The sequence below is a fragment of the Streptomyces sp. A 4/2 genome, assembly GCF_940670765.1.
Lineage (GTDB): Bacteria > Actinomycetota > Actinomycetes > Streptomycetales > Streptomycetaceae > Streptomyces.
The window spans coordinates 1-57043 of the sequence record NZ_CALNVW010000019.1; the positions used below are offsets into that span (position 1 = coordinate 1).

51 protein-coding genes and 3 pseudogenes (1 of these 54 cut by a window edge) are annotated in these 57043 nt (G+C 70.4%); 26 read left to right on the forward strand and 28 right to left on the reverse strand.

The features are described 5' to 3' along the window. Positions 1-458 precede the first annotated feature (458 nt). Positions 459-1382 carry a MarR family transcriptional regulator gene (locus NBY69_RS12560; protein WP_374211264.1) on the forward strand — a complete coding sequence of 308 codons (924 nt, stop codon included), beginning with the start codon at positions 459-461 and terminating at the stop codon, positions 1380-1382. 40 nt (positions 1383-1422) lie between these two features. Here the strand turns inward: NBY69_RS12560 and NBY69_RS12565 are convergent, their stop codons facing one another. Beyond that, positions 1423-2439 carry an amidohydrolase family protein gene (locus NBY69_RS12565; RefSeq protein ID WP_250300912.1) on the reverse strand — a complete coding sequence of 339 codons (1017 nt, stop codon included), beginning with the start codon at positions 2437-2439 and terminating at the stop codon, positions 1423-1425. Positions 2440-2653: 214 nt separating this feature from the next. On the opposite strand from NBY69_RS12565, the gene NBY69_RS12570 reads away from it, so the two are divergent. Next, the gene (locus NBY69_RS12570; protein WP_250300913.1) at positions 2654-4054 is read left to right on the forward strand and encodes an erythromycin esterase family protein; all 1401 of its coding nucleotides are present in this window, start codon (positions 2654-2656) and stop codon (positions 4052-4054) included. A gap of 75 nt (positions 4055-4129) precedes the next feature. Here the strand turns inward: NBY69_RS12570 and NBY69_RS12575 are convergent, their stop codons facing one another. After that, entirely contained in the window at positions 4130-5797 is a 1668-nt protein-coding gene (locus NBY69_RS12575) for a hypothetical protein (RefSeq protein ID WP_250300914.1), read from the reverse strand. 581 nt (positions 5798-6378) lie between these two features. Here NBY69_RS12575 and NBY69_RS12580 point away from each other — a divergent pair. Further along, positions 6379-7044, forward strand: a complete 666-nt coding sequence (locus NBY69_RS12580) for a hypothetical protein (protein ID WP_250300915.1) — start codon at positions 6379-6381, stop codon at positions 7042-7044. Positions 7045-7242: 198 nt separating this feature from the next. On the opposite strand, the gene NBY69_RS12585 is transcribed toward NBY69_RS12580, so the two are convergent. Then, complete coding sequence (locus NBY69_RS12585; RefSeq protein WP_250300916.1) at positions 7243-7797, reverse strand: cysteine hydrolase family protein; 555 nt, start codon at positions 7795-7797, stop codon at positions 7243-7245. Between the two features lie 106 nt (positions 7798-7903). On the opposite strand from NBY69_RS12585, the gene NBY69_RS12590 reads away from it, so the two are divergent. Beyond that, positions 7904-8239: a cupin domain-containing protein gene (locus NBY69_RS12590; protein WP_250300917.1), complete on the forward strand. Its 336-nt coding sequence runs from the start codon at positions 7904-7906 to the stop codon at positions 8237-8239. A 123-nt stretch (positions 8240-8362) separates the two neighbouring features. Here the strand turns inward: NBY69_RS12590 and NBY69_RS12595 are convergent. Next, positions 8363-8803 (reverse strand): annotated as a pseudogene (locus NBY69_RS12595) (M55 family metallopeptidase); the annotation flags it as partial. Positions 8804-8851: 48 nt separating this feature from the next. On the opposite strand from NBY69_RS12595, the gene NBY69_RS12600 reads away from it, so the two are divergent. Further along, entirely contained in the window at positions 8852-9559 is a 708-nt protein-coding gene (locus tag NBY69_RS12600; protein WP_250300918.1) for a tyrosine-protein phosphatase, read from the forward strand. Between the two features lie 25 nt (positions 9560-9584). Here the strand turns inward: NBY69_RS12600 and NBY69_RS12605 are convergent, their stop codons facing one another. The 5 genes and pseudogenes from NBY69_RS12605 to NBY69_RS12625 form a co-directional block, all read right to left on the reverse strand. Further along, the gene (locus tag NBY69_RS12605; protein WP_250300919.1) at positions 9585-9926 is read right to left on the reverse strand and encodes a hypothetical protein; all 342 of its coding nucleotides are present in this window, start codon (positions 9924-9926) and stop codon (positions 9585-9587) included. Continuing rightward, a complete protein-coding gene (locus tag NBY69_RS12610; RefSeq protein ID WP_284348108.1) occupies positions 9923-10423 on the reverse strand; it encodes a DUF6232 family protein in 501 nt (166 codons plus the stop codon). Before NBY69_RS12610 ends, NBY69_RS12605 begins: the two co-directional genes overlap by 4 nt. A 277-nt stretch (positions 10424-10700) precedes the next feature. After that, positions 10701-10805, reverse strand: a pseudogene (locus NBY69_RS12615) (IS5/IS1182 family transposase); the annotation flags it as partial. Positions 10806-10808: 3 nt separating this feature from the next. Then, on the reverse strand, positions 10809-11210 hold the full coding sequence (locus NBY69_RS12620; protein ID WP_250300921.1) for a hypothetical protein: 402 nt from the start codon (positions 11208-11210) through the stop codon (positions 10809-10811). 158 nt (positions 11211-11368) lie between these two features. Then, positions 11369-12310, reverse strand: coding sequence for a LysR family transcriptional regulator (locus tag NBY69_RS12625; RefSeq protein ID WP_250300922.1), 942 nt, complete (start codon positions 12308-12310; stop codon positions 11369-11371). Positions 12311-12381: 71 nt separating this feature from the next. Here NBY69_RS12625 and NBY69_RS12630 point away from each other — a divergent pair, with 71 nt between their 5' ends. Beyond that, complete coding sequence (locus NBY69_RS12630; protein ID WP_250300923.1) at positions 12382-13032, forward strand: maleylpyruvate isomerase family mycothiol-dependent enzyme; 651 nt, start codon at positions 12382-12384, stop codon at positions 13030-13032. A gap of 25 nt (positions 13033-13057) precedes the next feature. Here the strand turns inward: NBY69_RS12630 and NBY69_RS12635 are convergent, their stop codons facing one another. Beyond that, positions 13058-13861, reverse strand: a complete 804-nt coding sequence (locus tag NBY69_RS12635) for an NUDIX domain-containing protein (protein WP_250300924.1) — start codon at positions 13859-13861, stop codon at positions 13058-13060. Further along, entirely contained in the window at positions 13858-14235 is a 378-nt protein-coding gene (locus NBY69_RS12640) for a hypothetical protein (protein WP_250300925.1), read from the reverse strand. Before NBY69_RS12640 ends, NBY69_RS12635 begins: the two co-directional genes overlap by 4 nt. A gap of 104 nt (positions 14236-14339) precedes the next feature. Between NBY69_RS12640 and NBY69_RS12645 the strand changes: the two genes are divergently transcribed. Next, positions 14340-15170, forward strand: a complete 831-nt coding sequence (locus NBY69_RS12645) for a helix-turn-helix transcriptional regulator (protein WP_250301338.1) — start codon at positions 14340-14342, stop codon at positions 15168-15170. Beyond that, positions 15167-15376, forward strand: a complete 210-nt coding sequence (locus NBY69_RS12650; protein ID WP_250300926.1) for a DUF397 domain-containing protein — start codon at positions 15167-15169, stop codon at positions 15374-15376. The genes NBY69_RS12645 and NBY69_RS12650 overlap by 4 nt, the downstream gene beginning before the upstream one ends. Positions 15377-15444: 68 nt before the next feature. Here the strand turns inward: NBY69_RS12650 and tgmC are convergent, their stop codons facing one another. The 5 genes from tgmC to NBY69_RS12675 all read right to left on the reverse strand — a co-directional run bounded on the left by tgmC (position 15445) and on the right by NBY69_RS12675 (position 19307). Next, complete coding sequence (gene tgmC, locus NBY69_RS12655) at positions 15445-16590, reverse strand: ATP-grasp peptide maturase system methyltransferase (protein WP_250300927.1); 1146 nt, start codon at positions 16588-16590, stop codon at positions 15445-15447. A 3-nt stretch (positions 16591-16593) separates the two neighbouring features. After that, positions 16594-17562 (reverse strand): ATP-grasp ribosomal peptide maturase, encoded by a 969-nt coding sequence (gene tgmB, locus NBY69_RS12660; RefSeq protein ID WP_250300928.1) that lies wholly within the window; start codon positions 17560-17562, stop codon positions 16594-16596. 212 nt (positions 17563-17774) lie between these two features. Then, positions 17775-18608: a helix-turn-helix transcriptional regulator gene (locus tag NBY69_RS12665; protein ID WP_266642179.1), complete on the reverse strand. Its 834-nt coding sequence runs from the start codon at positions 18606-18608 to the stop codon at positions 17775-17777. After that, positions 18605-19132 carry a DUF6879 family protein gene (locus NBY69_RS12670; RefSeq protein ID WP_250300929.1) on the reverse strand — a complete coding sequence of 176 codons (528 nt, stop codon included), beginning with the start codon at positions 19130-19132 and terminating at the stop codon, positions 18605-18607. The genes NBY69_RS12665 and NBY69_RS12670 overlap by 4 nt, the downstream gene beginning before the upstream one ends. After that, complete coding sequence (locus NBY69_RS12675; RefSeq protein WP_250300930.1) at positions 19116-19307, reverse strand: hypothetical protein; 192 nt, start codon at positions 19305-19307, stop codon at positions 19116-19118. Before NBY69_RS12675 ends, NBY69_RS12670 begins: the two co-directional genes overlap by 17 nt. A gap of 271 nt (positions 19308-19578) precedes the next feature. On the opposite strand from NBY69_RS12675, the gene NBY69_RS12680 reads away from it, so the two are divergent. Continuing rightward, a complete protein-coding gene (locus NBY69_RS12680; RefSeq protein ID WP_250300931.1) occupies positions 19579-20718 on the forward strand; it encodes a TDT family transporter in 1140 nt (379 codons plus the stop codon). 75 nt (positions 20719-20793) lie between these two features. On the opposite strand, the gene NBY69_RS12685 is transcribed toward NBY69_RS12680, so the two are convergent. Beyond that, on the reverse strand, positions 20794-21201 hold the full coding sequence (locus NBY69_RS12685) for a hypothetical protein (RefSeq protein ID WP_250300932.1): 408 nt from the start codon (positions 21199-21201) through the stop codon (positions 20794-20796). A gap of 313 nt (positions 21202-21514) precedes the next feature. On the opposite strand from NBY69_RS12685, the gene NBY69_RS12690 reads away from it, so the two are divergent. The 5 genes from NBY69_RS12690 to NBY69_RS12710 all read left to right on the forward strand — a co-directional run bounded on the left by NBY69_RS12690 (position 21515) and on the right by NBY69_RS12710 (position 26665). After that, positions 21515-21871, forward strand: a complete 357-nt coding sequence (locus NBY69_RS12690; RefSeq protein WP_250301340.1) for a GatB/YqeY domain-containing protein — start codon at positions 21515-21517, stop codon at positions 21869-21871. A gap of 294 nt (positions 21872-22165) precedes the next feature. Then, positions 22166-23461 (forward strand): aspartate kinase, encoded by a 1296-nt coding sequence (locus NBY69_RS12695; protein ID WP_250300933.1) that lies wholly within the window; start codon positions 22166-22168, stop codon positions 23459-23461. Continuing rightward, positions 23458-24525, forward strand: a complete 1068-nt coding sequence (locus NBY69_RS12700) for an aspartate-semialdehyde dehydrogenase (RefSeq protein WP_250300934.1) — start codon at positions 23458-23460, stop codon at positions 24523-24525. Before NBY69_RS12695 ends, NBY69_RS12700 begins: the two co-directional genes overlap by 4 nt. A gap of 260 nt (positions 24526-24785) precedes the next feature. After that, positions 24786-25466 (forward strand): SigE family RNA polymerase sigma factor, encoded by a 681-nt coding sequence (locus NBY69_RS12705; protein ID WP_374211265.1) that lies wholly within the window; start codon positions 24786-24788, stop codon positions 25464-25466. Continuing rightward, complete coding sequence (locus NBY69_RS12710; protein WP_250300936.1) at positions 25463-26665, forward strand: hypothetical protein; 1203 nt, start codon at positions 25463-25465, stop codon at positions 26663-26665. Before NBY69_RS12705 ends, NBY69_RS12710 begins: the two co-directional genes overlap by 4 nt. Positions 26666-26677: 12 nt before the next feature. Here the strand turns inward: NBY69_RS12710 and NBY69_RS12715 are convergent, their stop codons facing one another. Together NBY69_RS12715 and NBY69_RS12720 are read right to left on the reverse strand one after the other, a co-directional pair. Next, positions 26678-27514, reverse strand: a complete 837-nt coding sequence (locus tag NBY69_RS12715; RefSeq protein ID WP_250300937.1) for an SURF1 family protein — start codon at positions 27512-27514, stop codon at positions 26678-26680. A gap of 180 nt (positions 27515-27694) precedes the next feature. After that, on the reverse strand, positions 27695-29497 hold the full coding sequence (locus tag NBY69_RS12720; protein ID WP_250300938.1) for a prolyl oligopeptidase family serine peptidase: 1803 nt from the start codon (positions 29495-29497) through the stop codon (positions 27695-27697). 209 nt (positions 29498-29706) lie between these two features. On the opposite strand from NBY69_RS12720, the gene NBY69_RS12725 reads away from it, so the two are divergent. The 4 genes from NBY69_RS12725 to NBY69_RS12740 are packed head-to-tail and all read left to right on the forward strand — an operon-like array spanning position 29707 to position 33024. After that, positions 29707-30021 carry a hypothetical protein gene (locus NBY69_RS12725; RefSeq protein WP_250300939.1) on the forward strand — a complete coding sequence of 105 codons (315 nt, stop codon included), beginning with the start codon at positions 29707-29709 and terminating at the stop codon, positions 30019-30021. Between the two features lie 2 nt (positions 30022-30023). Continuing rightward, entirely contained in the window at positions 30024-31340 is a 1317-nt protein-coding gene (locus NBY69_RS12730; protein ID WP_250300940.1) for a WXG100 family type VII secretion target, read from the forward strand. Beyond that, entirely contained in the window at positions 31340-32116 is a 777-nt protein-coding gene (locus NBY69_RS12735; RefSeq protein ID WP_250300941.1) for a hypothetical protein, read from the forward strand. Before NBY69_RS12730 ends, NBY69_RS12735 begins: the two co-directional genes overlap by 1 nt. Next, complete coding sequence (locus NBY69_RS12740; RefSeq protein ID WP_250300942.1) at positions 32113-33024, forward strand: hypothetical protein; 912 nt, start codon at positions 32113-32115, stop codon at positions 33022-33024. Before NBY69_RS12735 ends, NBY69_RS12740 begins: the two co-directional genes overlap by 4 nt. 75 nt (positions 33025-33099) lie before the next feature. Here the strand turns inward: NBY69_RS12740 and NBY69_RS12745 are convergent, their stop codons facing one another. Then, entirely contained in the window at positions 33100-34398 is a 1299-nt protein-coding gene (locus tag NBY69_RS12745; protein ID WP_250300943.1) for an SLC13 family permease, read from the reverse strand. Positions 34399-34682: 284 nt separating this feature from the next. Continuing rightward, positions 34683-35762, reverse strand: a complete 1080-nt coding sequence (locus NBY69_RS12750) for a CdaR family transcriptional regulator (protein ID WP_250300944.1) — start codon at positions 35760-35762, stop codon at positions 34683-34685. Between the two features lie 279 nt (positions 35763-36041). On the opposite strand from NBY69_RS12750, the gene NBY69_RS12755 reads away from it, so the two are divergent. From NBY69_RS12755 to NBY69_RS12790, 8 genes and pseudogenes are all read left to right on the forward strand, one after another. Then, positions 36042-36689: a hypothetical protein gene (locus NBY69_RS12755; protein WP_250300945.1), complete on the forward strand. Its 648-nt coding sequence runs from the start codon at positions 36042-36044 to the stop codon at positions 36687-36689. Positions 36690-36784: 95 nt separating this feature from the next. Beyond that, positions 36785-38869: a flotillin family protein gene (locus tag NBY69_RS12760; protein WP_250300946.1), complete on the forward strand. Its 2085-nt coding sequence runs from the start codon at positions 36785-36787 to the stop codon at positions 38867-38869. A 172-nt stretch (positions 38870-39041) separates the two neighbouring features. Then, positions 39042-43934: a DNA repair ATPase gene (locus NBY69_RS12765; protein ID WP_250300947.1), complete on the forward strand. Its 4893-nt coding sequence runs from the start codon at positions 39042-39044 to the stop codon at positions 43932-43934. 818 nt (positions 43935-44752) lie between these two features. Then, positions 44753-45814: pseudogene (locus NBY69_RS12770) on the forward strand (alkaline phosphatase family protein); the annotation flags it as partial. Between the two features lie 15 nt (positions 45815-45829). Then, positions 45830-46690 (forward strand): chitosanase, encoded by an 861-nt coding sequence (locus tag NBY69_RS12775; protein WP_374211274.1) that lies wholly within the window; start codon positions 45830-45832, stop codon positions 46688-46690. A 179-nt stretch (positions 46691-46869) separates the two neighbouring features. Next, the gene (locus NBY69_RS12780; protein WP_250300948.1) at positions 46870-48186 is read left to right on the forward strand and encodes an MFS transporter; all 1317 of its coding nucleotides are present in this window, start codon (positions 46870-46872) and stop codon (positions 48184-48186) included. Next, positions 48183-49238, forward strand: a complete 1056-nt coding sequence (locus tag NBY69_RS12785; protein ID WP_250300949.1) for a hypothetical protein — start codon at positions 48183-48185, stop codon at positions 49236-49238. Before NBY69_RS12780 ends, NBY69_RS12785 begins: the two co-directional genes overlap by 4 nt. Before the next feature lie 40 nt (positions 49239-49278). After that, on the forward strand, positions 49279-50550 hold the full coding sequence (locus tag NBY69_RS12790) for a benzoate/H(+) symporter BenE family transporter (RefSeq protein WP_284347923.1): 1272 nt from the start codon (positions 49279-49281) through the stop codon (positions 50548-50550). A gap of 54 nt (positions 50551-50604) precedes the next feature. Here the strand turns inward: NBY69_RS12790 and NBY69_RS12795 are convergent, their stop codons facing one another. From NBY69_RS12795 to NBY69_RS12825, 7 genes are all read right to left on the reverse strand, one after another. Next, complete coding sequence (locus NBY69_RS12795) at positions 50605-51420, reverse strand: aminoglycoside N(3)-acetyltransferase (protein WP_250300951.1); 816 nt, start codon at positions 51418-51420, stop codon at positions 50605-50607. A gap of 90 nt (positions 51421-51510) precedes the next feature. Continuing rightward, positions 51511-53043, reverse strand: a complete 1533-nt coding sequence (locus tag NBY69_RS12800; RefSeq protein ID WP_250301341.1) for a HAMP domain-containing sensor histidine kinase — start codon at positions 53041-53043, stop codon at positions 51511-51513. Positions 53044-53045: 2 nt separating this feature from the next. Next, positions 53046-53777, reverse strand: coding sequence for a response regulator transcription factor (locus tag NBY69_RS12805; protein ID WP_250300952.1), 732 nt, complete (start codon positions 53775-53777; stop codon positions 53046-53048). Positions 53778-53820: 43 nt separating this feature from the next. After that, positions 53821-54051 carry a hypothetical protein gene (locus tag NBY69_RS12810; RefSeq protein WP_250300953.1) on the reverse strand — a complete coding sequence of 77 codons (231 nt, stop codon included), beginning with the start codon at positions 54049-54051 and terminating at the stop codon, positions 53821-53823. Positions 54052-54102: 51 nt separating this feature from the next. After that, the gene (locus tag NBY69_RS12815; protein WP_284347924.1) at positions 54103-55161 is read right to left on the reverse strand and encodes a S1C family serine protease; all 1059 of its coding nucleotides are present in this window, start codon (positions 55159-55161) and stop codon (positions 54103-54105) included. Positions 55162-55306: 145 nt separating this feature from the next. Beyond that, positions 55307-56329: a LacI family DNA-binding transcriptional regulator gene (locus tag NBY69_RS12820; protein ID WP_250300954.1), complete on the reverse strand. Its 1023-nt coding sequence runs from the start codon at positions 56327-56329 to the stop codon at positions 55307-55309. Between the two features lie 36 nt (positions 56330-56365). Next, a protein-coding gene (locus NBY69_RS12825) for a response regulator transcription factor (RefSeq protein WP_250300955.1) crosses the window boundary here: on the reverse strand, positions 56366-57043 show its 3' portion. Its footprint extends 135 nt past the window's final position; the window shows 678 of its 813 coding nt (coding positions 136-813); the start codon falls outside the window, past its right edge; the stop codon is at positions 56366-56368.

The following is a 57043-nucleotide window of genomic DNA, read 5'->3' on the forward strand; positions in this document are numbered from 1 at the left end:
ACAGGGGCAGGGAGGGAGCCGCCGGGCCGCCGATGCTCGGAGCTTGAGCCTCGGGATCCGGGACCCGGGACGGTCCGGCCACTCCTTCGGGGGAAGTTCTCAGACACGTACGGGGTACGAGCGCCCGAAGCTCGGGTTCCGGGCGTCGGGACGCGAGCCCCGGGATTCGAGCTTCTTCCCTTACCGGAGAAGGGTGGGTAGGGGTTGGGGGAAGTCCTTCCCACCCCTCCCGACCCCCGTAACGGCGGGTAAGTACGACTAATCCGGACCGGCTTGCGGCGCGCAGGCGCGGCTGCTTACGGTGCAGCGACGAACCAACTGAACGACCCCGACGCGGTGTTACAAGCACCGAGCCGGGGTCTCACCCCAAGATCGAACAGGACGATCCCGTGGCTACCGAGAATTTTAGCGCCGCCCTGCGCGCGCCCGCATCATCCGTACCCTCCACCGCCCATCCGATGGCAGTTCCCGGCTACGGCAAACGCTCTGCTCCGGACCAGGTTCCCCGCCGTACGGACGACTTCCTTCTTCTGCCCGAGCGTGAGCGGTACATCGCCGCGTTCATCGACCGGCTGCCCGAGGGCGCGGCGATGACGGTCAAGACCCTCGCCCGGCAACTCCCGCGCTACGGGCAGCAAGCCGTCAGCACGGCCCTCACGGCGCTGTCCGTCGCCGGATACCTGCGGCGCATCCGCCGCCTGGCCGGGGACGGCGACCAAGTCCGCTGGGTCTTCCGGACGTTCTGGTCGCGGACCGCACGCGACAACGAGTGGTGGACCACCTTCCTTGCCGCCGAGGACGGCCGATCCCCGGCCGAGACGCAGGTATCGGCGAGCCCCGCGCCCGCCCCGCCCGGCGTACCGCAGCAGCCGGAACCAGACCCTGCATCAGACCCTGCATCAGACCCGGCACCGGACCCGGCACCACACCCCGGCCGCCCCTCGCCCGCGTACGACGCACTGGCCCAACTCGGCTGCACCGACCCCCGGTTAGCCCTCTCGGCTGCCGACTGCGCAACCCTGGAAGGTCTCGCACAGGAGTGGCTGGAGCGCGGCGCCACGCCCGCCCACCTCGTCCAGGCCCTCACCGCAGGACTCCCCGCCGAACCGATCATCTCGCCCCGAGGCTTCGTCCGCCGCAGGCTCACGGACAAGAAGCCACCACACCGGCCCACCACCAACACCACCACAGTCACACCGCCGCGCCTCCTCGTGGAATGCACCAAGTGCGGCACCCCCGGCCGCCCCGAAGCACTCCCCGACGGTCTCTGCCGCACCTGCCGCCCCGGTACGCCGACCCCACCCGAACCGGCCGCATCGGCGGTAGCGCACCACGTACACCAACGGGTCGACGCCCTGCGCGCCCTGACCCGGACCCCGTAAGCGCGGCGGGAGAGAGAAAGCCCCTCCCGGGCCCGCGTCCTCACAGACCGAACAAGCGGGCCGCGTTGTCGTGGCAGACCGCGCGCAGCCAGTCGTCGCCCAGCCCGGTGCGTTCCAGCGCGTGCAGGGCATCGGCGTACGAGTAGGGGATGTTGGGGAAGTCCGTGCCGAGCAGCACGCGGTCCCGCAGGGCGGCCAGCCGGGGGAGCGCCGCCGGGGGGAACGGGTCCGATGCCTCGACGAACGGGGTGAACGCCATGGTGGTGTCCAGCATGACGTCCTCGTGGCGTTCGGCGAGGTCGAGGAAGCCCTCGTACTCGGGCATCCCGAGGTGGGCGACGACCAGCCGCAGCCGTGGGTGCCGCTTGAGCAGCTCGCCGATCGGCCCCGGGCCGGTGAAGGCGCCGGGCACGGGCCCGGAACCGCAGTGCGTCACCACCGGTGTCCCGCTGTCGGCCAGCTGTCCCCAGACGTCGTCGAGCAACGGGTCGTTGGGGTCGTAGCCGCCGACCTGGAGGTGGCACTTGAAGACCCGCGCGCCCTGGTCCAGTGCGTGCCGTACGTCGTCGGAGGCGCCCGGTTCGGCGAAGAACGTGGCCGTGTGCAGACAGTCCGGCACCCGCGCGGCGAAGTCGGCGGCCCAGTCGTTGAGCCACCGGGCCATGCCCGGCTTGTGCGGGTAGAGCATGGACGTGAACGCCCGGACCCCGAAGCCACGCAGCAGCTCGATGCGGCGCTCCTCCTCTTCCCGGTACGTGATCGGCCAGGCCCGGCCCACGAGCGGCCCGGCCGCGTCGAAGTACGCCCACACCTTCGCCAGTACCCGCTCGGGCATGAAGTGGGTGTGGACGTCGATGAGTGACTCCAGCCCCAGCGCGCTCCGGAACGCGGCCACCTGGGCCCGTTCGCTCTCACCGCCCGTCGTCCCGCTGTCCGGCGTCACGTCGACCGGCGTCCCGCTGTCCGGCGTCACGTCGACCGGCGTTCCGGACGGCTCGCGGTGTGCTGCCGCGTGATCGGCGCTGTCCTTCTGACCCGACCTCGGCTCCTCGGACATGTGGGCCTCCCCTCTTCGTGTTCCGTCGAGTCTGCCTGGCGGGTCGGGTCCAGCAGAGCGGGGGTCCCGGATCAGCCCTGGTCCTGGGGCTGCCCCCGGGGGGAACCGTGGGGTCTGCACCAGTGTGTCCGGGCCGGTGCGCGCGTGAAGATCATTTCGACAGCACTCGCTGTTCCTTGCACTCGCTGTTCCATGCGATGAGGAGTGATCACACATGATCGGCAACAGGACGCGGCTCGTGGCAGCGGCTATCGCCCTGGCCGCGACGCTGGCCCCGGCGACGGCCGCGTACGCGTCGTCACCGGCGGCGCCCGTATCGGGCCCGACGCACACCCAGCCCCAGATCCAGACGCAGACCCCGGTCGGCGCGCTGGACCGGATCGCCCACCCGCTGCGGTCGGCCGAGCCGGGCACCGGCACGGCCGACCTGCGCGCCCTCGGGGTGACGGTCGGCGACGCCAAGGTGGTCGGTGTGGGGGAGGCCACGCACGGCTCGCACGAGTTCTTCGCGCTGAAGGACCGGCTGTTCCGCTACCTCGTCGAGAAGAAGGGATTCACCACCTTCGCCCTGGAGATCAGCTGGTCGGCGGGGCTACAGATCGACGACTACGTCCAGCACGGCAGTGCCGGCGGCGGCGCTGACACCGGAGGCGACGACGCCCGGCAGGTCGTGCACGAGGTGATGGCCGGGTCTCCCTGGGACCGCGAGGAGTTCGTGACCCTCGTGCGGTGGATGCGCGACCACAACCGCCAACACCCCGACCGTCCCGTCCACTTCATGGGTGACGACATCGGCGCCCCCAGGCTCGACGGGCGCGTCTTCGACGCGGTCACCGACTACGTCGGGCGGACCCACCCGGAGTCCCTGCCGCGCCTGAACGAACTGCTCACCGGCCTGCGCCCGCTCGACGACGCCATCGGCTACCTGAACCGTCCGCTCGCGGAGCGCCAACAGAACGCGGCCAGGGCACAGCAGATGCTCGACCTGGTGGAACAGCAGGGGCGTCCCGGTGATGACAGCTTCGACTTCGCCCTGCAGAACGCCCGCAACATCGCCCAGACCTACACCTTCCTCGCCGTCGACCCGGGCAACCAGGAGTCGTTGACCGCCATGGAGCGCTACCGCGACCAGGTGATGGCCGAGACCACGGAATGGTGGCAGCGGCGCACCGGCGACAGGATCCTGCTGTCGGCCCACGACGACCACGTCGGCTATGTCAGCTCCGACCCGACGACGTACCCGAAGACCCAGGGCTCGTTCCTGCACGACAGCCTGGGTGCGGACTACCTCGCCCTCGGCACCACCTTCGACCAGGGCTCCTTCCTCTCCAAGGACCAGGCCCTCGGCGGCGACTGGAAGAAGTTCACCGTCGGTCCGGCCGGACCCGGCTCGAACGAGTACACGCTCGACCAGGTCCGGTACCGGGACTACTACGCGGACCTGCGCAAGCTCCCTGCTGCCAGCCGCAGTTGGCTGGACGTCGCGCGCCCGACCTGCCTCGTCGGTACGGAGTTCCCGAACGCGGAGACGCCCGAGCTGGCCATCGGCAAGGCGTACGACGTCCTGGTCCACCTCCACACCGTCCGGGAGGCGACCGAACTGCCGGCCGGGTAACCCGGGGCCGGTACCTCAGGGGCCGGTACCTCGGGCGCCGGAACCCCCGGGGTCGGTACAGCAGCGGCGGTCCCGCTACTTCGAGACCATCTTGCGGGCGATCTCCTTGATGGCCGCCTGCGGTTCCGCGGGCAGCCTGTTCCAGTCGAGTCCCAGGGCCGCCAGCGTGTGACGCGCCTCGGTGACCCGCTCCGGGGCCGGTCCGTCCGCGGAGAACTCGTACAGGACCCGGGCGTACTCCTCCCGCCGGTTGGGTCCGGCATGACGCCAGAACGCCAGGGTCTCGCCCAGGTGTTCCAGGGTGTTGTCGTCCTGGCCGTCGGGGTGGTTCTCGGCCGTCTGCTCCCAGCGCTTGGCGAAGTAGTGCCAGGCGTCCTTCGAGGCGAGTCCGAGGCCCGTGGCCGCCGCCGTGCCGGCGAGCGCCCAGCCGACCGGGGTGGCGGCCAGGGCGGCGGCGCCCGCGGTGGCACCGGCCCCGACCGCAGCCGCGGACACCAGGGCGGCGACCGAACCGGACGCACCGGCCGCGCCGGACACCGCCTGCACCAGCTTGTTCCGCCGGCCCCGCCGGTTCTTGTACAGGGCGTACAACTGGATCGAGCGCAGCGAGACCGGGCGGGTCCTGCCCTTGTCGGAGAGCCGCACCTCTCCCGCCAACTCCTGAAGGGCGGCGTCCAGCGCGGTCTTGTACGCCTCCCGCTGGGCCTGGTCCGCCAGCGCCTCGTCGAGCCCCTGCTGGGCGCTCCTGATGTGGCCCTCGATCTCCGGCAGCCCGATGTACTGGATGTCGTACAGCTGTCTCGCCAACTCGCGCCGCTGAGGTGACCAGTTGGCGATGTCGTCCGTGTTGCCGAACGACGGGTCCTGCTCCGCCTGCGCGCGGAGCGCCGCGAGCTGGCCCTTCCAGTCGGAGAGGTCCTCGTTGAGCTTGGCGATCAACAGCTTCTGGACCACGACCTGCTCCCGGGCCGCCAGGAGCGCCCGGTGGGGCTCGATCTCCTCGCGGATGATCAGCTCCTTGAGTTCGCGTGCCCGGTGGTGCGCGTGGAGCCCCTTGCGTACGTACCGACCCGCCTGGATCGCACCCGCGGGCAGCGCCGCACCGGCCCCGGCCGCCAGCACGGTGTTGTAGAGGGCCAGGTTCTGACCGGCGAGGTTCATCGCGCCGCCCGCGCCGTTGAGTACCTGCCCGGCGAAGTTCGAGGTGGCCTGCGCGGTGTCCCCGGCCGCGTTCCGGTACTCGCTGTTCGCAGCGCGGTGCTCCCCGCTGCCGGGCTGTGCGGCGTTCCGCTCCCGGCGGGCCGTGAGCGCGGCGGACCCGCTGGTGACGGCGCCGTACCCGGCGACCACGGCGCCTGCGGCGGGCGCCCCCACGCCGAGGTCGTAGGAGGCGTTGGTGCTGACGGCGGGGTCGGTGTACTGCCCGGAGACGGTGGCCCCACCGGCCATGCCGGAAGAGTTGGCGGTCACGTCCAGGCCGGTGACCGGCCCGCTGACGCCACGCCCGCTCCGCTCCGGTCGGCGCTGCTCGCTCTCCTCCCCGGCGGGGGCCCGGCCGCCGGGCCCGGAGCGCGTACCGGCCCGCTGGATGCTGACGCCCGGCGCCGCTGCCGCCTTCCGCTGGACGCTGACCCCGTCCACCGCGGCCCGCTGGACGCTGACGCCCGCTTCCGCCCCCGCTGCCCGCTGCTGTCCGCCGTCGGGGCTGGGCCCGCTCCGCTGTTGGGCGAGCAGACCGGCCACGACCGCGTTCCCCGCCGAACCCTGCAACTGACCTACGGAGTATTGCGATTGGGGGCTGGGCGGTGTGGCCACCGATGTGGCTACCGGTGCGGCAGGCGTCACCGTGCCGTGGGGCCGCCGGGACGCCCGCCCGGTACCCCGTCCCGCCGCCCCGGCCGACTCTGCAACCTGCTGCAAGTGCATAAGCCCCTCCTGCCTCCCCAACCTACGTTGCCTCTCATCCTCACCCGGTGGCGGCCAGGGTGGGTAGTGGCGAAGGAGCAGCGCAGGGGGCCGATGGGGCAGCCCGGACCATGTACGCGGAACACCGGGAACTGGCGGACATTCATGTCAGGTTCCGATCAGGTTGACGGGGTATCCCTTCCGGTGATTCGGCTCCCGCGGCTCCCGCTGGTGTCGTTTCAGCTCCACAGCCCCGCTCAGCTCCACAGCCCCGCTCAGCTCCTCAGTCCCGCTCAGCTCCTCAGTCCCGCCCAGCTCCACGGCCCCGCGCCGCGCGGACCTCGTGCGGCGCCCCGTGGACCACTCGATTGGACCGGTGTGACGTGAACTTCAAGTATCGCCAACTGCACGGTCGTTCCTTGGTCGTAGCAGTACGGAGCAGACTCGCCGCAGCGATGGGGGTGGTCGCGCTGCTGGTGGCCGTCCTCACCGGCACGGCCGCCGGTGCGGCCAGCGCGGCACCTCAGACGCCCCAGGCACCTCAGACGTCCAAGGCACCCCAGACGTCCAAGGCACCCCAGGCTTCCCGGACACCCCAGGCATCCCGGGCGGCGCACGGCACCGCCGTCGCGCAGGACGCCTCCGGGTGGATCTGCCCCGGCACGCCCATCCCGGACGGTTACGTGATCACCAGCCGCGGGGCGAACGGATGCAACGGCGCGGGCTCCTGGTACATACAGCCCGCGCAGAGCGGCCTCTGGATCTGCGCCACTTCGCCGATTCCCCCCGGCTACGTGCTCACCCTCCACACCGCCAACGGCTGCAACGCCAACATCGATACCTGGTTCATGGAGCTGGCCCGCGACGGCCAGTACGTCTGTGCGGGCTCGCCGATTCCCTCCGGTTACGTACTCACCGGCCACATCAGCACCGGCTGCGGCGGCATCGGCATCTGGTACCAGCAACTGGCCCGCGTCGGCGAGTACATCTGCCCCGGCGTACCGATTCCGGCCGGGTTCCGTGCCGACGCCTTCAACGCGAGCATGTGCAGCGGCCTCGGGGGCTGGCTCCTGCTCGCTGCCTGATCCAGGGCCTGATCCGGCTCCCGATCAGTGCCCGGTCCCGCACCTGATCCGGTCCCGCACCTGATCCGGTCCCGCACCTGATCCGGTCCCGCACCTGATCCGGTCCCGCACCTGATCCGGTCCCGCGCCTGATCCGGTCCCGCGCCTGATCTGGTCCCGCGCCGCTAGCCGTCATCGGCGACCGGCGCGGGACCGAGTTCAGCCCTGGTCTCCGTACCAACCGGCGCAGGGCATGACCTCAAATCCCCGGCTGGGGAAGACGGTATCCATGAAGAAGTCGTGCATGGCCGCATCACCGTCGGCGCACCCGTCACGCAGCACGGTCACCTGGTAGCCACGGTCCGCCGCGTCGTAGCACGTCGCAGCCACCATCGCGCTGGTCGCGACTCCGGCGATCACGAGAGAGGTGACGCCGCTCGCGCGGAGTACGAGGTCGAGATCCGTACCCGCGAACGCGCTGGCCCGGCGCTTCACCACGACGACGTCCTCGTCGGCGACCGGCAGAGCGATCTCGGTCCCGGCCGATCCCTCATGGAAGGTGTCCCCGGCTTCGTGGAACGTCCTGAAGAGTGCGTTGTCCGGCGGCAGGTCGGTGCCGTTGCTCCGCAAGGCGAAGTGCACGAACACCACGAGCGCACCGGCCGCGCGGGCACGCGGCAGCAGTTCGGTGAGCGGCGGCACGACGCGCCTGGCGAACGGGTAGTTGCTCGTGATGCCCTGCTGGATGTCGCCGATGATCAGTGCAGTGGTCACGACAGGCTCCCGTTCGGTCTCTCTGTCCAGTGCCCTGCAAGTCGGCAAGGCGGCTACTCCGTCGGTCATGGTAGTGACGGGCCGGACGCAGCACTACGCTCACCCCGTGGAGATCATCAAGGGTGCCGGGACGTGGGCGCATCCCGGCGCAGTGGGCAACGACTGGGTCGAGCAGTTGCGGACGTCGGATCTGTCCGTGGGCACGTACTGCATCCCGGTCGGAGGACGCGATACCCAGAGCCCTCATACCGAGGACGAGATCTACGTCGTCACCGCCGGGCGCGCCAAGATCACGACCCCTGACCGGACGGCCGAGGTGGGCCCCGGAGCGGTGATCTTTGTACCGGCCGGTGAGGAACACCGATTCATCGACGTGACCGAAGACCTGGCGTTGCTCGTGGTGTTCGGTCCCGCCTTCGGATCGCGCACGTCCGAGTCGTAGGCAACGCAGGGCTCCGGGTTACCGCAGGCGTCTGAATGGCATTCCGCCGATGGCCGGACGTCCGGGCCGCCCTCGCAGTCGTCCCGCCGCTGTGCTGGGTGACAGGGCGCACTGCGGCAGTCCTTAGCGGGGCTTGACCGAAGAGAGTTGTACGAGCAGCAGCACCAGCCGGTAGGCCTCGGCGAAGTCGGTCGTGGTGAAGGTGATCGTGCGGCTGCCCTCGACGCGGGAGACACCCGGCACGAGCGTCGCCAGATCGACCATGTGCGGGCTGGAGAGGTCGACCTCGACAGTCAGCGGTCCGGCCATGGTCAGGGGCGACACCATGGCCCGCCGGGCGATGGCCTCGGCCGCCGCCCGGCGTAGCTGCTCCCGGGCCTCCTCGGGATGCAGGACGACCGCGGCGGCCTGCGCGAGGGCTTCCTTGACCGCGACGGTGACCGCGGAGGGCACCAGCTCGCGCAGTTCGGCGCAGGCGGTGTCGTCGCCGCTGAGCATCACGACCGGCACGCCCAACTTCCCCGCCATGGCGGCGTTGAGCCCGATCTCGCCCAACGAACGCCCGGCATCCCCCGAAACAGCCCGTTGCACGTGAAAACGTACAGTGAGCCGATGACGAACAATGGGGTGGGAACAGCGGCGCCGACCGGTATCGATGGGGTGCGAAACTTCCGGGACGCCGGCGGGCTAGGGGGATTGCAGCCTGGTGTCCTCTACCGGTCCGGCGCGTTGCACGCGCTGTCGGAGAAGGGGGCATGCGAGCTGGGCGACCTGGGGGTGCGTGCGGTCGTTGACCTGCGCAGTCGCCCCGAGGTCACCGCCCGGCCGGATGCCTTGCACGGGGCGGCGATCAGATACTTGCATGTTCCGGTGTTCACCGAGCAGCGATGGCCGCAGGAGCAGATGGAGCTCTACCCGTCGATGGCCGAGCATTCCGGCCGGGCTGTGCTGGCAGTGGTACGGCACCTGCGAGCCGAGAGCAAGGGGCCAGTGCTCGTCCACTGTGCATCGGGGAAGGACCGGACCGGTGTCGTGGTTGCCCTCGTGCAGACGCTGTTCGGCGCGTCCGAGGCGGAGGTAGTCGCGGACTTCGTGCGTTCCAACACCGAGCTGCGTCTGCCCGTCGCACAGCCGTCAGGCCCACGGGGACACAACACCCTGCCGGTCACGGCCGGGCACCTTCGTCGGGCGCTCCTGTGGATCCGCAGCCATCACGGTTCTGTACCCGCATACCTCCAGGCTCAGGGCGCCACAGAGGAAGACCTCTCCATACTGTCCGAGGAAGCGCCAGCGACCCACCTGCCTGCCACTTCTTCTTGACCTCCACCCCTTATCAAAGAGAGCTCTAGCCCAGCAGCGCGAGCAGCCGCCCCACCGCCTCCGCGACGGGCTGGCCCACCGCGCCGACAGTGGCCGCGATCTGCGCGACAGATGCCAGGACGATGCCGCGCTCACGCAGGGCACCCCGGTCAGGAGTGAACTCAGGCAGTGCATCATCGACGGTCCGGGCCTGGTCCGGGGTGAGGTGTGGGCGGAGCTCCTGGAGGAAGCGGGTGAGATCGTCGACAGCGGCGCGGAGCTCTACGTCCTGGGCAGCACCGCCGACGGTGACGTTTTTCATGCCGGTGTTCCCGCGGCCGCCGTTCATGTTGACCACGGGTCCGAAGTTATTCGACACATCACTCATAGCTTGAACCCCGTGTTTCCCCGGCCGCCGTTCATGTTGACGACAGGACCGTAGTTGTTCGTCTTGTTGTTGAACTGCCGCACGGTGAAGGTGAACTCGGCTTCCGGGTGGTCGATCGCGTACACGACCTGTCCGGCGATCTGCCGTAGCTCGTCCATGCTCGGCAGGGTCACGATCGCCCTGGAGCCGCTGGTCATCTCGACGACCAGCACCGGCTTGGCCGACGCGAACAAGCCCATGAGGACGACGATCAGGCCGAGCACGACGATGACGGACACGGAGCTTCCGCTTACGCCGTCCCCGATGTGTGCCTCGCTCCCGCTCGCGTAGTTGATCGCGACATAGACCAGGACGCCGCCGATCAGCCACTTCAGGAAGCGGATGGCGGCCCTGCCCCAGTCGGGCTTGAGCCTGAAGGCATCGACCCAGGTGATGTTGCGCAGTGGGATGGCTGCCGACCCCACCCACAGCATTCGGCCACTGACCCGGAGGACCAGAGGGTCTCCCTTGCGGGGAGCCGGCGGTAGCGGCGGAGGCTGGGGCGAAGGGTCTCCCCTGCGGGGAGCCGACGGCGGTAGCGGCGGTAGCGGTGGAGGCCGGCGCGGCGGCTCGGGCGGTGATACGCCGACGTTTCCCGTGTGATCCATAGCTCCCCCGTGCTGTCGTCACTCCCACCCGCATGCCGTGCGAGCACCATTAAGCGCCTGCGAGCGTTCGTGGAGCAGGTAAGAAGCAGCCAATTAGCCATATGGCGGCCGGTAGTTGTCCTCGTGGTGGGCGGTCCTGGTGGAACACAGGCCTCTGGGGCAGCAGGGCCGCGAATTGGTCCCAGAGCGGTTCGGTCAGCCATGGTGGCAGCGCGGGCTCAGGTCTCTCCAGCGATCACGGAGCGTCGCCCCGGAAGGCGACGGCCTCCGCGCCGATACCGACCACTTCCAGAAGTACGTCCCATGCCTGGTCGGCATCCCCGTGCGGTTCGGTGAGCCAGACGTACGAGACGTCGGCGGGATTACCGTCGTGCTTGCTGAGGGCGAAGCTGTAGCCCCGCAGCCGGAACAGGACGACATCGAGCGCGTCCAGCCCGTCCCACGACCGTTCCACGTGCAGGCGCAACCGCCGGGCCACGGGGCGTACCGGCAGTCTCAGCACCCCGATCATCTGAAACGTCGGGGAGCAGTGCTCCCACACGCTCCACTGAAGGGCTGGGTTCTTGCCCGTGCCGTAGGGCGGGATGGTGGCTTCCTGCCAGTCGGGCTCGGGCTCCGGCACCTCGACCGCTGTCACAGCAAGCTCCTCTTCGTTGGTCTCCACGCGCCGCGGCACTCTCGTAAGGGGTCCGCGATCCGTCCGCCTACAGGGCCACATCGTCCCCGTCGCTGCTCCACCACCGATCGAGAAGTCGCAGGTATCTCGGCCTCCCGTCGGCCCGCGCCTTGGCGACCTCATCCTTCGTGGTGACGATCGCCTCGCCGGTCGACCGCCTCAGGCAGGGCCTCGCGCAGGCGGCTGAGGAGCGCTCGGGCAGCGGGGCTCGCGGGCCCGGTGGTTCGCCAGGCGAGGGCGACGCGGGCGCGTAGTTCGGGCTGGGTGATCCGCAGCATGTGCAGCCGTCCGTCGGGTGCCGGTGCGGTATCGCCGGTCGGCAGTACGGCGATGCCCAGGCCTCGGGCGGCCAGCTGCGCGAGCACATGGGGCGCTGCCGCCTCGAAGGTGACGTGGGGCGGGAAACCGGCCTGCGCGCAGGCGCGTTCGAGCACTGCGCGCACACCGGTGCCGCGCGGCAGGCAGATCAGCGGCCGGGCACGCAGTTCGGCCAGCGGCACGCTGCTGCGGTCGGTACGACTGAGGAGCGGGTCGCCGGGCGCGACGGCAGCAGCCAACGGCCTGTCGATCACCGTCTCGAAGGAGATGCCGGAAGGTGGCGCCGCCCCGGTCGGTCCGAGAAGGGCGACGTCGAGTTCCCCGGCCAGCAGCGCGGCCTGCATCCGCTCCGAGGTGTCCTCGGTGAGCGCGATCTCCACTGCGGGGTGGGCGTCGTGGAAGTCCGCCAGGAACGAGGCCACGTCGAAGGCGTGGCCGGTGGCGCCGGAGACCAGTCCGAGCGTGACCCGGCCGCGTAGCAGCCCGGTGTACTCGTCCACCGTCTGCCGCACCGCGTCTGCGGCGGCCAGCGCGGCTCGCGCGTACGGCAGTACTGCCCGGCCCACCTCCGTCGGTGTCACCGAACGGCTGGAGCGATCGAGCAGCGGCTGACCGAGCTCCCGTTCCAACTGGCGTATCTGGGAGCTCAGTCCAGGCTGGGACAGATGCAGTCGGGAGGCCGCGCGGGTGAAGCCGCCGTCCTCGACGACGGCGACGAAGTAGGAGAGCTGCCGGAGGTCCATAACCAGCGATGCTAGGTCGCAGCACCAACTGCTATTGGAGTTATGGACCAGCGGACCGCACGCTTGACGGCATGAAGAATGTGGCAGATCGCAAGAGAAATGAGGCCGACATCAAGGCCGCCATCGCGGCGGAACGCCGGGAGCTGGCTGCCCTTCTCACCACCTTGGTGGCCGATCAGTGGAACGAGCCGAGTCTCTGCGCCGGATGGCGGGTGCGCGAGGTCGCGGCGCACATGTCGATGGGCTTTCGACTCTCCCTTCCGGCAATGATCGGCGAGCTGATCAAGGCACGTGGCAGCCTGCATCGCATGACCGACCAGGTTGCCCGCAGGGATGCGGTTACCCGCTCCACCACCGAACTCGCCGCGTTCCTGGGGGACAACGCCGACCACCCGTGGACACCGCCGGTCGGCGGGCTCGCGGCGGCACTCGGCCACGACGTGGTGCACGGACTGGACATCACGGTCGCCCTCGCCCTCGACCGGCGGGTCCCCGAGGACCGGCTGCGCATACTGCTCGGGGAGATCAGCCCCCGCAGCTTGAAGTTCTTCGGGGCTGACCTCGACGGAGTGCGGCTGTGCGCCGACGACCTGGGCTGGTCCTACGGCTCCGGTTCCCCCCTGTACGGCGCTGCCCAGGACATCCTGCTGGTCGCCTTCGGCCGCAGGCTTCCGGCCGGCCGGCTGAGAGGCGAGCCGAGTGGGCGCTTCACCCGGTCGTGAAGGCGGCGCAGTGGCGCAAGTGGCGCTACGTGCCGAGTACCAGCAGTGGCAGTCGTAGGCCCTTGTCGAGGGCGGACACGGCAGCGCGGATGCGTCGCTCCTGTGGGGGCGAGGTGTAGTCGCCGAGCCGGGCCAGGGGTACGCACGTGAGGGCGGCGATCCCGTCGGCCGCGTCCTCGGGGACGGCCAGTGCGGATTCCTCTTCGGGGGTGAGCCGTCCGCCGTCGCAGACGATGGTGAACCCCTCGGCCGAGCTCTTGCCTTCGGCGGATGTGGACGCGGGAACGTGATCGAGGGCGAGGAAGTGGGTGAGGCGGCGGTGGAGGCCGGTCTCCTCGGCGAGTTCACGGGATGCGGCGGTGGCGACGCGCTCCCCCTGGTGGGCTCCGCAGCCGGGTAGCTGCCATTCGTCCCGGTCCGCCGTCTTGACCAGGAGTACGGCGCCCCCGCCGTTACGCACCAGTGCGGTGGCTCCGATACTCCGGCGGGGCGGGTTCATCGCCCCAACACTCATGTGTGGGCGGCGTTTTGGGCCCCGCCCAGGGGCTGTGGGCGGCGCGGCGCCCTCGGTGAGTGCGTCGAGTTCGTCGAGCCGGCGGTTGATGCGAGAGGCGAACTGCTCAGCCTCCACCACGGAGATGGAACCCAGGGACACCTTGTGCAGAGGGTGGTTGCAGGCCACGCACGGCTCTTCGATGCCGATGTCGTCGAAGTCGACCTGGAGGCGCCGGAGAGCATTGACGAACGCGGTGGCGGCGTCCTCGGCGTTCTCCCGGTCGTTGTTCGTCCAGTACCCACGGTCGACAGGGCCGAGATCCTGATCCGTCATGCCCGGGTCTCCCTTCCCTCACGCAGCCGTACGCGAAGCCGGGCCAGCGTGGGCGACTCCTCGGGGTTGGCGACGGTGTCGGTGACGGCGTCCGCATCCGCCTTCGGGGCGTCGGGACACACCGGCCGGCCACACCGGCAGGGCGGCCACTTCAGTACGGAGGATTCGAGTTCGGGCTGCTCGTCCATGCGGTCCAACTGCCTTTCCAGTCCGGTGACGACCTCGCGGAGAACGTCCTGGGTGAGCGGCGCGTACCCGGTACGCGGCAGCCACTCCGGGGCCAGCCGCCAGAACCCGCCGGCCCTTACCAGCGCCGCCAACTGGGCTGCGTCGGTGGCCAATTGGCCGGTGGACGGAATGCGCTCCGAAGGCAACGTTCGCTCCCCTCTGTAGTCGTTCCACTACCGAGGGGCTTCATCGTGACCTAGGGTGGGAGTGCATTCAACTTGCGGTAATTGGTCGGGTAGTTAGGCGGTAGCTGGTGAATCGAAAAGAGCTGGATCCTGAGAAGTCGCCCGGCGCGGCGTTCGGGCAGCGTCTCCGCACGTTGCGGGATGAACGTGGATGGACGCAGGACGAGCTGGGGGAGCGCATGAGCTGCTCCGGTACGCACATTTCTGCCGTCGAAACTGGTCGGCGCCCTCCAACTACCCGTTTCGCAGCAAGTGCGGACAGGGTCTTCGGGACGGGAGACAGGTTCGAACGCCAGGGTCGGGCCGTACGGCGCACGACCCTGCTTGAGGGGTTCCCGGAGTACGTCGGGCACGAAGGCCGTGCGGCGGAAATCCGGGTGTACGAGGTGGGCGTCGTACCCGGTCTGCTCCAGACTCCGGAGTACGCGGCGGTACTGGCAGACAGCGCCGTCAAGCGTGGTGCGATCGCGGCCGATCAGGCAAGCGAGCGGGTCTCGCACATCGCAGCGCGGCAGTCCACGCTGCTCCGGACGCCCTCGCCGCTGGTCCTGGTGGTGCTGGACGAGAGCTGCATCCGTCGGCCCGTCGGTGGTCCTGCGGTCATGGACGCGCAGTTGGCGCGGCTGGCCGAGTTCGCCGAGCTCCCGAACACCGTGCTCCAGATCGCTCCGTTCGACATGGGGGAGCGTCGACCCTTCAATCTGCCCGTGTACATACTGACGTTGTCGGACCGCCAGCTCATGTCGTACGCGGAGTCCGCCCACCGGGGCCATCTCGACCGGGAAAGCACTTCGGTAGTACCCCTGTTGACGGCCTACCATCAACTACAGGCCGAGGCGCTGTCCCAAGCGGCGTCCGTGGCCATGATCAACCGGTTACGAAAGGGCTCTCCGTGACGACCGAATCTCCCCGCTGGTTCAAGTCCTCGTACAGCGACAACGGTGGCGCCTGCATCGAGGTCGCCGTCAACCTCGTCGTCCCGCGCGGCGTGGTCCCCGTCCGTGACTCCAAGAACCCGGGCGGTCCGGTTCTGGACGTCTCCGCCGGTGCGTTCGCCTCCTTCGTGGCGGGCGTCAAGGGCACGGAGTTCGGCGCCGTCTGACGGCCCGGCCCGTTCCGGCGCGTACCGAATTCCGGGCTGCCCCATCGTGCGCCGCGCGGTGGGGCAGCTCAGATCGGCAGGTCCCAGCCCGGACCGTCCTCGGCGCCGATCCACACCCGCTGTCGGCTGGCAGTGATCGTGATGCCGAAGTTCTCCTGGTGCGGTTCACCGGCTGCCTGCCAGCTCCGCACCGCGGTTTCGACCTGGTCCCACAGGCGGACCGGGCCACGCTGTACGACTGTCCAGCCACCGCCGGGCCCGGACGTGGTCCGTGACTGGGAACCGGTGGAGACGTCCCAGAGGATCTGCTCGGACCCTGCTCCCATCCGCTCGGCCGATGGCGCAGCGAGCTGGGCGACCCAGCTTCCGGTCCACGTGCCGATGATGCCGGGGTCGATCAGGCTCGGGCGTTCCGCACCGGGCAGCAGAGCCAGTGGTGGGCGGTGCGGCCGGTCGTGCGTGCGGGCCAGCAGGAAGCTGGTGCGCCCAGGGAGGAACCGTCCGGTGGCGGTGCCGGGGCCGGTCATGGTGAGCAGCGCCGGCCCGGATGCGTCACTCCATCCGGAGAGGGGCACCAGAATCTTGCCGCCCCTTTTCACCTGGTGCAGCCACGGCACCGGGATGTACCGGACGGAGCAGGTGGAAATCAGGCGGTCGTACGCTCCGCCGTCCGGATCTCCCCGCAGTCCGTCTCCGATGACCAGCCGGGGAGCGTACCCCGCTGCCCTGATGGCGGACGCTGCGGCGCTGCCGATCACCGGGTCGTACTCGATGCTGGTGAGATTGCCGTCCCCCAGTCGGTGCGCGCCGAGGGCGGCCGAGTATCCGGTTCCGGTACCGATCTCCAGGACGCGCTGACCCGGTCGGACGCCGAGTTGCTGCCACATGCGCAGCACCAGTGACGGCAGCGTGGAGGACGACGAGGGGGAGCCCTCGATATCCGTTCCGGCTTCGACGTCGTCGGGCCTGGTACGGCCGTCGAGCTGGGTGATGAGCGTCTGGTCCGTGTAGACGCCTCGCAGCCACCCGTCATCGTCCTGGCGGACGGGCCTGTAGCGGGCCGGGACGCTGCCCGGCACCCGCTCGAAGTAGGAGCCGGCGAACAACTCCCGGGGAACAGCTTCGGCTGCGCTGCGCCACCGGGGATCCGTGAGCGTGCCGTTTTCGGTGAGAGCGCCTGTCAGGGCGGCGCGCAGGGAAGTGGATGCGCTCATGTGTCAGATTCCCTTCTGTAGTTGGTCGGCGATGGCGCGGGCCACGAAGTCGGTGGTCCCGGTCGGCTGCCATGCCCACTGCCCGTTGGGATTGCACTCCAGGAAGTACCAGGTGTCATCGGCGGTCACCGCGAAGTCGAACGCGCCGAACGTCAGCCTGAATTCCGCGAGATAGGCGGCAACGGAGTGCTCGACGGCTTCGGGAATTCTGATCGGGGTGCATTGCGTGAAGTTCGGCCGGTAGCGCCGGTAGCCCCGGTCGCGATCGGAGCTGTCGATCCGGGTCCCGGACAGCCGGTCGCCAACAGCCGTCACACGCACGTCGAACACCTTGTCCACCTTGGCTTGGAACATGTACGGGCATACGGCCACGGCATGGGTGATCTCGTGACTGCGCGCCTCCCGCACCCACACGCTGTGCGGCTGGCCGTCCACGCGGTAGGGCGTGTTCCACACGGGTTTGTAGACCACTCCGCCACGCTCACCCGCCGCGAACTCGCGGGCGTCGTCCTCGTTGTCGGTGATCAGCGTGTGGGGCACCAGGAACCCGCTCCGCTGGGCGGTCGCGAGTTGAGCGGGCTTGTACTCCGCCGCGCGGTTGCTCCACGGATGGTTGACGTAGAGGGCTCCCGGAAGGGACGCGAGGATCCCCCCGGTTCCCCAGTAGGACTGCTCTGCGGAGAACTTGCGGGCCTGCCCGGACAGTCCGGGAGCGCCCCCGTACGGCGAGGGTCTGCGGACCCAGACGGACCGCACCCGCGTGAGATCGAGTTCCCGCCTCGGGGTGCGCAGGGTGCTTCGCTGGTCGCCCGTGCGGTACGTGGCGGTCAGGGAGGAACCGTCGTGCAGGTCCACGCCGGGGTCGAGGCGGACCACGGGAACCCGGCGTTCGGCGAGCAGCCGCAGCACCAGGTCCGCCGTCGCGTCGGAGGGATTGGTCAGTACCAGCACCGAGTCGCGTGAGCCGTCCATCAGCCGGAACTCTGATCCTGGTCATGGCGCACCACGGGGGTGACATGGGACGTCACGGGGGTGACATGGGACGTCACGGGGGTGAACCGAGAATCCGGGGCGGTGACCGCGTACGGCATCATTCTGCCGGTGCCCCAAGGCGTCTGCGTCTGCTTCATAGGTGCTGCACCTCCAATGCGGAGGTCCATCGTGGTGCTGTGGGAAAGCCGTTTCTAGGCTGTTTCCCGTTGCTGCAACAATTCGTTGCGGATGGTCTCCAGAAGGCTGCGCATGTCGTCACCGTGCAGTGCGTTGCGGGCGAATCCGTCGAACTTGGATACGTACAGGGCGACATCCCGGGGATCTGTCACGACGATTTCGGCGTGCACGGTTTCCACTGTCACGGTGCGGTCGTCGCGGATGACAAAGGCATGGTTCGGTATGTCGTGCTGACTGCCCGTCATGGGTACGACTCTTATGTCCAGATGGGGAAGCCGGGACATGCTGACGAGCTGATCGAGCTGGCCGGCCATGACCAGCGGGGGGACGATGAGCCAGCGGAGTACGGGTTCGGTGACCACGAAGCGGAGCGTCCTGCTCGCGTCGTACAGCAGGGCTTGGCGCTCAAGCCGCGCGGTGACGGTCTCACGGACCGCCGCTTCGGTCAGGTCCTCGTGCCGGGAGAGGACGGTCCGCATGTACGCGGGGGTCTGGAGCAGGCCGGGCACCAGGGCCGGCTGGAAGAGCCGCAGCAGGTTCATCCGGGTTTCCACGGACTTGAGTTGACGCTGGGCGCGGTGCAGACCGGCTCGTTGGATCAGCCGCCATGCGGTGGCTTCGGTCGCCACGGCCCGAGCGGCGTCCATGTACTCCGACTTCACATCTTCCGATACGCCAAGGGCGGTGAGGATGCGGTCCACGTCATCGGCGCTCGGGCCGAGTTTGCCCGTCTCGATCTTGCTGAGCTTGCTCGCGGACATGACGGCGCCCCGGGCGACTGTCTTGGCTTCCCTGCCGGAAGCGCTCCGCAGTGCCCGTAACGCTGAGCCCAATTCCGATCGGTTCACTTGCCGTGCTTCGTCCACCAGTCCGCGAACGGCACGGCGTGCGCGAGAGCCGTGTCACGGTAGGCCACGAACTCGGCAGCCCTTGCCCGGGGAAGTATCTCAGCCCCTGCGAACGTCCCACCCTCCGCGTAGCGCATGGGCGCGGGCACCACCGAATCGAAGAGCCAGAAGTCGTGGACGCCTTCGGGCAGCGGATTGGGCCGGTCGGTCACGTCGAGGATGTAGAACTCTTCACCGGCCATGGCGTTCGCGACGTACCCCCATCCCAGCTCGAACCGCAGATACGGAGTCAACGGCCGGGTCAGCAGGTGGACCCGGTAGAGGCGCTTTCCCGCGGCGACATGCGTCCGCACCTCGGCCAGCCACTCGGCGTTGTAGTTCTCCGGCTGAACTTGCCCGTCCATGAAGGCACGATAGGCGTCCGTGTTGCCCGAACCGCTGTAGTCGGACAAGGTCTCCAGCCGGAATGCTTCGCAGGTGAACTCGTCGAACAAGTCCCCGAGGGATCTAGCCAAGCTGATCACCGAACGCCTTCAGGATCAGCTCCAAGGGGACTTCCACCACGGTCTCGTGCGCGGGGATCTCCAGTCCGTGATCGGTCGGCGTCGAGCCCTGCACGAGAATCGTGCCCCGATCCGTCCGGTAGATGGTGGGGCAGTCCTTCTTGTCGCACGCTTTCGCCAACACGGTCGGCTTCACAGGCGTTCCCTCTCCGTGGCCGATGGGTCCGTTGTTGATCCTTGCGGGACCGGGGAGTGCAGGGCAAGGGGCCTGACTTTCCGGTACGGGAAATCGGGGGCCCGACCTGCTACTTCGAGCCCCGGTCCCGGGAATATCCGGACCGGGAGAGTGCTCTGTGATGCCCTGTAGTTGACAGCCCGCCACCAGTTCGCTCATCACTCCAGGCTCTCTGACCTCATAGGGCTGTCGCTCCCGGCAGGAGCCCTGACACCACGCAATGCTGGGTGCCATGGCCCTACCTGCCCACTCCTCCGCCCGCACTCCGTCCGTACGGCTGCCCGCGCTGCGCCACTTCGGCCCCAACTGGTACGCGCTCGTCATGGGCACCTCGATCGTGTCGAGCTCGGGGGCCGCCCTCCCCGTCCACGTGCCGGGCCTGTACACGGTCTGCACGGCTGTCTGGGCCCTCGCCGTGCTGGCGCTCATCGCGGTGGCGGTCGCCCGCGCGGGCCACTGGCTGTACCACAGCGACCAGGCCCGCGCCCATCTCCTCGACCCGGCCGTCGCCCCCTTCTACGGCTGTCTGGCGATGGGGCTGATGGCCGTCGGCAACTCCACCCTGACGGTCGGCCGCTCCGTGATCGGCCCGGGCGCGGCCCTCGCGGCGGACTCGGTGCTGTGGACCGCCGGCACGGTGATCGGTCTCGCCTGCACCGTGGTGGTCCCGTATCTGATGGTCGTGCGTCACCGCATCGGGCCGGACGGCGCCTCCGCGGTCTGGCTGCTGGCCGTGGTCCCGCCGATGGTGTCTGCGGCGCTGGGCGCCCCCCTGATCCCGCACCTGCCGGCCGGGGCCTGGCGCGAGACGCTCCTGCTGGGCTGTTACGGAATGTTCGGGATGAGTCTGCTCGCCACTCTGCTGATCCTCCCGCTGCTCGTCGGCAGGCTGGTCGTGTACGGCCCGCTGCCGCTCGCCCTCACGCCCTCGCTCTTTCTCGTACTGGGGCCGGTGGGACAGGCCACCACCGCCGTCAACCAGCTCGCCGACGCCGCGCAGGGCACGGTCCGCCCCGAGTACGCGGCCGGGTTCGGGGCGTTCGCCCTGGTCTTCGGTGTGCCGATGCTGGGCTTCGCGATGCTGTGGCTGGTGTTGGCCGGGGCGCTCGTGGTGCGCGCCCTCCGCCACGGCATGACGTTCTCGATGGGCTGGTGGGCCTTCACCTTCCCGGTCGGCACCTGTGTTACGGGCGCCGAAGGGCTGGCGCGCCACACCGGGCTCGCCGCGTACACGTGGCTGGCGGTGGCGCTGTACGTCCTGCTGGCGGTGGCCTGGCTGGTGGCCGCGGTGTGTTCGGTCAGGGGCCTGTTCAGCGGAGCGCTGCTCGCAGCACCACTGGCGGCTCAGCCAGAGACGGGCCGTACCACGTGAGGGCGCGGGCGGGACCATCCGGTCCTGTCCGCGCCCTCACCGGTTCGGCCCCCTGTCACGCACAGGGGCGCTGGGTTACTCCGGGTCGGGCATGGGGAACCAGCCGGTCCACACGCCTTCGTGGTTGCGGGCGTTGACCCAGCGTCCGCCGTCCGGGGTCGGGACGCTCAGGGCGAACTTCCAGGGGTCGCCGTTGCTCCAGCGGTCGATGACGACGATCCGGCCGGAGACGACCCCGCCCATGGACTGCCAGCCGGTCCACTTCCCGCTCGTGTTGTTCCAGCGGGTCCACACCGCCGAGTCGGTGCCGACCAGGAACTCCTGCTTCGTACCGTCGGGGAGCTTCTGGACGGTGACCCCGTACTCGCAGATGTAGACGGCGCCACTGTCCTTGCAGTGGCTCACCGCCTGGGCGGGCGCGGCCGTCACGGCGAGACCCGCCAGGACTGCGGCCGTGAGAACGGCGACCCTGATCTTCTTCATTTTCCTGTTGCTCCTTGCTGCGACGCGCAGGCGGACCCGCTGACGGCCGCCAGCCTGTCGTCCGTCGCTTACGTCCCGCTAACGATCTGCTGACGCCGGATGCCTCCCGGGTCCGGTCCAGTAGTCACGCGTTCAATTAGCGTTCCTGCCACAGGTGTTGGGCGTCGTGGTGGATGCCGAGGCGGGCGTCGAGGCCCGGGACTTGGCGGGAAGTCGGTGCTGCACGCCCATCGCTTTGTGGGCTCGGGGACGCCGCCATAGGGTCACCGGTATGTCTCTACGTCTTCGTATGCGTTCTGCACTGCCGGAAGCGATGCGCGCCCGTGACAAGGCCGCGGTGAGCGCCCTGCGCGCCACGCTCGGTGTGCTGGACAACGCCGAGGCGGTGCCGGTCGGCGAAGCCGAGTTGCGCGGCCTGGCGCTTGAGCAGTCGCCGGTCGGTGCCGGTACCACCGAAGCGGCGCGGCGTGAACTGAGCGAGCACGACGTGGTGGAGGTCGTGCGGGCCGAGGTCGCCGAACGGCTGGAGGCCGCAGAGCAGTTGACCGCGCCCGCGCACGCCGACCGGGCCGCGCGGCTCCGCGCCGAGGCCGCCGTACTGCTCCGCTTCCTCGACGGTCCCGGCGCTGAGCAGGACACGGCGCGTCGTGTCGCACCCGAAGCGACGTAGGAGCAGGGCCGGGAACACGTACGGTCCCCGATGTCCCCGCATGCGCCCCTGCAACCACCGACGTCATCGCGCACGCCCCTGCGGCGCCGCGTACGCCCGGCAACCGCGACTGTGAGCCGTCCCACGTTCCGAGTGGCCCGGGTGATCGCGGGAAGGCATTCTCACCGAGCAGCCGCCGCCACCATGGGTGATCATTAAGTGAGCGGGACATCTCATGATGTGGTACGTACCGGGTGACGAGCGGCTGCTCGGTAGACTGAGCCGACCGCAGTAATGACTGATCGAGGAGCGCACGTGGGCCTTGTCGTGCAGAAGTACGGAGGCTCCTCCGTAGCCGATGCCGAGGGCATCAAGCGAGTCGCCAAGCGGATCGTCGACGCCAAGAAGAGTGGCAACCAGGTGGTTGTCGTGGTGTCGGCGATGGGTGACACGACGGACGAGTTGATCGATCTTGCCGGGCAGGTGTCGCCGATTCCTGCCGGGCGGGAGTTCGACATGCTGCTGACCGCCGGAGAGCGGATCTCCATGGCGTTGCTGGCCATGGCGATCAAAAACCTGGGCCATGCGGCCCAGTCGTTCACGGGTAGCCAGGCCGGTGTCATCACCGACTCGGTCCACAACAAAGCGCGGATCATCGATGTCACGCCGGGGCGGATTCGTACCGCTCTCGACGAGGGCAACGTGGCCATCGTCGCCGGTTTCCAGGGTGTGTCCCAGGACAAGAAGGACATCACCACCCTCGGCCGTGGTGGCTCGGACACGACTGCGGTCGCCCTCGCGGCGGCGCTCGACGCCGAGGTCTGTGAGATCTACACCGATGTCGACGGTGTCTTCACCGCCGACCCGCGGGTCGTCAGGAAGGCCCGGAAGATCGACCGGATCTCCTTCGAGGACATGCTGGAGCTGGCCAGCTCCGGTTCCAAGGTGCTGCTGCACCGCTGCGTGGAGTACGCGCGCCGCTACAACATCCCGATCCATGTCCGGTCCTCGTTCTCGGGGCTCCAGGGGACATGGGTCAGCAACGAAGCACGAAACGAAGCACGAAGCGAAGCGCAAGGGGACCCGACAGTGGAGCAGGCCATCATCTCCGGTGTCGCCCATGACACCTCCGAGGCGAAGATCACGGTCGTCGGTGTGCCCGACAAGCCGGGCGAGGCCGCAGCGATCTTCCGTGCCATCGCGGACAGCCAGGTCAACATCGACATGGTGGTGCAGAACGTCTCCGCCGCGTCGACCGGTCTGACCGACATCTCCTTCACGCTCCCCAAGGACGAGGGCCGCAAGGCCGTCGACGCCCTGGAGAAGTCCAAGCCGGTGGTCGGCTTCCAGTCGCTGCGTTACGACGACCAGATCGCCAAGATCTCGCTGGTCGGCGCCGGGATGAAGACCAACCCGGGGGTCACCGCGACCTTCTTCGAGGCGCTCTCCGACGCGGGCGTGAACATCGAGCTGATCTCGACGTCCGAGATCCGCATCTCGGTGGTCACCCGTGCCGACGCGGTCAACGAGGCCGTGTGCGCCGTGCACACCGCGTTCGGGCTCGACAGCGACTCCGACGAGGCAGTCGTCTATGGGGGCACCGGGCGATGACCGGCAAGCCGACGCTCGCGGTCGTCGGAGCGACCGGGGCCGTCGGTGCGGTACTGCTCCAGATGCTGTCGCAGCACGCGGACGTCTGGGGTGACATCAAGCTGATCGCCTCCCCGCGCAGGACCGGCCGCAAGCTGGTCGTGCGCGGGGAGGAGGCCGAAGTCCTCCCGCTCGACGAGGAGGCGTTCGAGGGCGTCCATGTCGCGCTGTTCGTCGTTCCCGACGACGTCGCGGCGCAGTGGGCGCCCATTGCCGCGTCCAAGGGCGTGGTGGTCGTGGACAGTTCGGCCGCGTTCCGGATGGACCCGGACGTGCCGCTGGTGGTGCCCGAGGTCAACCCCCATGCCGTACGGCTCAGACCGCGTGGCATCATCGCCTCCCCGCACTGCACGACGCTCGCGATGATCGTGGCGGTCGCCGCACTGCACGCCGAGTTCGGCCTGCGTGAGCTGGTGGTGTCGACGTACCAGGCGGTGAGCGGCGAGGGAATCCCCGGGATCGAGGCGCTGCGCCGCCAGACCGCGCTGGTCGCCGGTACGGAACTGGGCACGCGGCCCGGTGACGTACGCCGCGCGGTGGGCGACGACACCGGCCCCTTCCCGGCCCCGGTCGCGTTGAACGTGGTCCCGTGGGCCGGTTCGGCCGGGGCGGACGGCTGGTCGTCGGAGGAGCTGATGCTCCGGGCCGAGACGCGGAAGATCCTGGACCGGCCCGCGCTGCCGGTGGTGGCCACCTGCGTCCGGGTGCCCGTCGTCACCACGCACTCCCTTTCCGTGCACGCGCGCTTCGAGAACGAACTGACGATCGCGCGGGCGCACGAGATCCTGGCGACCGCTCCCGGAGTGGTGCTCTTCGACGACCCGGAGGCCGGGGACTTCCCCACGCCGGCCGACGCGGTGGGTACGGATCCGGCCTGGGTGGGGCGCGTACGGCGGTCGTTGGACGATCCGCAGGCGCTGGAACTCTTCATCTGCGCGGACAACCTCCGCAAGGGTGCGGCGCTCAACGCGGCGCAGATCGCGGAGGCCGTGGCGGCGGAATTTCCCGCCGATCAACCTTTGTAGAATTTGTGTGCGAGCTGTGAGCAACTCGGTGGTCTGGGCCACTTGAACTGGGGCTCGTGCCTGTTACACGATTCACTTCCGTGCCTGTCTGCAACCGCAGTCGTGCCGGGAGCGTCTTTGGGGTGGCCCCTTCCTGCACGAGATGCCGTGGAAACAGGGGGCATTGGGGGAGATCAGGTACGCATGGGGACATTCGTCGCATCGTCAAGAGCGATGTCAAACGCGTACAACCCTGGCGGGGGGAAGCGTGTCCAACTGGCGTGGCAGAGGTTCTCGAATTCAGAGCGGTGTCCGGACGGGGCGGAGCGGTTCTCCCGCTCCGGCGACCAGGTGTGGCCGGTGTGCCAGGTGTGCCCGGTGGTATGCCGGTGATCGCCCCCGTGCCTGCCACCCGTCCCAGCAGGGTTCCGTCCCAGAGCGGCGAGGGCGCTGACGACGCCATGGCCGCCGGCACCACCGTCGATCACCTCACCGAGACCTACCGCGCCCACTACCGGTCGCTCCTCGGCCTCGCGGCGCTGCTCCTCGACGACACGGCCTCCTGCGAGGACGTCGTCCAAGAGGCGTTCATCCGCGTCCACTCGGCGCGCAAACGTGTCAGGGATCCCGAGAAGACGCTCGCGTATCTGCGCCAGACCGTGGTGAACCTGTCCCGGTCCGCGCTGCGCAGGCGCATCCTCGGACTGAAGCTCCTCTCCAAGCCGATGCCGGACATGGCGAGCGCGGAGGAGGGGGCGTACGACCTTCTGGAGCGCGACGCGCTGAAGAAGGCCATGCGCAACCTCCAGCGCCGTCAGCGCGAGGTCCTGGTGCTCCGTTACTTCGCGGACATGACCGAGGCGCAGGTTGCCGAGGCACTGGGGATATCGCTGGGTTCGGTGAAGGCATACGGTTCGCGTGGCATCGCCGCGCTGCGGGTGGCCATGGAGGCCCCGGCATGAGTGAGAACAAGCGTTTCGGACGGTACGGACGTGACGGGCGGGCGGGACGTGACGGACGTGGGAGCCGCGATGGGCTGGACTGGCCCGAGGAGTGGGACAAGCAGTACGGCGGACCCGTGGGCCCCGTGAACAACCAGGCTGGGAACGGAATGCCGAACGAAGGGCCGGACAACGCTGTCGACGGCCTCGACGAGGACGAGCTGGCACTGCGCCGCCTGATGCGCGGCGCCGTGCAGGACCTCACCCCGTCCGAGGACGCGCTCGACCACCTGCGCAGGGCCGTTCCGGCCCGCCGGGCCCGGCGGCGGCAGGTGGTCGTCGGTTCTGCGGCGGCGGCGCTGCTCGTCTGCACGGCCATCCCGGCCTTCATCCATGTCGCCGCCTCCGGAGGCGGCGTCGAGAAACACGCGGCGGTGGCAGGGCCCGGCCACCACACCCCCGGCAGCAAGGGCTCCGGTCCCGATGACGACGACGGCAGCCCCCGGAAGAAGGGGACGGCGTCCGGCGGGGACGGCGAGAAGGACAAGGACGGCGCGAAGGGCAGGACGCAGGGCTCGGGAACGGACAGCGACGACGGTACGAAGGGCGGCACCAAGGGCCCGCCGAACCGGGCACTCGCCGACCTGCCGACCTGCACGGCCGGCCAACTGGGCATCAGCCACGCGGCGACCGGTTCGCCCGACGCCGACGGCACGGTCTACGGAACCTTCCGCGTCTCGAACGTCTCCGACAGCCAGTGCGCGGTCAGCGACGCGGGCACCGTCAACTTCCAGGCGCTGGGCGCCGCCGACGCGGCCAGGATCACCGTGGTCGACCACACGGCGGGCGACGCGGCGAACGGCCTCCCCGACCCGTCGCAGGAGACGACCGGGCTGGTACTGGACCCGTCCCAGGCGTACGAGGTGAAGTTCGCCTGGGTCCCGGCGGAGACCTGCCCCACCGGGAACACCTCGCCCACCCCGACCCCTACGGGCGGCGGGGGCGGCACCAGCGGCAGCACGTCGGGCGGAAGCGTGCCGTCGAGCGGCAACACCGCGTCGGGCGTGGGCCCGCAGCTGGCCCGCGAGGACGGCGGTACGTCGGACGGCAGCGTCGCCGTGGTGCACGAGGCGGAGCCGGGCGTACCGGCCGCGGAGGCGACCATCCCCAACGCGTGCGCGGGGACGATCTACCGCACGGGGCTGCTCAGCGCGCCGTAGCTCTTCGGTGCGTCAGCTGCTGACCGGGGCCTCGGCTTCGGCCTTCGCCCCGACCGACTCCGCCGTGGTGGCGGGCGCTCCCGCGTCCACCGTGGGCTGCTCGTCCGGGACCAGGCCCAGTTCCACGTCCCTGAGGGCCTCCGCCTCGCGGCGGGCCAGCCGGAACCACATGAAGACGACGAAGCCCGCGAAGACGAACCACTCACCGGTGTAGCCGAGGTTCTGGAAGGACTTCAGGTCGAGCCCGCTGTTCTGCGGCGCCGCGGCCGGGACCGCGGTGAGTCCGGCGGAGGCGCGCGGCAGGGTGACCCAGGCGTCGTACACGGGGTACGGCACGAGGTTCACCAGCGAGGCCGCGCTGATGATCCCGATCTGCCCGGACGGCAGCCCGCCCCCGGAGTACGCCCCGTCCGTGCCGCTGTTCTCGGACGCCTGGAGCGAGCCGGTGACGGTGACCGGGCCCTTCGGCGCCGCGGGCGCCTTCGCGCCGGGCGGCAGCCAGCCGCGCACCACGGGGAGCGCCTTGCCGCCGTCGGTGCGGAGCAGGGTCAGTACGTACGAGCCCTGCTTGCCGTCCACGACCCGGTCGGGCACCAGGAACTGCTCGGCGTAGTGGCCGGTCGCGTGGGCCTGTCGCCCGGAGGTGTCCAGGTTGACGGGCAGCAGGGAGTCCAGCGGGGCGGAGGCCTGGCGGGCCGGGTCGGGACGGTGCTCGTCGGAGCGGTGGGTGGCCACGCGGTCCTCGAACCTGCTCAGCTGCCAGGACCCCATGAAGATGCAGAAGGGGATGGCGAGCAGGGCGAAGAGGGTGATCCCGCACCAGCGGGGTGTCAGCAGGAACCGGTACACATCTCTTACGGTACGGGGCGCGCATTCCGGACTCCGCCCGGGTCCGGGGACCCGGGCGGGAGTGTGCCCGCCGCGCCGGGGGCGCACGCCCCGGAGGAACGGCCCGGCGCGGGCAGTGACCTGGACCTTGGCTCCGCGCCTCAGGCCCCGGACGGGCCGCCCGGACCCCGGCCCCGTGCCTCAGGCCCCGGACGGGCCGCCCGGGATGTGCCGGGCCGCGAAGTCCAGCTCCAGCCGCACCTGCTTGATCCGTTCCTCCACGACCAGCGACCCGTGCCCCGCGTCGTACCGGTACACCTCGTGCACCGCGCCGCGACCGGCCAGCCGGTCCACGTAGTTCTCGACCTGCCGGATCGGGCACCGGGGGTCGTTCACCCCGGCCGAGATGTAGACGGGCGCCCGCACCGCGTCCACGTACGTCAGCGGTGACGACGCCGCGAACCTCTCCGGTACGGTCTCCGGCGTGCCGCCGAGCAGCGTCCGGTCCATCGCCTTGAGGCCCTCCATCTCGTCGTGGTACGCCGTGACGTAGTCCGCGACGGGCACCGCGGCCAGGCCCAGCGCCCAGGCGTCCGGCTGGGTGCCGAGGCCGAGCAGCGTCAGGTACCCGCCCCAGGAGCCGCCCGCGAGGACGAGCCGGGCGGGGTCGGCGAGACCGGAGGCGACGGCCCATTCCCGTACGGCCGCGATGTCCTCCAGCTCGATCAGCCCGACCCGGTGCTTGAGCGCGTCGGTCCAGGCCCGGCCGTACCCCGTCGAGCCGCGGTAGTTGACCCGGACGACCGCGTACCCGTGGTCGACCCAGGCCGCGGGCCCGGATCCGAACGCGTCGCTGTCGTGCCAGGTCGGGCCGCCGTGGATCTCGAAGAGCGTGGGGAAGGGGCCGTCCCCGGCGGGCTGCTGGACCAGGGCGTGGATCCGGCCGCCGGGGCCCTCCACCCAGACGTCCCGCACCGGCACCGACTCCGGCGCCTTCATCCCCGGCGGGTCGAGCACGACCGCGCCCGAGGTGGAGCGGACGACCGGCGGCAGCGCGGCCGACGACCACAGGTACTCGACGGTGCCGTCCGGGCGGGCGGTCGCACCGGACACCGAACCGGCGGGGGTCTCCACCCGTACGAGCTGGTGCGTGGCCAGTTCGTACCGCCACATCTCGCTGCGCGCCTCGAAGCTGTGCACGATCAGCAGCGCCGAACCGTCCGGATACCACTCGGCGCTCACATCGCCCGGCAGCTCGATCGCGAGCGCCGTCTCGGTGCCCGACGCGACGTCCCACACCATCGGCTCCCAGCGACCGCGCCGCTGGTGCCCGACGAGCAGGCGGGTGTCCCCGGCGACCGGCGCGAACCCGAGGACTTCGAGCCCCAGCTCCTTCGTGCCGCCCTTGGTGTCGTCGAGCTCGGCGACCGCCGAACCGTCCGGCCGCAGCACCCGCAGCGCGGAGTGCATGGCGTCCCCGTGCTCGGTGTGCTCGATCGCGATGAGCGTCCCGTCGTGCGAGAGGTCGCCGACGCCGGCGGACTCCCGGTGCCGGTAGATCTCCACGGGGGCGGCGCCGGGCCGTACGAGATGAACGGTCGACCCTTCCTCGTCCGTCGACCGCCCCACCACGGCGGTCCCGTCCCGGCCGATGCCCAGCCCGGCCGGGTACGAGGGCTCCAGACCGGGCGTCGAGGGTTCGTCAGGCCCGCCGTGGAAGGGCTGGCGCATCCACACACCGAACTCGTCCCCGTCGGTGTCGCTGAACCACCACAGCCACTCGCCGTCGGGCGAGAGGGTTCCGTCGGTCGTTCCGTTCGGCCGGTCGGTGGCCTGTCGCTGCTCGCCGCTCCTGCGGTCCCAGGTGTACAGCTCGTACGTCCCGGTCGCGTTGGACACGAACAGGGAGCGGTCGGGGGCGTCCTCGGCCCAGTCGGGCAGCCCGACGCGCGGGGCCCGGAAGCGCTTCTCCCAGTCGGGCATGGACTTCTCGTCGTCACTCATGTGCCCATGTAACCCGATCGGCACCGGGGGTGTTCGACGGGACGTCCGACGATCCGGCGGCCAGGCACCGTGGCCGTGGCTGCCCTGGCGCTTGGCGGGACGATCCGGAAACCGAGTGGGTTCCGTGACACCGGGAGTCGGTACCTTTGGGTCCGTGCGTGATCAAGCACGGACAACGGTGTGTGCAACGTCGGTATAACGGGGGCGATATGAGCGACTTGTCGATCGACTACGAAGTGCTGAACCGGGTGAGAGGCAACCTCGACCACATCGCCGAGCTGATGAAGAAGCCGGGCCAGGACATGAAGCATGTCTCCGGTAAATCCATCGGCGTGCCCGAACTCGCCAAGCGGATGGACCACTTCGGCGACGAGTGGTCGTACGGGATCAAGAAGCTGACGAAGTTCTCCGCAAATGCGTCCAAAGCGCTGCTCAAGATCAAGGAAGCCTTCGAGAAGCTCGACACCGAACTCGCCGACGCGAACGCCAAGGCCAACGGCAAGGGCAAGGGGGGTGACAAGTAGCCATGGCTGAAGCGCTGCTGGAGCACTTCCCGGCCCTGGGCTTCGTGCCCTGTCCGGGGGATCACGTGATGGCCGACGACATGGCCAAGACGATCCGCCGGACGGCGAAGGCGCTCGTCGAGATCTGCCAGGTCCTGCACGGCACCGGCCCCGGCGACTGGAAGGGCAAGACGGCTGAGGCCTTCCGGGCGAAGTTCGACGACGACTTCCGGCCCCGCATGGACGACGCCCGCGATTCGTTCGACGGTGCGGCCACCGCCCTGGAGGCCTGGGCGGACTACATGGAGATCAAGCAGAAGGCCGCCACGAGTCTGGAGACCGAGGCGGCAGAGGCCAAGAAGCAGCTGGGGGCGGCGCACGACGGCGCGGACAAGCTCGACAAGGCCGATGCCGACACGAAGGACACCGAGGACCACAAGGACAAGGTCAAGTCGGCCGGCCGGGCGGTGACCGACAAGGAACACGCGTTGGAAGAAGTCCGCACCCGGGGGCACAACCTGGCGTCGGACTACCAGAAGTACGGCAAGGAGATCGAGGGCCGGCTGAAGAAGGCCATGGACATCGCCCCGAACGAGCCCGGTATGTGGGACAAGCTCGGGCACGCCATCGAGTCGCTCGGCAAGGTACTGGCGGACCTGCCCGGCGCGGTGGCCGATGTCCTCGCCGATGTCGGCCACTGGCTGCAGGCGCACGCCGACTGGATCACCGTGGCGGCCTCCGTCATCGGCGTCATCGCCATCTTCTGCCCGGTACTCGCTCCGCTGGCCATCGGGCTGAGCGCCGTCGCGTTCCTCGCGCACGCGACGGCCTACGGGGTGAGCGGTCTCTTCCCGCCCACCGGCGCCAACGCCTCCAACTGGCTCACGCTCGGCGGTGACGCACTGGGCATGGTGCCCGGCGTGGGCGCGGTGGGCAAGGGGATCAGTGCCGGAGCGAAGGCGGGCCGGGCGACCGAGGGCGTTGTCGCAGGCACCAGGGTCGGCGTCAAGACGGCGAGCGCGACAGCGAAGGGACTGATGAAGGCCGCGGACCCGGTCGCCGCGGTGATCGACAAGCCGGTGATGGCCGCCGCGACCAAGCTGGGGGTCTCGCGCGCCACAGCGCTGACCGTCACCGAGGGAGTTCAGGCCACGGCCATGACCGCCTGGACCGCACCGACCGTGCTGAACCTCGTGGACCCCAGCGACCGCAATTCCGCTGCCGCCACGTGGGGCACCGGCGCGGGCGACATCGTCACGGGAATCGGCGGCGGAAAGGTCGGCGGTGCCGCGGCCATCGCCAGCACCATAGGCCTGGGTGTCTGGGAGCTGACGCACTGATGACACCCACAGACGTGGCGCCGAACACGGCGCCGAACACGGCGCCGGACGTGAACGCCGCGACTGCCGTGGCCACTTCCTCCTCGGTCGGTGCAGCAGCCGACGGGGTGCCTGACCTCTGGTTCGAACTGCCTCCGGGTTTCACGGAGTTCGATCTTGCGGAGGATCCGGAGGAGCGCATGCTGCGGATGGCTGATGCGATCGACCGGTTGTTCGTCGAGGCGACGCCCGTGCAGAAGTTGAGTCTGGTCGTGTCGGGTGAGTACGCGCTTCAGACCTTGATCGCTTCGGGTGGTGCGCATGCGTCGAGCTGTCTTGTGCGGATGCCTGACGGGAGGCTGTCGCAGGGGACGTTGTGTGTGATGGTCGAGAGTCCGGATGTGGGTCCGGAGGATCAGGACAGGCGGGGGGCGGCGAAGCGTACGGCTGTTCAGTGGAGTGAGCAGTTCCCGGAGGCCGAGGCCGCGCTGATCATGTTGCCGTACGGGCCTGCGGCTTTGTGCATACGTGATCAGGATCTGCAGATTCCGGGTGCGGTGTTCGGTCTGGACACTCCTACTCCTGCTCTGATCCGGCAGGTGCAGTTCTGTGTGCCGCTCAGAACTGGCCCCGGTTCGGCCCTCTTCACTTTCATGACCGAGGATGTCGACCACTGGGACGAGTACCTCGTTGTCGTGGCCACCATCATGAAGTCGGTCTCGGCGGACGAGCCGGACGGAGAGAGCACCCCGGTCTCCGACAGCCCGGATGCCGGGGAAACGGAGGGAAGGGCATGAGCACTGCTACGGAGGGTGTACCGCTGAGGCGGCGTACGGGAGTCCGTGTCCTGCTGGCGGTCGTCATCGGCTGCTACGTGCTTGCCGTGACCGCAGGAATGTTCCTCCTGTCGGACGACCTCGGATTCGGCCTCCTGGCTCTTCTGTGGGTCGTGGCCGGCGTACTGCTCACGGTGCTGATCTGCGGGCTGGGAGTCGCCGTCGATTCCGCTCTGTACGCGGCGTTGTTCATCGTGCTCGCCTCGGTGATGTCCGCGGGTGTCGCCGGGATGGCCCGGGACGATCTCACTCTTCAGCAGCGCGGGGACCGGGTCACGGCCACGGTGGTGAAGGAACGGATCGACCCGATCCAGGGGCGTAAGGCCCGTCAGTCCCACTACACGCTGCAGCGCCGGGACGGTACGCCGGTTCCCGGACCCGAGATGACGACGCAGTCCGACCGCTACGACGTCGGCAACGTGCTGACCGTCATCGCGGACCCCCAGGGCAAGCTCGCGCCCAGGACGCCCGACCAGGCGAGCGCCACCGGCGAGTTGGCCGGCTCCGGGGCGTTGGCTCTTCTGGCGCTCGCTGCGGTGGGTTGGATGACGTGGCGGGGTTCGGATGCCGGGAGGCGGCGGGCCGCGGAGAAGGGGAAGAAGCCGTCCGGCGTGCGGAAGGCGTACAAGGTGGTCACGGGTGACCACAGCACGGAGGGCGAGCAGGAGGAGAAGCTGCGGGAGGCGCTGCGCACCTACCCCACTGACCGGCGCGGCTACATCAAGGTGCAGCCGGAGGAGTTTCCCGATCTGTCGCAGCTTCGGGCGGCCCGCATCGCGTGGGAGATGGGGCTGCGCGCGGAGGCGGCGGGCAACCGGGGTTCGTGGCGGTTCGGGGAGAACGTGCTGGAGGAAGTCCCGCACGAGTGAGGTCACGCTGCCCGCGAGGGTGGACGGGCCCCTCGGACGGGCGATGCGGACGGGGAATGCCCACGGCACTCGACGTCACGCGAGCGCGAAGTACCGCAGCCAGATGTACCCCGCCGACAGCACCAGCGTGGCCGCCGTGACGATCAGGCCGTAGCGGGTGAACTGCCAGAAGGAGATCGGGGTGCCGTTGCGCTCCGCGATGCCGAGGACGACGACGTTCGCGCTGGCGCCGATCGCCGTCGCGTTGCCGCCGAGGTCCGCGCCGAGGGTCAGGGCCCACCACATGACGTGGTGGGCGCCGCCGCCCAGGCTGTGGACGAGGTCGCCGGTGATGGGGGCCATGGTCGCGACGTACGGGATGTTGTCGACGATCCCGGACAGTGCGCCGGACGCGCCGAGCAGCAGCATCGAGCCGCCGAGTTCCCGGTCGCCCACCGCGTTCGACAGGGCGTGGGACACCTCGCCGATGACTCCGGTGTCTATCAGGGCGCCGATCATCACGAACAGCCCGGCGAAGAAGGCGAGTGTGGGCCACTCGACCTCGGTCAGTACCTCGCCGGTGCGGACGGTGGAGACGGCGACGAGCAGTCCGGCGCCGAGCAGGGCGACGACGCTCGGTGCCCAGTGCAGTACCGGGTGCAGGACGAACCCCGCGATGACCAGGGCGAGTACGCCCAGGCCCTGGGCGAGGAGGCGTGGGTCGCGGATGGTCTCGTTCTCGTCCAGCGCCATGACCTGGGCGGCGCGCTCCGCGTCGTAGACGAACGCGCCGCGGAACAGGAAGCGGCACAGCGCGATCAGTACGGCCGTCAACAGTACGGCCAGCGGCGCCAGATCGGTCAGGAAGTCGTTGAAGGTGAGCCCGGCCCGCCCGGCGACGATGATGTTCGGCGGGTCGCCGACCAGGGTGGCGATGCCGCCGATGTTGGAGGCGAACACCTCGGCGATCAGGAACGGCGCGACGGACAGTGCGAGCCGCTGGCAGATCAGCAGGGTGACCGGGGCGATCAGCAGGACGGTGGTGACGTTGTCCAGCAGCGCCGAGGCCAGCGCGGTGATGGCGACCAGCATGGCCATCACCCGGAACGGCCGGGCCCTGGCGCGTTTCACCGACCAGACGGCCAGGTACTCGAAGAGGCCGGTCCGTTTCAGGACACCGACGATCACCATCATCCCGAGCAGCAGGAAGATGACGTTCCAGTCGATGCCGGATTCCTGGGAGAAGAACGCCGATTGGTCGTCGGTCGCGCCGAGCGCCAGCATGAGGCCCGCGCCGCCGAGCGCGGCGGCGACGCGGTGGATCTTCTCGCTGATGATCAGGGCATAGGTACCGGCGAAGACGGCGACGGCCGCCCACGCATGCCAGTCGCTCACAGGATGTCCAAACAGAAGGCCCAGGTCAGGGGGGTGGGCGTGGGCCGGTCCGGCCTACGCACCCGCTGACGTTACGGCCGGCCCGCGCACCGCTGACAGGCTGCCGCCGCGCAGCACACAGCGCCCGAACTCTGCCGGAATCGGGCATTGAGCCCCTGGTGTGCAGATGGTGGGGCGCGCAGGTGGCGCCCAGATGGGTGGGGCGCAGGTGGTGGTGGTCAGGGTGGGTGGTGGTCAGGGTGGGCGGGGGCGCAGGTGGTGGCGCACAGGTGGTGCGCGGGCGGTCAGATCTCCTGGTCGGGCCAGTTGAGCAGCCGGGCGCCGATGACGGCCGTCTGGAGTGTGTACCGGTGCGCCGGTTCGGCCGGGTTCGCGCCGGTCAACTGGTGGATGCGCTCCAGTCGGTAGGTGAGCGCCCGCACGCTCAGCGACATCCGGCGCGCCGCCTCGGCCGCCACACAGCCCGCTTCGAAGTAGTGGCTGAGCGTGGAGACGAGCGGCTGCGCGCCCCCGCGGGCGTGCCGGAGCGGGCCGAGCGCGCTGCGGACCAGATCGACCAGGGCCTCCCGGTCGCGGGTGAGGACCGGGTACACCAGCAGGTCGGCGGCGCGCAGCACCGGTCCCTCCAGGCTCATCCGGGCGCCGAGTTCGAGCGCGTTGAGGGCTTCCTCGTAGCTGTGCACGATGCCCCCGGAGCCGGGGTGGGAGCGGCCGATGGCCACCTTGACGTCCCCGTCCCCGTCACCGGCCGCGTACGCGTGCTTGGCGAAGTGGGTGAGCACGGCGTCCTGGTCGCCCGGGGCGACGCATATCAGCCGGCCGTCCTTCGTGGTGAGCAGGATGCTGCGGTCGCCGAAGCGGCTGAAGAGGGCGAGTTCGACGCTGCGGATGGCGGTGGTGCCCTCGTCGTACGCGTGGGCGCTCTCCGCCACCGCGACGGCGTGCGTACGGGACAGCCGCAGCCCGAACCGCTCGGCGCGCTCGGCCAGTCGGCCCAGGTCGCTGCCGCCGTACAGCAGGTCGTCGATGAACTCCCGTCGTACGGCCTCCTCCTGACGGACCGCCAGGCGCTGGGCCCGTTCGTATCCCTCGGCGAAGGCGTCGACGGCCAGCTCCACCGCGGTGAGCACGCTGTGCGCGGGCCCGGCGGAGCCGGAGGTTCCGGCGGGCCAGGCGGCTCTGGTGGCCGCGAGGTGCGCGGCGACCAGGGAACGCAGCGAGTGGCCGTCCTCGGCCGCCTGCTCCCCGAAGGCGCGGCGCACGTCGAGTTCCGGTCGGGTCGGGCGCCGGCCGGTCGCGGCGACCTCGGCCAGCATGCGGGCGTACCCCTCCAGATATTTCTCGGGTATGTGGTGCCCTGTCACGTGCTCTCCCGTTTCTCCTTGCCGCTCGGGCGGTCACTTCCCGCCACCCAGCGGTCAAGGGTGGCAGACCTTCGGGAGCGCCGGATCCGAGGCCCCGGGGCCGGGTCGGGGTCCGGCATCCGGGGACCCCGAACATTGCCGGATCACGGCAATGCGGGAGGGGTCGGGGTGCGGTCAGAATGGGCATTGCGGAAACGGGGAGAGCGGACCGGTGCCGGAGTACGGAAACGTGCGTTCCGGTGACCGGTCCGGTCTGCGAGGGGGAACGGGGGAAGCGCGATGGATGAATTCTTCACCGCCGCGCTGGGATTTCCGGCGGTTCTGTTCGGCGCCGCGCTGCTGGTGGTCATCGCCTTCTGGCTGTTGGTCCTGGCGGGCGCCGCCGAGCACGACGCGTTCCACGTGCATATGGACGGGGGTCATATGGACGGGGGGCACTCGGGCGCGGACACCGGGGGCGGGGGAGTACCGGTCACCGTGCCGGTCTCCCTCGTGGTGGTCATCGCCTGGTTCGTCAGTCTCGTCGGCTCGGTGCTGGTACGCAGCGCCGAGCCGCCGGGCAGGCTCCGGACCGTGCTCGACTTCGCCGTGCTGGTCGCCGCGGTGCTCTTCGCCTGGATCGTCACCCGCTTCCTCGTCCGCCGGGTACGCCGCCTCCTCCCGGACCAACTGCCGCCGTCCCGGCTGGACTTCGTCGGTCAGGTCTGCACCGTCCGCACCGGTTCGGTGACCACCGACTTCGGCCAGGCGGAAGTCGCCTCACCCGACGGTTCGACCGCGGTCGTCCAGGTCAGGGTCCAGGGCCAGGACAGTGTCCTCGGCCTCCGATCCGGCGACACCGCCCTGCTCTACGCGTACGACGAACCGGGCGAATTCTTCTGGGTCGCGCCCTTCGACGCGGCGCTCGATCCGCGCAGCACGGGCTGAGCCCCAGCTCGCCCTGAGCTCGCAGACCCGCGCGCCCTCGTTCGTCCTGCGCGCCCTCAAAGCCACCGTTCAAAGAAACCCTTCGAGGAATCTCCATGGATGCCATCTCCTTGGGCATCGGCGTACTCGTCGCCGTTGTCCTGCTCATAGCCGTCGCACTGCTTCTGGTGTTCAGCAGGCTGTTCCGCAAGGTGGAGCAGGGCCGGGCGCTGATCATCTCCAAGGCCAAGAAGGTCGATGTCACCTTCACCGGCGCCGTGGTGCTGCCCGTGATCCACAAGGCCGAGTACATGGACATCTCGGTGAAGATCATCGAGATCAGGCGGACCGGCCGGGAAGGGCTGATCTGCCAGGACAACATCCGGGCGGACATCCACATCTCGTTCTTCGTGCGGGTCAACAAGACCGTCGAGGACGTCGCCAAGGTGGCCCAGGCGATCGGTACGGCACGGGCCAGCGACAAGGCGGCGATCCAGGAGTTCTTCGCCGCGAAGTTCTCCGAGGCGCTGAAGACCGTCGGCAAGCAGCTGGACTTCGTCGACCTCTACACCAAGCGCGAGGAGTTCCGGGACCGCATCATCCGGGTCATCGGCACCGACCTCAACGGCTACCACCTCGACGACGCGGCCATCGACTTCCTCGAGCAGACGCCGATGACGCAGCTCGACGGCGCCAACATCCTGGACGCCCAGGGCATCCGCAAGATCACCGAGCTGACGGCGGTCGAGCACGTCCGCACCAACGAGTTCCAGCGGACCGAGCAGAAGGAGATCACCCGGCAGAACGTCGACGCCCGGGAGACCATCCTGGAGCTGGAGCGCCGGCAGGCCGAGGCCGAGATCAAGCAGCAGCGCGAGGTCGACACCCTGCGGGCCCGCGAGGAGGCGGCGACCGCCAAGGTCCAGGAGGAAGAGCGGCTCGGGGCCCAGGCCGCGTTCCTGCGGACCGAGGAGCAGCTCGGGGTGCAGCGCGAGAACCAGGCGCGGGAGATCGCCGTGGCGCAGAAGAACCGCGAGCGGGTCATCGCCGTGGAGAACGAGCGCATCGAGAAGGACCGGATGCTCGAAGTCATCGGCCGTGAGCGGGAGACGCAGCTGTCGATGATCTCCAAGGACAAGGAGGTCGAGGCGGAGCGCCGCGAGGTCGCCGACGTCATCCGCGAGCGCATCGCCGTGGACCGTACGGTCGCCGAGCAGGAAGAGTCGATCAAGAAGCTGCGGATGGTCGAGGAGGCCGAGCGCACCCGGCAGGCCGTGATCATCGCGGCCGAGGCGGAGGCCCAGGAACTCCTCGTCAAGGACATCAAGGCGGCCGAGGCGGCCGAGGTCGCGGCCACCCACCACGCGGCGGAGCAGCTGACACTGGCCGAGGCCAGGCTGAAGGCCGCCGACCTCGACGCCCGCGCCAAGCTCCGGCTGGCGGAGGGCATCCAGGCCGAGGCGGCGGCGCCCGGACTGGCCGATGTCCAGGTACGGGACAAGGAGGCCGACGTCATCGAGAAGGCGGGCCGTGCGGAGGCCGAGGCCACCGAGGCGCGGCTGAAGGCGGAGGCGTCCGGTGCGCGGCTCAAGGCACTGGCCGTGGCGGAGGGCACGTCGGCGCAGGCCACCGCGGACGCGGCGATGATCGGCGAGAAGCTGAAGGCGGAGGCCGCGGGTCTCACCGAGAAGGCGGCGGCGATGGCCGCGCTGGACGACGCCTCGCGCGGACACGAGGAGTACCGGCTGCGCCTCGCCGCCGAGAAGGAGATCAGGCTGGCCGGTATCGACGTCCAGCGGCAGGTCGCCGAGGCGCAGGCCACGGTGCTCGCCACCGGTCTGGAGAGCGCCGACATCAGCATCGTCGGCGGCGAGTCGGTCTTCTTCGACCGCCTCATGTCGTCGATCTCGCTCGGTAAGGGCGTCGACGGATTCGTCCAGAACTCGGAGACGGCACAGGCGCTGGTCAAGCCGTGGCTGGACGGTTCGGCGAGCTTCCCGGAGGACCTGACGAAGATGGTCGGATCGATGTCCACGGGTGATCTGCAGAACCTCACGGTGTCGGGGCTGCTGATGAAGCTGATGCAGTCGGGCGGGGGTGCGGCGCAGCCGGGGCAGATTCAGCAACTGCTCGACCATGCCGAGCGGTTGGGGCTCGGCGACGCGAAGCCTGCGGCGCCGAACGGGGTGGTCAAGGGCTGAGCCCTTCGGGGGCTCCGCCCCCCGGACCCCCGCTCCTCAATCGCCCCCATTGCCTCAAGGGCATGGGGGGACCCCCTTGAGGGGCTGAAAGGCGGCCTGAATCGCGGGCCGGGCTTGTATTCCGAGCCCGGCCTGCGCCTGAGGCCCATCACCCGCAGGGAGCTGTAATCCGATGACCACCACGCCCGCCGAGCCGACCGCCGCCCCCGACATGGACGCCGGTACCTACGAGGTGCTCCGCGACCGCCTGGGCGCGCACGCGGCGGAGCTGGCCCGGCGGGCCACCGGCCTCAACGCCCGCCGGATCGAGACCTTCGGCTCGATGGAGCTGGCCCTCACCGGCACCGCGCACCTGCGGACGCCGCACCCCTGCGTCCCCCGCGACCTCGTCTCCGTGGGGGACAGGCTCCTCGTCGGCCACCAGGTCGAGCCGGGCCCGACCCGCACCGTCGAGGTCGCCGATGTGCTCGCGCTGCACGACACCGCGCTCGCCCCGCTCGCCGCCGACGCGGTCCCCGGGCTGCTCGACGACCCGGCGTTCCTGCGGGAGTTCGCGGAGCTGCACCGCTACTACCGCGACGCCCGGCTGCTCCAGCTGCGGCACCTCGACGGGAAGCTGCTCGCCGTCTTCCGCACCGGGGAGACCGCCGACGACATCCGGGTGCTGCGCTGGGCGCTCGCCGCCGACGGCAGCGCCGCGTACCTGGACGCGCGCGGCGACCGCGACCACGTCTTCCCGCCGTCCCACGACTTCGCGTGGACCCCCACCACCCGCCAGGACCACATCCTGGGCCGCCACCCGCACATCGCGCTGCCGGGGGACATCTACGTCACGACGGTCGGCGGGGCGCTCACCGTCAAGGCCGAGGACGACACCGAGTCGGCCGACGGGATCTGGTCCGAGCCGGTCGACGAGCCGCTGCAGTCCCTCGCCGACGCCGAGGTGGAGTACGCCCGTGTCGGCGCCCTGCTCCTGCTGCGGGTGCGCCCGTACAAGGAGGAGCACCGCCGTCACCTGGTGTTCAACACCGTCACCGGCACCGTGGTCCGCCTCGACGGCATCGGGCAGGCCTGCCGCAGCCTCCCCGAGGACCAGGGCATCGTCTTCCCCGGTGGCTACTGCCTCGCCACCGGCGCGTACAAGACCTTCGACCTGGACACCACGGGCCTGGAGTTCGAGCGGGTGCTGCGGTCCCCGAACGGCGAGGACGTGCTGTACGTCTTCCACGCCCGCGCCGAGGGCCGCACCCTGCTCCTGCCGTACAACCTGATCCGCAAGGAGACCGAATCCCCGCTCTTCTGCCGGGGGTACGCGCTCTTCGACGACGGCACCCTCGTCGTGCTGCGCGCCGGGTCGGAGGAACCGGCCCGGGTGCACCCGCTCCAGCTCTGGCGTTCGCCGTACGTCTCCGACACCTACGCCGACGCCGCCCCGGCCGGTGAGGGAGCGGCCGGTGAGGGCGTCCTGTCCCGGATCGGCAACGCGGACCTGGTGCGCGGCATCTCCGACTGCCTGTCGCTGGCCCGCGCCGTCACCGAGACCGCGGCGCCCACCACCGCCGGGTACCGGACGCTGCTGGCGGCCGGGGTGCGGGCCGCCGACGCCTACCACTGGCTGGGCGACCCGGAAGTCGGCGATCTGCGGGCGCCGCTGGACGGGCTGCGTACCACCGCCGAGCAGGTGCTGGCAGAGTTCGAGACCGTACAGACCCTGACCCGGCAGGCCGCCGAGGCGCTCGCCGACTCGGCCTCGGAGATCGCCACACTGGTCCGCCGGATCCGTGGCGAGGCGCCGCGCACGGCCGCCGAGTGGATCACCCGGCTGACCGAACTCCGGCGCGCGCACGGCCACTTGCTGACCTTGAAGGAGCAGCGGTACGCCGACACCGCCCGCATCGACTCGCTCGCGGGCGACGTGGCGGCGGACATCGACTCCTTCGCGCAGCGCGCCGTCGGTCACCTGGGGCGCGACGACGCCTTCACCGGCTACCACGCCGACACCGCGCAGCTCACCGCCGACGCCGAGGCCATCGCGACGGTCGCGGAGGCCGGGCCGGTCGCCGGGCGGCTGGACGAGCTGGCCGAGGGGCTGCGTACCGTCGCCGAGGTGGTCGCCGGGCTGGACATCGGCGACGCCACGGTCCGTACCTCGGTGCTGGAGCGGATCGCCGAGGTGGTCGGCTCCGTCAACCGCGCCCGCGCCACGCTCGACGCCCGCCGCCGGGAGCTCCTCGACCACGAGGGACGGGCCGAATTCGCCGCCGAGTGCGCCCTGTTGGGGCAGTCGGTCACCGGTGCGCTGGCCGTGGCCGACACCCCCGAGGCCTGCGACGACCAGTTGGCCGGGCTGCTGCTGCGGGTGGAGGACCTGGAGTCGCGGTTCGCCGAGAACGACGGCTTCCTGACCGAGCTGGGCGCCCGGCGGACGGAGGTGTACGAGGCGTTCTCGGCCCGCAAGCAGACCCTCCAGGACGCGCGCGCCCGCCGCGCCGAGCGGCTGGGGGCCTCGGCGGGCCGGGTGCTCGACACCCTCGCGCGCCGGGTGACGTCCCTGGCCTCGGCCGACGCGATCAGTACCTTCTTCGCCTCCGACCCGCTGGTCGCCAAGGTGACCCGCACCACGGAGGAACTGCGCGAACTGGGCGACCGGGTACGGGCGGAGGAGCTGGCGGGCCGGCTCAAGGCCGCCCGCCAGGAGGCGGTCCGCGCACTGCGCGACCGGACCGATCTGTACGCGGACGGCGGCGGCATCATCCGCCTCGGCCGGCACCGGTTCGCGGTCAACTCCCAGCCGCTGGACCTGACCCTGGTCCCGTACGGCGGCTCCGACGGTTCGGACGGCGACGGTCTCGCCTTCGCGCTCACCGGCACCGACTACCGCTCCCCGGTCACCGACCCGGAGTTCGCCGCGCACCGCGCGTACTGGGGCCGGACGCTGCCCTCCGAGTCGCCGCAGCTCTACCGCGCCGAGTACCTGGCGGCCCGGCTGCTCGCCGAGCACGGCGCCGAGGCGCTCGCCGACGCCGATGATCTGCCCACGCTGGTACGGAAGGCGGCGGAGGAGGCGTACGACGAGGGGTACGAACGCGGGGTGCACGACCACGACGCCACCCTGATCCTCGGCGCGCTGCTGAGGCTGCACGCCGGGGCCGGTCTGCTCCGTTTCCCGCCGGGGGCCCGCGCCGCCGCTCAGCTGTTCTGGGCGCACTCCACGACGGACGCGGCCCGGCGGACCTGGAGCCGCCGGGCGGTGTCCATGGCGCGCGCCCGGGAGACCTTCGGCCTGGCGCCCGCCATCGCGGACTGGTGCGCGGAGCTGGCCGGGGTGATCACCGGACCGGACGCGGACAGCGCCGCCGCGTACCTCTTCGAGGAGCTGACCGGCGGCCCCGACGGCTTCGTCACGCACGGCTCCGCCCGTACCCTGCTCGACAAGTTCCGCCGGGCGGTGGGTACGTCGGCGTACGACGACGACCTGGCCGGACTCGACGAGGACCTGCCCGCGCGCCGTCAGCTGGTGGAGAACTGGCTGGACGCGTACACCGTCTCGTCGGGAGCCCGGGACACCCGGCCGGGCGAACTCGCGGAGGCCGTCGCCGTGGAGCTCTGCCCCGGACTGCCCCGCTACGAATCGGACGCGCCGCTGTCCGAGACCGTGGACGGGCTGCTCGGCGCGCATCCCCGCGTCGAGCGCCGGAGCCTCACCGTGCGGATCGATGAACTCCTGGCCCGGGTGGACGGGTTCCACCGGGTGGAGGTGCCCGGCTTCCGGGCGTACCAGCGGCAGCGCACCGCCCTGGTGGCCGCCGAGCGCACCCGGCTGCGGCTGGCGGACCACCGCCCGCGCGTCATGTCCTCCTTCGTGCGCAACCGGCTCATCGACGAGGTGTACCTCCCGCTGATCGGCGACAACCTCGCCAAGCAGATCGGCACCGCGGGGGACACCAGGCGCACCGACAGCAACGGCCTGCTGCTGCTGATCTCCCCGCCCGGCTACGGCAAGACGACCCTCATGGAGTACGTCGCCGACCGGCTCGGCCTGGTCCTGGTCAAGGTCGACGGCCCGTCGCTCGGCCACGGCGTCACCTCGCTCGACCCGGCGCAGGCCCCGGACGCCACGGCCCGCCAGGAGGTCGAGAAGATCAACTTCGCGCTGGAGGCGGGCAACAACACCCTGCTGTACCTGGACGACATCCAGCACACCTCGCCGGAACTGCTCCAGAAGTTCATCTCGCTGTGCGACGCCCAGCGCCGGATGGAGGGGGTCAGGGACGGGGTGGCGCGGACGTACGACCTGCGGGGCAAGCGGTTCGCGGTCTGCATGGCGGGCAATCCGTACACCGAGTCCGGGCAGCGCTTCCGGCTCCCTGACATGCTCGCGAACCGCGCCGACGTCTGGAACCTCGGCGAGGTGCTGACCGGCAAGGAGGACGTCTTCGCGCTGAGCTTCGTCGAGAACGCCCTCACCGCCAACCCGGTGCTGGCCCCGCTCGCCGGACGGGACCGGGACGACCTCGGGCTGCTCGTACGGCTGGCTTCGGACGACCCGACCGCGCGTCGCGACCGCTTGCAACACCCGTATGCGGCAGCCGAGTTGGACCGTGTCGTGGCGGTGCTGCGGCACCTGCTGACGGCTCGCGCCACGGTGCTGGCGGTGAACGCCGCGTACATCGCTTCGGCCGCGCAGTCCGACGCCGCACGTACCGAGCCGCCGTTCCAGCTCCAGGGCTCGTACCGCAACATGAACAAGATCGCGGCGCGCATCGACCCCGTGATGAACGCGGCCGAGCTGGCGGCGGTGGTGGACGACCACTACGCGGGTGAGGCCCAGACCCTGACCAGTGGCGCGGAGTCGAATCTGCTGAAACTCGCCGAGCTGCGGGGCACGTTGACGGAAGCGCAGGCCGTCCGCTGGTCGGAGGTCAAGGCGGCGGACGTACGGGCCAGGACGCTGGGCGGCGCCGACGGCGACCCGCTGCCCCGCGCGGTGGCGGCGCTGGGGCTGCTGGCGGACCGGATCGCGGCGGTCGAGACGGCGATCACCCGGGCGGGCCGGCCGGACTGAGGGCAGGTGCCGCCCCGGCCGGATCGGGGGCGCGGCACCCGGTGGATCCGCGGGGGTGTGCCGGGGTGGATCTGCGGGGGCGTGCCCTGGCCGTTCGCTGGGTACGCTCCCCAACTGGCCTGCGAGTACGCGCTGTTGGGGCTGTTCTCCGTCATCGCCGACCCCGATCCGCCCACTGGTTCGCCCACTGTTAGTTAAGTTTCCTTACGGTTCATATCTCTAGCGGTCTGTCGATGCTCAGTCAAGAGCTGGGACCGTCCGACCGCACGTGCGAAACGGTTGACAGGCCGTCGAGGGGACGGGTAGGAATCTCCGTCAGCGGCCTGGCGCGGAGGTTCCGCAACCCGACGCGCTCAGTTGACTCTGACCCGGCTGCCCGCGGCCCGATGCCGCTTGTGCGCACGGTGGCACCGCGCTGCCGCGTGGCACCAAGGCAACGCTGACACCTGCGGTATGCCCGAGAGCATCCGGATGTCCGCAGGCGCTCAGGCCCCCCACTCAGGTACCGCTCACGTCTGCCGAACCGACGGCGACCGCCCGTCAAGGAGATCCGTATGACGCGTCCTTACCCCGCCATGCGCGCACGCCGCACCCACGATCCGTCCGGCACCCCGGCCGGTCCGATCCCGGCCGGAAATCGACCCTCCCGACGCACCCGGCACGCCCTCGTGGCAGCCGGAACCGCTGCCGCACTGAGCCTGCTCGGGCTGGCCGGCTCGGCCGCCTCGGCCTCGGCCGGGGGCGGATCCGCGCCCGTGGCGAAGCCCCTCACGGTGACCGCCTCCGGGATCCCCCAGTACGACCACGTCGTCGTGCTCATGGAGGAGAACAAGTTCTACGACGACATCGTCGGCAGCAAGGACGCGCCGTACATCAACTCCCTTGCCAAGCAAGGGGCCGCGTTCTCCAACTTCCACGGCACGACGCACCCCAGCCAGGGCAACTACGTGGCGCTCTACTCCGGGTCCACGCACGGCGTCGCGGACGACGACTGCCCGCACGACTTCAACGCGGACAACCTCGGCCACCAGCTGATCGGCAGCGGGAAGAGCTTCATCGGCTACTCCGAGGACCTGCCGTCCGCGGGCTCGAAGGACTGCGGGGACGACGGCAGCAGCGGGTACGCCCGCAAGCACAACGGATGGGTGGACTTCGCGAACACCCCGGCCAGCTCCAACCTGGGACTCGACAAGTTCCCTTCCGACTACAGCAAGTTGCCCACGGTGTCCTTCATGACGCCGAACCTGGACAACGACATGCACGACGGAAGCGTCAAGCAGGGCGACACCTGGCTGAAGAGCCACCTGGACGGCTACGTCCAGTGGGCCAAGACGCACAACAGCGCCCTCATGCTGACCTGGGACGAGGACGACGGCGACGACTCCGACAACCAGATCGCCACCATGATCGTCGGTGACCACGTGAAGGCGGGCACCAAGTCGTCGGCCCGCTACGACCACTACTCCATGCTCCGCACGCTGGAGGACATGTACGCCCTGCCGCCGCTGGAGAAGGCCGCGTCGGCGAAGCCCATCACCGACATCTGGGACACCGGGGTCACGCCGCCGACGGACGGCGGCGACCTCGCCCAGAAGCATCCGGCCACGTCCTCGTCCACGGAGAGCAGTTCACTGGGCGCGGACAAGGCGGTGGACGGGGATCCGGCCACCCGCTGGGGCAGCAAGGAGGGCTCCGACGCCCAGTGGATCTCGGTGGATCTGGGCTCCTCCACCGACATCAGCCGGGTCAAGCTGGACTGGGAGTCGGCGTACGGCAAGGCGTACACCGTCCAGACCTCCGACGACGGCAGCACCTGGAAGACCGTCTACTCCACCACCAGCGGCAACGGCGGAACCGACGACCTGACGGTGACCGGCCACGGCCGGTACGTGCGGATGAACGCCACGAAGAGGGGGACCTCCTACGGGTACTCGCTCTACAACTTCGAGGTCTACGGCAAGGCTCCCGCGACCGGCGCCGCGCACCCTGCTGCGGCCGGCCCGAAGGCCGCTGCGCTCGCAGCTTCGGCAGGCGCAGCTTCGACGGGTGACCTGACCGACCCGAAGAAGAAGGAGATCGCGATGGAGCTGGTCTCCAGCGCGGAGAACTCCTCGCTCGACTGGAAGGCGCAGTACACCTACATCGAGGACATCGGGGACGGCCGCGGCTACACGGCCGGGATCGTCGGATTCTGCTCGGGCACCGGTGACCTGCTCGACCTCGTAGAGCTGTACACCCAGCGCGAGCCGGGCAACCCTCTCGCCTCCTACCTGCCCGCGCTGCGCAAGGTCAACGGCAGCGACTCGCACACCGGTCTGGGATCCGGCTTCGTCTCCGCCTGGCACACCGCGGCGGCCGATCCGGTCTTCCAGCAGGCCCAGAACGACGAGCGGGACCGGGTCTACTTCACCCCCTCGGTGGACCAGGCGAAGCAGGACGGACTGGGCGCGCTCGGCCAGTTCGCCTACTACGACGCGATCGTGATGCACGGTCCGGGTTCGGATCCGGTCAGCTTCGGCGGGATCCGCGCCACGGCCATGCAGCACGCCCGCACCCCGGCCCAGGGCGGCGACGAGACGACGTACCTCAACGCCTTCCTGGACGCCCGCAAGGCCGCGATGCTCACCGAGGCCGCGCACGACGACACCAGCCGGGTCGACACGGAGCAGCGGGTCTTCCTCGACAACGGCAACCTCGGCCTGAACCCGCCGCTGTCCTGGAAGACGTACGGGGACCCGTACACGATCCCGGAGTGACGGTGCCATCCACCGGGCCGGGCCGGTCGTTCGCCGACCGGCCCGATCCGGACGGAACACCCTGACCCCTGCCGGTCGGCACACACCGCTCATGGCGTGCCGACCGGCAGGCTCACCCCTGGCCCCACGTCATGCCTGGCCCCACGTCACACCTGCGGTTCCCGACAGGGAGGACAGCCATGTACATCGCGTCGAGCCGGTCCACCCCGACGCCCGGCTCCACCGATTCCACTGATTCCGCCGACGGCACCGAACCGGCCGTGGCGGGGGAGACAGCGACCGAAACCCCGGCAACCCCCGGGAAACGGGCCGCCGTCGCACCCAATGTGCTGGCCCTCGGCTCGGTCAGCCTGATCACCGACATCTCCTCGGAGATGATCACCGCGGTCCTGCCGATGTACGTGATCTTCACGCTCGGCCTGAGCCCCCTCCAGTTCGGCGCCCTCAACGGCATGTACTTCGGGGTCACCGCCCTCGTACGCCTCGCCGGAGGGCACGCGGCGGACCGCTGGCAGCGGCGGAAGCTCGTCGCGGGCAGCGGCTACGCCCTCTCCGCGCTCTGCAAGCTGGGCCTGTTCGCCGCCGGTTCCTCCGTCCCCGTACTGGGCGCGGTGATCGCCGCCGACCGTACGGGCAAGGGCCTGCGCACCGGTCCCCGGGACGCGCTGATCTCCCTGAGCAGCACCCCGGAAACCCTGGGCCGTTCCTTCGGGATACACAGGGCGCTGGACACCACCGGCGCTTTCCTCGGCCCCCTGGTGGCCTTCGGGCTGCTGCTCGCGAACCCGGACCGGTACGACACCGTGTTCGTCGCGAGCTTCTGCATCGCGGCCTTCGCGGTGGTGATCCTGGCCCTGACGGTCCGCGACCGGCGCCGGCCCATGGACACCCCGCACGGCGCGTCCGCCCGCGCCGCGCTGCGGCTCCTGCTGCTGCCCCGGTTCCGCCGGGTCTGCATCGGCGCGGCCCTGCTCGGCACGGTGGCGCTGAGCGACTCGTTCGTCTACCTGCTGCTCCAGCAGCGGCTGGACATCTCCGTGGAGTACTTCCCGCTGCTGCCGCTGGGCACCACCGCGACGTATCTGCTGCTCGCGGTCCCGTTCGGTCAACTTGCCGACCGGCTCGGCAGGTTGCGGGTGTTCATCGGCGGCTACGTCGTGCTGCTCGGCGCCTACCTGCTGCTGTTCGGTCCGTTCGGCGGGGCGGGGCTGCTGGTCGTCACGCTGATCCTGCACGGGCTGTTCTACGCGGCCACCGACGGAGTGCTGATGGCGGCCGTCGGGCCGATGCTGCCGGTGCAGCTGCGCGCGAGCGGGATGGCCCTGATCCAGACGGGCCAGTCCGTCGCCATGCTGGGCTCCTCCGTACTGTTCGGCGCGGCCTGGACCCTCTGGGGCCTGCACACGGCGCTCGCCCTGGCACTGGTCGCCCTGGTGACGGCGATCCTGGCGGCGCTGTGGATCCTCCCGCTACGCGAAGAAAGCAGCGAGGCATGAGTACCGAAGAGCAGCGAGGCATGAGTACCGACACGGGCCGCGGCGGAGACACCGGCCTGAGCACGCGGACCAAGGCGCTGGTCCTGGTGGTGACCGCCCTCGTCCTCGCCACCACCGTCACCGGGTACGTCCTGCACTCGCGGGGCGACGCCGCCGCCGGGCCGACCGGTCACATCGCCCTGGACGCCCCGGGCCGGATCCTGTTCCGCGACACCGCGCACGGCGCCGGTTTCGGCCACGCGGCGACCGTGCCCACCACCCGTCCCGGCGGCCCCCGCACGGACGGTCCGACGCGCTGCGACCGGCTGTACGCCGCGCACGGCACCGGCCTCTGCCTCCAGCGCGGCGGGCCGGTGCCCGCGACGTACGTCGGCGTCCTCGACCGCGGCATGCGGCAGACCCGCCAGGTCAAGGCCGCGGGCTTCCCCAACCGGGCACGGGTCTCCGCGAGTGGCGCGATGCTGTCCTGGACGACCTTCGTCCAGGGCGACTCGTACCTCCGCGACGACTTCTCCACCCGTACCTCGATCCTGGACACCAGGACCGGCAAGCTCGTCAGCAACGTCGAGGGGATCCCGCTGACGCTCGAAGGCAAGCCGTACCACGCGGCGGACGTGAACTACTGGGGCGTCAATTTCGCCGCCGACGACAACACCTTCTACGCGACCGTACGCACCGGGGGCCGCACCTACCTGGTCGAGGGCGACTACCGGAAGTGGACGGCGCGCACCCTGCGGACCAACGCCGAATGCCCGTCCCTGTCGCCCGACGGCACCCGCATCGTGTTCAAGAAGCGCGTCAACGCCAGCGCCAACCGACCCTGGCGGCTGTACGTCCTGGACCTCGCGACGATGGAGGAGACCCCGCTCGCCGAGGTCCACAGCATCGACGACCAGGCGGCCTGGCTCGACGGGCACACGGTGATGTACGGCAGGGCGCGCGGCTCCGGCAGCGGCTGGGACGTATGGGCGGTGCCGTCCGACGGCACCGGAACACCGCACGTCCTCATCCACGATGCGACCTCTCCGGCGGTGCTGACCGCCGGCCGGTAGCGTGGTCGGTCCGCCACGACCACGGGGACAGCGACTGCACATGGCCGTCATCAGAGAACACCTACGATCTTTCGCACCCGTGACCGCCGTATCGGCCGGGTTCCTCGCCACACTCATCGGCGTCACGAGTTCCGTCGCCATCGTCTTCACGGCCGCCAGAACCGCGGGCGCGACCACCGGTGAACTCGGGTCCTGGGTCCTCGCGTTGGGCATCGGGATGGGTGTCACCTGCATCGGACTGTCGCTCCGCTACCGGGCGCCCGTGGTCACGGCCTGGTCCACGCCCGGCGCCGCGCTCCTGGTCACCGGGTTGCACGGGGTGTCCATGGCGGAGGCGGTCGGAGCGTTCCTGCTCTCGGCGGTCCTGATCGTGGTCAGCGGGGTCACCGGCTGGTTCGAGCGGGTCATGAACCGGATCCCGGTGCCGCTCGCGTCCGCGCTGCTGGCCGGGGTCCTCATCCAGTTCGGGACCGGCCTGTTCGGCGAGATGCAGAAGAACGCCACCATCACCGTGCCCCTCTTCCTCGCCTATCTGGCCGGCCGCCGCTGGTTCCCGAGGTACGCGGTCGTCGCCGCCCTCGCCGTCGGTATCGCGGCCACCGCCTGGCAGGGCTCCTGGAAACTGGACCACTTCCAACTCGCCTTGGCCCACCCGGAGTTCGTGCGTCCCGAGTTCTCCTGGCAGGTCCTGGTCGGGGTGGGTCTGCCGCTCTTCGTGGTCACGATGGCCTCGCAGAACCTGCCGGGTGTCGCGGTGCTGCGCAATGCCGGATACGCCACGCCCATCTCGCCGTTGCTCACCTGGACCGGCTGTGTGAACGCCGTACTGGCCCCGTTCGGCTGCTTCGGGCTGAACCTGGCGGCGATCACCGCGGCGATCTGCACCGGGGAGGAGGCCCACCCCGACCGCACCAAGCGCTACCTGGCGAGTGTCTGGGCCGGGGTGTTCTACCTCGCCGTCGGGGTCTTCGGGGGCACGGTCGGCTGGCTCCTCACCGCGATGCCCGCCGCACTGGTGATGGGCATCGCGGGCGTCGGGCTGCTCGGCACCATCGGCGGCGCACTCGGCTCCGCGCTGTCGGACGCCGACCTGCGCGAGCCCGCGGTGGTCACCCTGCTGGCCACCGCCTCCGGGATCACCCTGTTCGGCATCGGATCGACGTTCTGGGGGCTGCTCGCCGGTGTCCTGACCCTGCTCGTCGTACGGAAGACGGGTACGGGGCGGCGGGACCGCGGTACGGAGGCGGGAGGGGGCAGGCCCGGGAGCGGGACGCCCGACAGGATGCCCCGGTACCCGCCGGTCAGGACCTGAAGCAAGGGGTGTGACGGCGGAGTCCGGGCCCGGCGCTCGTACCGGGCCCGTCGCTCACGCCGCGCCGGGTGCGGACCGCGGCCGGTGTTCGGCCAGCCAGGTCCCCGCGTACGCGACCGCGTCGGCCAGCGGGAACAACCGGGCCTCGGCGGCGCCCACCGTGCCGCGTTCCACCGGGCGTTCCCGCTCGAAGGCGGCTCCCAGCTCGTCGAAACGGTCGTCGCTGACCGGGACGTCGCGCACGGTGGTCCAGCGACGGCCCGCCGGGGTCATGGCGGCGAAGGAGTTGCCGACCTGCTGACCGGGGATCCGGTACTCGGCCAGGTGGAAGGCCGTACAGGAATCGAAGCCCGCACCCAGCAGCAGGACCCGCGCACCGGCCTCCTCCAGCCGGGCGAGGGGGCTGTGTTCACCGAGCCGGCAGTCCAGGGCGTGGCCGTCCGTGAGCTGCGTGGCGCGCGGGCCCACGGCCGCGAACGAGGTCTGCGGGTGGGCGCTGCGGACGGCCCCCGGCCAGTTCCGCACCACCTCCGGTATCACGCCGACGCCGAGGGTGGCCGTGGTGCGCGGATCGTAGGCCGGCAGCGACGCCCGGATCTGCGGCTGCCAGGCCTCGGGTACGGGCGGGTTGCTCCACTCCGCGGGGTCCGAGTTCCCGCCGGAGTGCGCCGGTACGACCAGGGTCCCGTCCTCGCCGAGCACGTCGAGCAGCGCCAGGACGACGGTCTCGGCACCGCCGCACACCCAGCCCAGGGCACTCAGGGAGGAGTGCACGAGGACGGTCTCCCCGGGCCGCAGGCCCGCGGTGCGCAGGTCGGCGGCGAGCGAGTCGCGGGTACAGAGGGGGCCGGTCGGCCTGGCTTTCGGCATAAACGCCGAGTGTGCCGGGTCGGGAACCGGCGCACCAGCGGATTTCCGCGCCACCGCGGCCGTCAACGAGCGGCCGTCAACGCGCGGCCGTTACCGCGAAGGCGACTGCGGTGGCGACTGCGGTGGGGACTGCGGTGGGGACTGCGGTGGTGACCCCATCGGTGACCCCGGCGGTGCCTGCGGCGGTGCGGGCGGTGGCGGAGTCGCGGCGCCCGGGATGCTGATGCTCGCCTCGGTGCCGCCGCCCTCGGCCGGGTCCAGGGCGATCCGGCCGCCCGACTGCTGGACCGTACGGGCCACGATGGAGAGCCCCAGCCCGGAGCCGGGGAGCGAACGGGCGGAGGGGGAGCGCCAGAAGCGCTCGAAGACGTGCGGGAGGTCGTCGGCCGGGATGCCGGGCCCGTGGTCCCGTACCGTCAACGTCCCCGCGTGCAGGGCCACTTCGATGCTCCCGCCGGGCGGGCTGAACTTCACCGCGTTGTCCAGGACATTGACCACGGCCCGCTCCAGCGCGGCGGGCTCGGCCCTTACGTACCAGGGCTGCAGCTCGGCCGTGATGGTCAGTTCGGGGCCGCGCAACCGGGCCCGGTCCAGTGCGGCCCGGGTGATCTCGTGCAGCGCCACGACATCGAGCGTGTCCGGGGCGTGGGTGGAGTCCGAGCGGGAGAGTTCCTGCAAGTCCCCGATGAGCGAGGCCAGTTCGGTCATTTGCGCCTTGACGGAGGTCATCAGGGCCTTGCGGTCGTCGGGCGGGATCGCCCGGCCGGTCTGCTCGCTGCGGGCGAGGAGCTCGATGTTGGTGCGCAGCGAGGTGAGGGGCGTACGGAGTTCGTGCCCGGCGTCCGCGATGAGCTGCGCCTGGCGGTCGCGGGAGTCGCCGAGGGCGGCGGTCATGGAGTTGAAGGAGCGGGAGAGGCGCGCGATCTCGTCCTCGCCCTCGACCGGGATGCGGACGGTGAGGTCCTCGGTCCGCGCGACGTGCTCGACGGCCTCGGTGAGTTCGTCGACCGGCTTGAGCCCGGCCCGCGCGATCCCGAGCCCGGCGGCCCCCGCACCGACGACCCCGATGCCGGAGACCCCGAGCAGCAGCAGGGCCAGCTCGTTGAGGGTGCTCCGGGTGTCCTTCAGGGGGTACGCGACCGTCTGGACGAAGTTCGGGAAGGGGACGCCCGGACGCAGGTACAGCGGGGCCGTCAGGACCCGGACGGGGGTGCCGTCGGAGCTGACGCCGTCGCGGTACACCTCCAGCGACGCGGTGGGGTTCGTGGCCAGCCGCAGATCGCTGCCGCTCACCCGCACCGTTCCGGCGTCGGTGAGCGCGCACGTCGTGCCGTCGGCCTGGACGATCTGCCGGTAGTAAGGGTTCCGCTGCCCGGCCAGATTGTCCGGGGTGTTCTGGGGGGAGCAGTTCCGGAAGGTCGCCACCACGTCGTTGAGCGTGACGTCGCCCTTCACCAGCTGGGTGGTGAGCTGCGAATCGACCTCGTCGTACAGCTTCTGCTCCACCAGGAACCAGCAGATCACCGAGACCACGGCCACCGCGAACGCCACGGCCGCGGCCGTCAGCAGGGCCAGCCGGGAGCGCAGCGGCAGCCGGCGGAACCAGCGCAGCGGGCGGGGCAGCCTCACTCGGCGCTCCCGGTCCGCAGCGCGTATCCGACGCCGCGCACCGTGTGGACCAGCCTCGGCTCGCCGCCCGCTTCCGTCTTGCGGCGCAGGTACATCACGTACACGTCCAGCGAGTTGGAGGACGGCTCGAAGTCGAAGCCCCACACCGCCTTCAGGATCTGCTCCCGGGTCAGCACCTGCCGCGGGTGCGCCAGGAACATCTCCAGGAGGGTGAATTCGGTACGGGTCAGCTCCACCCGGCGGCCCCCGCGCACCACTTCGCGCGTCGACAGGTCCATCCGCAGATCGGCGAAGGCCAGCACCTGGTCGTCGGGCACGTCGCCCGCAGCCGCCGCGTAGGAACTGCGCCGCAGCAGCGCGCGGATGCGGGCGAACAGCTCGTCCAGCTCGAACGGCTTCACCAGGTAGTCGTCGGCGCCCGCGTCGAGTCCGGTCACCCGGTCGCCCACCGTGTCCCGGGCGGTGAGCATCAGGATCGGGGTCGTGGAACCCGAGGCGCGCAGCCTGCGGGCGGCGGTCAGGCCGTCCATGCGGGGCATCTGGATGTCGAGGACGACGAGGTCCGGTGCGTACGGGACGGCCTTGGCCAGTGCGTCGAGCCCGTCGACGGCGACCTCCGTCCCGTACCCCTCGAAGGCGAGGCTGCGCTGCAGAGCCTCGCGTACGGCGGGCTCGTCGTCGACGATCAGGATGCGGTGCTGGTCGCGGCCGTCTTCGGCGGGGCTCATCGGCTGTCTGTCCTCGGTTCGCGGGGGTCGGTGGCGGGCGCCTTCAGCGTCGCACGGCCGACCGGCTGCGGCGTGCGGCACGCCCCTTCGCGGGGACTGCGGTACGCACCTCGGGTGCTCTCGTCGCCGCCCGCTCGGCCTCCGACCGGGCGAACGCGAAGGGCAGACCGAGGTCCGCGGGGTCGGCCCAGGAGACGGAGGTGAGCAGCGCGTGCCTGGCTCGGTTGACGGTGACGGTGAGGGTGACTGCGGTGCTGTGCAGGGCAGAGGTCACGAGAGTTCCTCCTGATAGCTGATGGTGCTGGTGGTGCCGGCCGGACAGGTCCTAGCTGTTGGTGCCGCCCGCGCGCAGGTGGGCGAGGTCGGCCTTGACCGTGTCGATCGGGATGGCGAAGCCGAGGCCGACGCTCCCGGCGGCACTCGAACTGTCGCTGCTCTGTGAACTGGCGGAGTACATCGCGGAGTTGATGCCGATGATCTCGCCGTTCATGTTGATCAGCGCGCCGCCGGAGTTGCCGGGGTTGAGCGAGGCGTCGGTCTGGAGCGCCTTGTACGTGGTGGTGGAGCTGCCGGTGTCGCCGTTGAACTGCTGGCCGCCGAACTGGAACGGCCAGTTCCCGCCGGAGCCGCCGCGCTGGTACTGCTGCTGGCCCTGGTCCTGGCTCTGGCTCTGGCCCTCCTCCTTGGCGACGGTGACGTCGCGGTTCAGCGCGGAGACGATGCCGCTGGTGACCGTGCCGGTGAGGCCCTCGGGGGAGCCGATCGCCACGACCTGGTCGCCCACCGCGACATTGGCGGAATTGCCCAGCGAGGCGGGCTTGAGGCCGCTCGCACCGGACACCTTGAGGAGCGCGAGGTCCTTGCCCGGGTCGGTGCCGACGACCTTCGCGGTGTACGACTTGCCGTTGCTCAGGTTGACCTTGACCGAGTCGGCGCCGGAGATGACGTGGTTGTTGGTGACGATCTCACCGGCAGCGGTGATGATCACGCCCGCTCCGGTGGACTCCCCCGCGGTGGAGGTCGCCTTGACCTCGACGATGCTCGGCGAGACGGCCTGGGCGACACCGGAGACCGTGCCCTTGCTCGACTGCGAGACGGTGGCGCCGCTGACGGTGCCCGCGGGGTTGGCGCTGTTGTTGCTGCCGTTGCCCAGGAGGGACTCGGCGACCGCTGCCGAACCGCCGCCGACGACCGCGGCGATGATGGCGACCGCGGCGAGCAGGGCGACCGGCCGCTTCGCGCGCCTGGACTTGACGTGATCCGCAGGGGCGGCCGGAGGGGGCCAGGCCGCGTACGGCTCGTGGGCGGGCGGCGGCGGGTAGGACCGGGCCGCGTACGCATCTTCGTGCTGCGGGGTGGGGAACTGCTCCGGGTTCTCGGTCATGTCTCAGAGCCTTTACGGCAACCATGAGAGTTTCCTGAGTCCCCGCTGAGAAGCCCGACAGAACCCTGTATGCCCGATATAAAGACGCACGGGGTGCGCTGTCGGGAGGGGGTCCCGGCGGGTCGTCGGGACCGGCCGGGTCGGCTCAGGCGCAGCCGCAGGAACGCCGGACGACCAACGCCGACGGGAACTGCTTCAGCCGCTCCCGCCGCGACCCGGCCACCCGCAGCGAGTCGTCCAGGACGAGATCCACCGCGGAGCGCGCCATCGCCGGCCGGTCCGAGTACACCGTCGTCAGCGGCGGATCCGTCAGCGCCGCTTCCTTGACGTCGTCGAACCCGGCCACCGCCAGCTCGCCCGGGACATCGATCCGCAGCTCACGCGCGGCCCGCAGTACGCCGATCGCCTGGTCGTCGGTGGAACAGAAGATCGCCGGGGGCCGGTCCGGGCCCGCGAGGAGTTCCAGGGCGACCTTGTACGCGTCGTAGCGGTTGTACGGCGCCTGGAAGAGCCGCCCCTCGGTCGAGCGGCCGGACTCCTGCATGGCGCGGCGCCAGCCCTCTATGTGGTCGGCCACCGGGTCGCCGACCACGGGCGTCGACTCGACACCGCCGAGGCAGGCCACGTACGCGTACCCGTGCTCCAGCAGGTGCCGGGTGGCGAGCTGGGCACCGCCGATGTCGTCCGTGACGACCGCGACGTCGTCGATGGCCTCGGGGCGCTCGTGCAGCAGCACCACCCGGGCGTCCCACGCCTCGATCTCGGCCGCGGCCCGCTCGGACATGCCCTGGCTGACCAGGATCAGACCGGAGACCCGCATCCCGAGGAAGGCCCGCAGGTAGTGGACCTCGCGCTCGTCGCGGTAGTCGGAGTTGCCGACGAGGACCATCTTCCCGCGCTCGGACGCGGCCTGTTCGACGGCGTGCGCCATCTCCGCGAAGAAGGGCTGACGGGCGTCCGGCACGATCATCCCTATGAGATCGGTGCGCCGCGACGCCATGGCCTGGGCCACCCGGTCCGGCCGGTACCCCAGCTCCTGGATCGCGTTGACCACCCGCTCGCGCGTGGCCGGGGCGACCGGCCTCGGTCCGTTGTTGATGACGTAGCTGACGACCGCGGTCGACGTCCCCGCCAGTCGTGCCACATCGTCCCGCGTCACCTTGGCCACGCGCGGCAGTCTACGCGGATGGACCCGCCGTTTGGCCTACCGTTCTACAGGCCGGACGGCGCCTTCCCGGAGGGCTGCTCCGTCACCCGTTCGGCGGACGGGTTCGGCGCCCCCGGCAGCGGCTTCCTCGGCGGCCTTCACGGCCGCTTTCGCCTGGGCCTCCTCGGCCGCGCGCTCGACCTTCTCCGGGGTCACGAAGCGGTAGCCGACGTTGCGGACGGTACCGATCAGCGACTCGTGCTCGGGGCCGAGCTTGGCGCGCAGCCGCCGTACGTGGACGTCGACCGTCCGCGTGCCGCCGAAGTAGTCGTAGCCCCAGACCTCCTGGAGCAGCTGGGCCCGGGTGAAGACCCGGCCGGGGTGCTGCGCCAGGTACTTGATCAGCTCGAACTCCTTGAAGGTCAGGTCGAGGACCCGGCCCTTGAGCTTCGCGCTGTACGTCGCCTCGTCCACGGAGAGGTCACCGATGCGGATCTCCGTCGGGGAGTCGTCGGAAGTCTGCTGCCGCCCGGTGGCCAGCCGCAGCCGCGCCTCGACCTCGGCGGGGCCCGCGGTGTCGAGCAGGACGTCGTCGATGCCCCAGTCGGCGGTGACGGCCGCGAGGCCGCCCTCGGTGACGACGAGGATCAGCGGGCAGCCCGGCCCGGTGGAGTGCAGCAGCTGACAGAGGCTGCGGACCTGTGGCAGGTCGCGGCGCCCGTCGATGAGAATCAC

What these genes read in the sequence shown, in the direction of transcription:
- NBY69_RS12560 (WP_374211264.1), top strand. Translation starts at nt 459, where the DNA reads ATGGCAGTTCCCGGCTACGGCAAACGCTCTGCTCCGGACCAGGTTCCC.
- NBY69_RS12565 (WP_250300912.1), bottom strand. Translation starts at nt 2,439, where the DNA reads ATGTCCGAGGAGCCGAGGTCGGGTCAGAAGGACAGCGCCGATCACGCG.
- NBY69_RS12570 (WP_250300913.1), top strand. Translation starts at nt 2,654, where the DNA reads ATGATCGGCAACAGGACGCGGCTCGTGGCAGCGGCTATCGCCCTGGCC.
- NBY69_RS12600 (WP_250300918.1), top strand. Translation starts at nt 8,852, where the DNA reads ATGACGAACAATGGGGTGGGAACAGCGGCGCCGACCGGTATCGATGGG.
- NBY69_RS12605 (WP_250300919.1), bottom strand. Translation starts at nt 9,926, where the DNA reads ATGAGTGATGTGTCGAATAACTTCGGACCCGTGGTCAACATGAACGGC.
- NBY69_RS12625 (WP_250300922.1), bottom strand. Translation starts at nt 12,310, where the DNA reads ATGGACCTCCGGCAGCTCTCCTACTTCGTCGCCGTCGTCGAGGACGGC.
- NBY69_RS12630 (WP_250300923.1), top strand. Translation starts at nt 12,382, where the DNA reads ATGAAGAATGTGGCAGATCGCAAGAGAAATGAGGCCGACATCAAGGCC.
- NBY69_RS12635 (WP_250300924.1), bottom strand. Translation starts at nt 13,861, where the DNA reads ATGACGGATCAGGATCTCGGCCCTGTCGACCGTGGGTACTGGACGAAC.
- tgmC (WP_250300927.1), bottom strand. Translation starts at nt 16,590, where the DNA reads ATGAGCGCATCCACTTCCCTGCGCGCCGCCCTGACAGGCGCTCTCACC.
- tgmB (WP_250300928.1), bottom strand. Translation starts at nt 17,562, where the DNA reads ATGGACGGCTCACGCGACTCGGTGCTGGTACTGACCAATCCCTCCGAC.
- NBY69_RS12680 (WP_250300931.1), top strand. Translation starts at nt 19,579, where the DNA reads ATGGCCCTACCTGCCCACTCCTCCGCCCGCACTCCGTCCGTACGGCTG.
- NBY69_RS12685 (WP_250300932.1), bottom strand. Translation starts at nt 21,201, where the DNA reads ATGAAGAAGATCAGGGTCGCCGTTCTCACGGCCGCAGTCCTGGCGGGT.
- NBY69_RS12690 (WP_250301340.1), top strand. Translation starts at nt 21,515, where the DNA reads ATGCGCGCCCGTGACAAGGCCGCGGTGAGCGCCCTGCGCGCCACGCTC.
- NBY69_RS12700 (WP_250300934.1), top strand. Translation starts at nt 23,458, where the DNA reads ATGACCGGCAAGCCGACGCTCGCGGTCGTCGGAGCGACCGGGGCCGTC.
- NBY69_RS12710 (WP_250300936.1), top strand. Translation starts at nt 25,463, where the DNA reads ATGAGTGAGAACAAGCGTTTCGGACGGTACGGACGTGACGGGCGGGCG.
- NBY69_RS12720 (WP_250300938.1), bottom strand. Translation starts at nt 29,497, where the DNA reads ATGAGTGACGACGAGAAGTCCATGCCCGACTGGGAGAAGCGCTTCCGG.
- NBY69_RS12725 (WP_250300939.1), top strand. Translation starts at nt 29,707, where the DNA reads ATGAGCGACTTGTCGATCGACTACGAAGTGCTGAACCGGGTGAGAGGC.
- NBY69_RS12730 (WP_250300940.1), top strand. Translation starts at nt 30,024, where the DNA reads ATGGCTGAAGCGCTGCTGGAGCACTTCCCGGCCCTGGGCTTCGTGCCC.
- NBY69_RS12735 (WP_250300941.1), top strand. Translation starts at nt 31,340, where the DNA reads ATGACACCCACAGACGTGGCGCCGAACACGGCGCCGAACACGGCGCCG.
- NBY69_RS12740 (WP_250300942.1), top strand. Translation starts at nt 32,113, where the DNA reads ATGAGCACTGCTACGGAGGGTGTACCGCTGAGGCGGCGTACGGGAGTC.
- NBY69_RS12755 (WP_250300945.1), top strand. Translation starts at nt 36,042, where the DNA reads ATGGATGAATTCTTCACCGCCGCGCTGGGATTTCCGGCGGTTCTGTTC.
- NBY69_RS12760 (WP_250300946.1), top strand. Translation starts at nt 36,785, where the DNA reads ATGGATGCCATCTCCTTGGGCATCGGCGTACTCGTCGCCGTTGTCCTG.
- NBY69_RS12765 (WP_250300947.1), top strand. Translation starts at nt 39,042, where the DNA reads ATGACCACCACGCCCGCCGAGCCGACCGCCGCCCCCGACATGGACGCC.
- NBY69_RS12775 (WP_374211274.1), top strand. Translation starts at nt 45,830, where the DNA reads ATGAACGCCACGAAGAGGGGGACCTCCTACGGGTACTCGCTCTACAAC.
- NBY69_RS12780 (WP_250300948.1), top strand. Translation starts at nt 46,870, where the DNA reads ATGTACATCGCGTCGAGCCGGTCCACCCCGACGCCCGGCTCCACCGAT.
- NBY69_RS12785 (WP_250300949.1), top strand. Translation starts at nt 48,183, where the DNA reads ATGAGTACCGAAGAGCAGCGAGGCATGAGTACCGACACGGGCCGCGGC.
- NBY69_RS12790 (WP_284347923.1), top strand. Translation starts at nt 49,279, where the DNA reads ATGGCCGTCATCAGAGAACACCTACGATCTTTCGCACCCGTGACCGCC.
- NBY69_RS12795 (WP_250300951.1), bottom strand. Translation starts at nt 51,420, where the DNA reads ATGCCGAAAGCCAGGCCGACCGGCCCCCTCTGTACCCGCGACTCGCTC.
- NBY69_RS12805 (WP_250300952.1), bottom strand. Translation starts at nt 53,777, where the DNA reads ATGAGCCCCGCCGAAGACGGCCGCGACCAGCACCGCATCCTGATCGTC.
- NBY69_RS12815 (WP_284347924.1), bottom strand. Translation starts at nt 55,161, where the DNA reads ATGACCGAGAACCCGGAGCAGTTCCCCACCCCGCAGCACGAAGATGCG.